The following is a 57,671-nucleotide window of genomic DNA, read 5'->3' as shown; positions in this document are numbered from 1 at the left end:
GTGGATGAACGAGTTGGCGAAGCGGGTCAGCGCCAGGGCGTTGTGCTCGGCGAACACGTCCGCCTCGGCCCCCGCCCCGGCAAGCTGCCGGGCGAGCTCCACGACCCTGCCGGCGAGTTGCAGCTCAGAAGTCACCTGACCGACCTTTCGTTCGCGACTGCGGGGCTCCGCTGCGCTGCACTCCTCGCGCTCACGGTGCCGACCTTTCGTTCGCGACTGCGGGGCTCCGCTGCGCTGCACTCCTCGCGCTCACGCCCGCACTCCCACCCGGACGTTCGTGAACCTCGCCGGCGCCGCCGGGTGACCGGTGTGGCCCACCTGGCCGGGCTGTCCCTTGCCGCAGTTGGGCGTCCCCCACGCGACCGTCTCCGACGAGAGCATGTCCATGGAGCGCCAGAAGACGGGGCCGATGCCGGTGTAGGTGGGGTTGCGCAGCATCCGCCCCCGCCGGCCGTTTTTGATCTCCCAGCCGATCTCGCAGCCGAACTGGAAGTTGAGCCGCCGGTCGTCGATGGACCAGGAGCGGTTGATGTCCATCAGGACGCCGTCGTCCGTCGCCGCGATGATCTCGTCGAGCGTGTGCGGTCCGGGTTCCAGGCCGACGTTGGTCATCCGTACCATCGGCAGCCGTCCCCACCCGTCGGCCCGGACGCTGCCGCCGTAGTCCAGCCCCGCGACGGCTGCCGAGTCCCGCCCGGCGAGCACGCCCACCCACCGTCCCCCGCGCACCGCGTCACGCTTCGTCGCGGGCGTGCCCTCGTCGTCGAAGCCGAAACTGCCGAGCGCGCCGGGGATCGTCGGGTCGATGGTGATGTTCATCAGCTCGGATCCATAGTGGAGCGTACCGAGCTGGTTGAGGTCGAGCCAGGAGGTGCCGGCGAAGGCCGCCTCCCAGCCGAGGATCCGGTCCAGCTCGATCGCGTGCCCCACCGACTCGTGGATCTGCAGGGCGAGCTGCTCGCCGCCGAGGATGAGCGTGGTCTCGCCGGCCGGGCAGAGCGGCGCGGCGAGCAGTTCCCGCGCCTCCTCGGCGATGCGGCCGGCGTGCGCCTCCAGATCGAGCCCGGCGACCAGCTCCCAGCCGCGCGTCCCGTACTGGCCGCGGTAGCTGGGGTAGGAGCGGCGCTGCGTCTCGCCGTCACCGATGACCGTGGCGGAGATCCCCGCGCCGCACTCGCGGATGTGCTGGTCGATGCGGTGTCCCTCGCTGGAGACGAACCACTTGCTGGTGTCCCAGATCTGGTAGAGCCCCTCGGCCACATCGCTGCCGTGCTCGCGCATCGTCTTGGTCGCGTGCGCCAGCATGTCGCCCTTGTCGGAGAGCGCGACCGACAGCGGATCGGACTCGCACGGACTGGCCCAGCTGGCCGTGACGGCCTCGGCCGGCACCAGGTCGACGCCCGGCCCGGCGACCCGTGCGCTCGCGGCCGCGATCTCCGCGGCGCGGCCGCCGGCCGCGCGGGCGGCGCCGTCGGAGAGATCGGGTACGGCGTAGAAGCCCCAGCTCGAACCGACGAGCGCGCGTACGCCGATCCCGGCGTCCTCGTTCTGCGACAGCTCCTCGATATCGCCGTTGCGGGCGGACATCGACTCGTAACGGCGGTGCATGACGCGTGCGTCGGCGTAGCGGGCGCCCGCGTCGAGCGCCGCCTGCACCGCGGCGGTTGCCGCGTCGAAGTGGCTCATGGACCGACCCTATGCGAGGGTCGTCGGTCAGCGGTGCGGGAGCAGTGCTTCCGGAGAGATCTCCGCGACGACCGGCTCGGTGAGTCGCAGGAGGTCGCCGGGCTTCGTCACCGAGTGCTCGACGTAGTGCCGGCCGTCGAGGCGATGCAGGTGCAGAGCGCCGGTCTCCTGCTCGACCAGGAGATACCAGCCGATGCCGGCTTCCGCGTAGTGGTGCATCTTCAGCACCCGGTCGGCCGCGGCGTTACTGGGGGAGATGATCTCGCAGACCAGCCTGACCGCGGCGGCGTCGACAACGAGTTCGTCGAAGTCGATGTCTTCGGTGATCACCACGTCGGGGATGGGCATCCGGCCCGGTTTCAGCCGCACGTTCACCGCCTCGTGCACGTGCAGCCCGGCGGCTTCCGCTCCCGGCTCGAGGGCGTTGGCGAGCCGTCGGGAAATGCGCCGGTGTCGCGGGGTGGGGGCGGTGGTCACGAACAGGCTCCCGTCGAGGAGTTCGACCCGTTTCAATGTCTCACCGAGGGCAAGGTGCTCCTCCTCGGTCCACGGCCCGCCGTGCCCGAACACTGCCGCGGTCATGGTCACCTCCCGGAGTCGCCTCCTGGCCACTTTCCCATACCCATCGTGCGAGCGGCGACATCGACGGCGGTCGGCGAAGGCTATAGTCACTGGTCTATCGCTTTGCACCGCTGATGAGCTGGGCGCGTACCCGATGCCGAGTCGTTACGTGCGCTCCGCTGGCCGCGCCCGGACTTGTAGCTTATTTTCAGCCTCTACGAACCGCCGTAGCTTTACTTCACGACGAGCGGTGCCGACGTGGAAGCGTCACGGAACGCGTCGCGGCGGACGACAGAGGGGAGGGCGGTCGTGGCTGTGCCGGGATCCGCGCCATCCGACGAGTGCGCCGCGCACGGGGCGGTGACCGCCCCGGAGCCGCCGCGACGCTCCGACGCCGGGCCGTACCTGCAGGTCCGGGATCTGCGGGTGCGCTTCGACACCGAGGACGGCGTGGTCCGTGCGGTCGACGGGGTCTCCTTCGCGGTCGAGCGGGGACGGACGCTGGGCATCGTCGGCGAGTCGGGCTCCGGCAAGAGCGTCACCAGCCTGGCGATCCTCGGCCTGCACAACGCGACCCGGACGACCATCAGCGGCGAGATCCTGGTCGGCGGGGAGAACCTCGTCGGGCTTCCGGACGAGGAGATCCGCAAGCTGCGCGGCCGGGACATGGCGATGATCTTCCAGGATCCGCTCTCCGCGCTGCACCCCTACTACTCCGTCGGGCGGCAGATCGCCGAGGCCTACCGGATCCACCATCCGAAGGCGAGCCGGCGCGAGGCGCGCCAGCGGGCCGTCGACATGCTCGGCCGGGTCGGCATCCCGCAGCCCGCCACCCGCGTCGACCAGTACCCGCACGAGTTCTCCGGCGGCATGCGCCAGCGGGCGATGATCGCGATGTCCCTGGTCAACGACCCCGATCTGCTGATCGCCGACGAGCCGACCACCGCGCTCGACGTGACGGTGCAGGCGCAGATCCTCGACCTGCTCGCGGATCTGCAGTCCGAGTTCAACTCCGCGATCATCCTGATCACCCATGATCTGGGCGTGGTCAGCCAGGTCGCCGACGACGTGCTGGTGATGTACGGCGGTCGGGCCGTCGAGCACGGCAGCGTGGAGCAGGTGCTGCGCCGGCCGCAGCACCCGTACACCTGGGGGTTGCTCTCCAGCGTGCCGTCGTTGCACGGCGCCGCCGACGCGGACCTCGTTCCGATCAAGGGTAATCCACCCAGCCTGATCAACCTGCCGTCTGGCTGCGCGTTCCACCCCCGCTGCCGCTACGCGGACCGCAACGGCGACCGCTCGCGCACGGAGGTGCCGGAGTTGCGGCAGGTGCGCGAGCCGGGGCATCTGGTCGCCTGCCACCTTCCGGAGGCGGAACGGCAGCGAATCTATGCCGACGAGATCGCCCGGGTGGGGGTGGCCCAATGATCACGGAAGATGCGCGGCTCCCCGCCGCCGCGGGCACCGACCGCGAGCCGCTGCTGCGGGTGGAGGGGTTGACCAAGCATTTCGCGGTCCGCGGCGGGTTGCGCTCGTCGGCGACCGTACGCGCCGTCGACGGCTTGGACTTCGAGGTACGGCCGGGCGAGACTCTGGGTCTCGTCGGTGAGTCGGGGTGCGGCAAGACGACCACGGGTCGCATGCTGGTGCGGCTCCTCGAACCCACCGACGGTCGGATCACCTTCGCCGGTCAGGACATCACGCACCTGGGGCGGCGGGCGCTGCGGCCGCTCCGCCAGGACCTGCAGATCATCTTCCAGGACCCGTACGCCTCGCTGAACCCGCGGCACACCGTCGGCCGGATCATCGCGATGCCGTTGCAGGTCAACGGTGTCAAGCCGCCGGGCGGGGTCAAGAAGCGGGTGCAGGAGCTGCTGGAGCTCGTCGGGCTCAACCCGGAGCACTACAACCGGTATCCGCACGAGTTCTCGGGTGGACAGCGGCAGCGCATCGGCATCGCCCGCGCGCTGGCCCTGCGCCCCAAGCTGATCGTCGCCGACGAGCCGGTCTCCGCGCTCGACGTGTCGATCCAGGCGCAGGTCATCAACCTGCTCCGCGATCTGCAGCGGGAGCTGGACCTGGCGTTCGTCTTCATCGCCCACGACCTGGCGGTGGTACGGCACTTCTGCCAACGGGTCGCGGTGATGTATCTCGGCAAGATCGTGGAGATCGGCGACCGGGCGGAGATCTACGAGCACCCCCAGCACCCGTACACCCGGGCGCTGCTCTCGGCGATCCCGGACGTCACCCGGCTCGGACCCGCGGGGCGGATCCGGTTGACCGGTGACGTGCCGACGCCGCTCAACCCGCCCTCCGGTTGCCGGTTCCGGACGCGGTGCTGGAAGGCGCAGGAGAGGTGCGCGAGCGAGGAGCCGGCGCTGGTGAGTCGGGACGGCGGGCGGCAGTTGACCGCCTGCCACTTCCCCGAGTCGGGGCCGATCCCGGTGGGCGCGAGCGTTGGGGAGGTGGCGCCATGAGCCTGTCGCCGATCGAGGGCGTGGCGCTGGGCGAGCCGGGGCCGGCGGGCGACGAGTCCGTGCCCGGGCGGAAGGAGTTCGTCGGCCGGTCGCCGGGGCAGCTCGCCTGGGTCCGCCTGCGGCGGGACCGGACGGCGATGATCAGCGGTGGGATGTTGGTCGCGTTCCTCGTCCTCGCGCTCGCCGCGCCGCTCATCGAACTGCTCTACGGGGCCGGACCGAACGAGCAGTTCCAGCAGTTGCTGGACCGCAACGGCATGCCGCTGGGGTATGTCGGCGGGATCTCCGGGGACCACTGGTTCGGCCTGGAACCAGGGCTCGGGCGGGACATCTTCATCCGGATGATCTACGGGATGCGGACGTCGCTCTTCATCGCGTTCGCCGCCGCCATCATCACTGCCGCGATCGGGATCGCCGCTGGGACCCTCGCCGGCTATCTCGGTGGCTGGGTGGACGCAGCGATCAACTGGGTTACCGACCTGGCGCTCGCGATGCCGTTCCTCATCATCGCTCTGGCCGTGATGCCGACCGTGGCGCTGCGCTTCTACGGCCAACGCGAAGAGGCGTCGGTGACCTTTCAGGTGGCGGTTCTCATCACGATCTTCGCGGTTTTCGGCTGGACCAGCACGGCGCGACTCGTACGGGGGCAGGTGATCGCGCTGCGCGAGCGGGAGTTCGTCGAGGCGGCCCGCGCCAGCGGCGCCGGCCTGGGACACATGTTGTTCCGCCAGCTTCTGCCGAACATCTGGGCGCCGATCCTGGTCTCCTTCTCGCTGGCGGTGCCGGCATACATCACCGGTGAGGCGGCGTTGTCGTTCCTCGGCGTCGGGATCACCGATGCCACCCCCGATTTCGGCCGGATGATCTTCCGCAGCCTCGACTACCTGCAGACCGACCCCGCGTACGTCTTCTTCCCCGGCATCACGATCTTCGCGCTCGTGCTCGCCTTCAACCTCTTCGGCGACGCGTTGCGCGACGCGCTCGACCCGAAGTCGTCGCGGTAGGGGGTCGGGATGAGCGCGCGGAGTGCAGCGGAGCGGAGCCCCGCGGTCGCGAACGAGGGAAGGCTCTGATGACGCGGTTTCTGATCAAGCGACTGCTCTCGGCGGCGCTGACCCTCTTCGCGGTGAGCGTGTTGAGCTTCCTGATGTTCTTCGCCCTGCCGAGGGATCCGGTCACCGGCATGTGTCCGAAGAACTGCAACCCCGAGCGGCTGGAACGGGTGCGGGTCGAGTTGGGGCTGCGCGATCCGCTGATTGACCAGTACGCGGGCTACATGAAGGGGATCTTCGTCGGTCGCGACCTGGGTAGCGCGCAGGGCGGACGGTGCGACGCGCCCTGCCTCGGCTACTCGTACGTCAACAACGAGCCGGTCACCGACACCCTCACGCGGGTGCTGCCGGTGACGCTGAGCATCGTCCTTCCGGCCGCGGTCCTCTGGCTCGCGCTCGGGATCGGGCTCGGCATGGTCTCCGCGCTGCGCCGGGGCACGCTCCTCGATCGGCTCGCGATCGGCTTCTCCCTCACCGGCGCCTCGTTGCAGCTGTACTTCGTCGGCGCCGTGCTGCTGCTGGTCTTCACGTACAACCTGGGCATCGTCCCGGTGCCGCACTACACGTCGATCTTCGATAATCCGCTGGAGTGGGCGAGCGGCCTGGTCCTGGCATGGATCGCCCTGGCGTTCCTCTTTTCCGCGATCTACGCCCGGCTTTCCCGGGCGCAGATGCTGGAGACGCTCTCCGAGGACTTCGTCCGGACCGCGCGGGCGAAGGGCCTGCCCAAGTCGAAGGTGTACGGCCGGCATGCGCTGCGCGCGGCGATCACGCCGTTGGTGACGATCGCCGGGCTCGACGTGGGCGGGGCGCTCGGTGGCACGGTGATCACCGAGACGACCTTCGGGATCCAGGGCCTGGGGCGGACCGCGGTGGAGGCGGTACGGGGCGGCGATCTCCCCACCATCATGGCGACCGTGCTCATCGCGGCGGTCTTCGTGGTCGCGGCGAACGTGGTCGTCGACCTGCTGTACGCCGCGATCGACCCCCGGATCCGGTTGCGGTGACAGCTCGTCCGTGTGGCAAAACTCTACGTAAATCGTTACACCATTTGTAAGTTTCTTTCAATACGATCTCCGGGACGTCGGCGGTCTTCGACGGCGGGTCCGCAGGGCACTTCGGTTTCAGTGGAGGAGGCACGACATGCGACCACGGGTGGCTGTCGCCACGGGCGGCGCTCTCGCACTGCTTGTGGCATTGGGCGCGTGCACGAAGAACACCGGCGAGGGGTCCGGGGTGGACACCAACCGGACCCAGACCGGTGTGATCGCGACCGATCCGAAGGACTCCCTCGGGCCGGCGCCGGAGGTGCCGGGCGCCGCGAAGGGTGGCACGTTCACGATCATCCGCGAGACGAAGATCTCGCACCTGGACCCGCAGCGCGTCTACTCGTTCGTGGGTCTGATGAACGCCCCGCTCTACAGCCGTTTCCTGACCACGTGGAAGGACGACGGCAAGGGCAAGCTGACGCTCGTCGGCGACCTGGCCGAGACGCCGGGCACGAACGTGAACAAGGACTGCAAGGTCTGGGAATTCAAGATCAAGGACGGAGTGAAGTTCGAGGACGGCACGCCGATCACCTCGAAGGAGATCGCCTACGGCATCGCCCGCTCCTTCGACCCGGACCTGACCGGCGGCCCGACCTACCTGCAGGAATGGCTCGCCGACACCGCGCAGTACGACACCAAGTGGAACTTCAAGGCCAACAAGAGCTCGCTGCCGCCGGGGCTGACCACGCCGGACGCGAAGACCCTGCGGTTCGAGTTCGCGAAGGCCCGCTGCGATCTGCCGTTCGCGGCGTCGCTCCCGTCGACCGCGCCGATGCCGCCGACCAAGGACACCGGCGTCAATTACGACAACCAGCCGTTCTCGTCCGGCCCGTACAAGATCACGAAGAACGCGGCCGGCGTCGAGCTGGTCATGGAGCGAAACAGCAACTGGGACCCGAAGACCGACCCGGTGCGCCACCAGTACCCGGACAGGTTCGTCTGGAGCTTCGGGCCCGACCAGGCGGCTGGCGCCAACCGCGTGATCGCCGACAACGGCCCGGACCAGAGCGCGTTGGCCTGGAACGGCGTCCCCTCCTCACTCGTCGCCCGGGTGACCGGTGACGCGTCGCTGAAGAGCCGCTCGCTGCTCTCGCCGACCCCCAGCACGAACTCGCTTGTCATCAACACCCAGCGGGTCACCGACCTCAAGGTCCGCCAGGCGCTGAACTACGCGATCGACCGTGAGGGCCTGATCAAGACCGTCGGCGGCGAGACGAAGGCTGTTCCGCTGACCACGCTGATGCCCCCGGCGACCATCGGGTTCAAGCAGTACGACGCGTACCCGGGTGGCCCGAACGGCAACATCGAGAAGGCCAGGGAGCTGCTCGCCGGCAAGACCCCCGAGCTGGTGCTCGGCACAGCCGACGACACCGAGGGCCAGGAGAAGGCCACCCAGGTCAAGAACAACCTGGAGAAGGCCGGCTTCAAGATCACGGTGAAGAACATCCCGACTGATGCGCGGCTCGACGAGGTCAAGAAGAAGAACAACCCCTGGGACCTCTACTTCGGTGAGTGGGCGGCTGACTGGCCGAGCGGGGCGGCGATCCTGCCGGTCCTCTACGACGGCCGCACGATCAAGCCCGCGGGCAACAACAACTCCTCCTTCATCAACAACGACGCGATCAACGCCGAGTTCGACCGGGTGCTCGCGCTGGACCCTGCGCAGCAGGGGCCGGAGTGGGCGAAGCTGGACGAGCGGATCATGAAGGAGCTCGCGCCGGTGGTGCCCGTCTACGTCGACGTGGCCTACTTCCTCCACGGCTCGAAGGCCGGCGGCGTCTTCGTCTCCAGCGTCTTCGGCTACCCGTCGTTCGTCGACGCGCACGTCAAGCAGTAACCGCTCTGCTGAAACGGCTCCCCTCCGGACGGAGGGGAGCCGTTTCTCCGTCTAGAGGTTGCGGCGGAGGAAGTCGAGCTCCAGCGGGAGCAGGCGTTCGGCCAGGCCGCCCGCGGCCATGTGGGTGGCTCCGGTCAGCGGGATCATCGCGTGCGGTCGCCCGGTGGCGAGCAGCGCCGCCGACAACCGCAGCGAGTGCGCGGCCACCACGTTGTCGTCCACCAGTCCGTGCACCAGCAGCAGCGGCCGCGCCTCGTCGGGCGAGCCCGGCGGTTCCGCCGCCAACTCCACCAGGGAGTGGTGCGCGTAGATCTCCCCGCCGTCACCGGGCAGCCCCAGATACCGCTCGGTGTACGCCGTGTCGTAGAGCGCCCAATCCGTCACCGGCGCGCCGACGATCCCACAACGGAACAGATCCGGCCGACGCAGCACCGCCAGCCCCGCCAACCAGCCCCCGAACGACCAACCGCGAATCGCCACCCGCTCCAGGTCGAGGTCCGGATGCTTCGCGGCGAGCCCGCTCAGCGCGTCGATCTGATCGCCGAGGACCACGTCGGCGACCCGCCGGTGGATCACCTTCTCGAACGAAGGGGCCACGCCTGGCGTACCCCGGTTGTCGACCGTGACCACCGCGAACCCGGCGTCCGCCCACCACTGCCGCTCCAGCCACACCGACCGCGCGGCCACCACCTCCTGATGCCCGGGGCCGCCGTAGACGTCGAGCAACACCGGCAGGCGCCGCCCGGCGACGTGGGTCTGGGGGTAGAGCACCGCCGCCGGCAGCCGGCGGTCGGTGACCCGCTCCAGCGCGGGACGCGGCGCGTACGGCGGCGTGGCGGCCAGCGACCGGAGCGTCGCGACCTCCTGGTCGCCGCGCCACACCGCCCACCGGACGCCGGCATGGTCGAGGGAACGCGACCCGATGACGAGCACGTCCCCGCCGATCGCGCCGACGTGCCAGCCGGCCGCCGGCGTGAGCCGCTGCGCGTCCGCCCCGCCGACGCCGGTCCTGACCCGGAACAGGTGCTGCTCGCTCGGCTCGCCCTCACTCGCCTCGACGAGCAGGTCGTCGGCGCCCAGTTGTCCGACCAGCCGCCGCACGTAGAGCGAGGGGGAGGTGAGGAGCGTGCCGTCGGCGAAGAGGCAGCGGGCGTCGTAGCCGTCGTGCGCCAACTCGCCGCCGACCAGGACCCGTCCGTCGGGCAGATGCGACGGGGTGCCGGGGATCGGCTCCACCCAGCGGGGGTCGGCGAGTTCGGCGTGGACCTGCGTCTCGCCGGTGCGCGGATCGACGGAGAGCACCAGCCCGTGCTGCTGCAGCCGGCGCAGTACGGTGATCAGCGGACCGCGGTCGCTCCAGTCCACCGACACCAGATAGGGGTAGGTCTCCCGGTCCCAGTGCACATCGACCCAGCCACCTTCGAGATCGAGCAGGTGGAGACTCACTTCCGCGTTCGCCTCACCCGATCGCGGGTAGGCGACCGTGGTCGGCGGGTTCTGCGGCTCCGCCGGGTCGTGCACGTGCCAGCGCGGAACGCGGGAGTCGTCGACACGGGCGGCGAGGATCGACCGTCCGTCCGGCGCCCACCAGTAGCCGCGGAACCGGTCGAACTCCTCCGCCGCGATGAACTCCGCCAACCCCCAGGTGACGCCCCCCTCCTCCCCGGCTAGCAGCGTGTCGGTGCCGTCCGGGTGCACGACCCGCAGCTCGCCCGCGGACTGTCCGGACGTCGCCACGTAGGCGATGCGTTGGCCCATCGGGTCGGGGCGCGGATCGACCACCCCGCCGTCGCCCGGCACCTCCACGACGTCACCGGCGATCAGGTCGGCCCGGAACAGCCGGCCGGCGAGCGGGAAGACGGCGACCGTCGCGGCGGGATCCGTCGCGTACGAACCGATGCCGCCGGCGCTGAGCCGCAGCCGTTCGCGCAACGCCCGTTCGTGCGCCGGCAGGTCGTCCGCGTCGGTCGTGTCCAGCAGCACTCGCGGATCAGCGACGAGCCGCTCGGTCGCCGAGGCGACGTCGAGCAGCCACAGCGCGTCGGCGGGATCCTGCGGGCCGGCGGACCGGAGGAAAACGACGCGGCTTCCGTCCGTCGCGACGGTCACCGCCCGCGGCGTGCCGTGGGTGAACCGCCGGGTACGGGCAGCCAGCTCCGGATATTCCACTCCCGGATCGTAGAGCCGGGGGTGTCCGCCGGTGGCGAAGTGCGTGCGCGTCGTCGCCGGCGTCGCGCGGTCGGGCGCATGTCGGGGCCGCCCGGCGCTGCCCGGCGTAGCCTGGCCGGGCGCGCGCGTACAGTGGCCGACGTGAGCAACCTCGCTGCCCGCCGCCTGCTGCTCGTCCACGCCCACCCCGACGACGAGGTGATCGGCACCGGCGCGACGATGGCCCACTACGCGGCGGCCGGCGCGCACGTCACCCTGGTGACCTGCACCCTCGGCGAGGAGGGCGAGATCCATGTGCCCGAGCTGTCGGGGCTGCTCGCGGCGAAGGCCGATCAGCTCGGCGGTTATCGGATCGCGGAGCTCAACGCCGCCTGCGCCGCGCTGGGTGTGAGCGACCACCGGTTCCTGGGCGGGGCCGGACGTTACCGCGACTCCGGCATGATGGGGCTGCCCACCAACGACCACCCGCGCGCGTTCTGGCAGGCCGACCTGGACGAGGCCGCTGGATACCTGGTGGAGGTCATGCGTGAGGTGCGTCCGCAGGTCGTGATCACCTACGACGACAACGGCTTCTACGGCCACCCCGACCACATCCAGGCCCACCGCGTCGCGATGCTCGCCGCCGAGCGGGCCACCGCCGAGGGCTTCGGGCCGGACAAGATCTACTGGACGGCGATGCCGAGGAGCGTGCTGGAGGCGGGCATGACCGCGTTCCAGGAATCCTCGGACAACCCGTTCGCTGGCTTCGACGACCTCGACGAGCTGCCCTTCGGCACTCCGGACTCCGAGATCGCGGCCCGGATCGACGGCACCGACCACCACGACGCCAAGGTGGCGGCGATGCGCGCCCACGCCACGCAGATTCCGGAGACGTCCTGGCTCTACTCGATCGCCGGCAACTTCGGCAACGAGTTCATGGGCATGGAGTGCTACACACTCGCGTACGGGAAGCGCGGCCCCGGCGGCGGCCCGCACAACTGGGAGAGCGACCTCTTCGCCGGCCTGCCGGTGGCCGGGGAGCGCAGTGACGTGCAGGCGGAGGCCGTGGCCCGGTGAGCCTCGCGCCGCAGATGACCGCCCCCGTCGAATCCGCACGGCCATCCCGGCTGGGTGGCGTCGTCGATCCCGTCCTGCGGGTGCTGGGTGGGGTGATCTCCGTGGTAGCGGCGCTGCTGACGGCGGCGCTCGAGCTGCTCTTCGCGACGCTGCGGGTCGGAGGCGTGCTGATCGGTCTCTCCGTACTGATCGCCATCGTCGCCAACCTGGCGCTGAGCTGGTTCGCACAGCAGACCGTCGGCGCGAAATGGGCGCTCGCCCTGCCGTCCATCCCCTGGTTCGCCGCGATGGTTCTCGCCGCGGGCGGCACGGCCGAAGGCGACGTCCTGCTGTCCGGGAAGAACTGGGTGGGGATCGTCACGATCTTCGTCGGTGTCACGGTGTTCACGGTCGTCGCGTTCCGGCTGGTGCTCGCTCCGCGTCGCTGACGCGGCGCCCGTCCGCGTCCGCGTTGCCACCGACGGTATCGGGCGGTTTACTCGGGATGCCTGGCGCTTCTCGCGTCAACACGGTAAAGAGATCACGCGCGAGAATTCATCCGCGATGACACGTCACCGGCGTTGGCGTCCGCGGGGAGCGCCCGTGACCGACCGTCGGGATCGGCGTGTGTTGTGGGGAGGACACCATGAAGAACCGTTGGCTGCCGGTCGGTGTGCTCGCGGGCGTCCTGTTCGCGGTCAACGTGGTGGCCCGACTGGTCACCCGTTTCGGGTTCGACGCCGACCCGGAGGTCGAGGACCGGATGTCGCTCGCCATGTTCGTGGTGATCGGCCTGATCCTGGCGACCGTCGCCGTCGTCCGCGGCCGTCGTCACCCGTTCCCCCGCTGGGGCGTGGACGTCGCCGTGGCCGTCCTCGCCGCGATGGCGCTGACCATCTTCGTCGGGCCGTTCATCAGCGGTGGCACCCCCTTCAGCAACGGCGTGGGGGCCTTCTTCTCGCAGATCTGGCTCTACGGCGCGTTCGCCGGGGGCGGGGCACTCCTCGGCTACCTGCTGCTCACCGCCTTCGGCCTGGACTACCGGTCGCAGTCGCTCAAGCGGTACGCCGAGACCCGACTCGCCAAGCCCCGCCGCGTCGTCCGCCGCTGACCTCCGCCGGCCGTCGACCGTCGACGTGGTCAGCCGGCGTCCGGGGCGACCCGCGTCAGGTATGTGTGATGGGTGCGGAAGCCGAGTCGGGCGTAGAGCGCGACGGCACCGGTGTTGCGTTCCTCCACCTGCAGGAACGCGTCCCGAGCGCCGGCGTCGGCGCCCCACCCGGCCAACGCCCGGAGGACATGCTGGGCGAGCCCGCGCCGGCGCTCGGCGGGCACCACCTCGACGAGCACCACGCCGAGCCACCGTCCCGCCCCGGTGACCGTGCCACGGGCGACGGCCACCAGTTCGCCGCTCTCCCCGTACAGGTGGGCGAAGCGGACCCGGTCCACGGCGGTGAGCAGGTGGAGCGCGGCGGCCGGCAACGGCGTGCCCGGCCCCGCTTTGCGCGCGGCGGCCATCGCGAGCCAGGCGTCCGACGGGGCCGGCGTGAGCGCGACCGGGGGCAGATCGGGGCGCTCGGGGAGAGCGTTCAGGAGCGCCGCGAGCGGCGCGGTCTGCACCAACGTCAGCGGCCGGCTGCCCCAGCCGCGCTCGTCGAGCGCCACGCCGACCGGGGCGGCGAGCGGCAGCGGGACGTTCATCATGGCGGGCTGTCCGCGTTCCGCGTACCACCGCTGCACCGCGTCGATCGCATCCGCGAGTGGCCGGTCGGGGTCGCCCACCGGCAGCGCGGAGTTCGCCCGCCCCGTCCAACCCTCCGCCGAGCGGAGCAGCCAGTCGCCGAGACGGTCCTGCACCGGCGCGGGCCACGCCTCGTTCGCGGCGAGTTCCACGGCCGCGACGTGCGCCGCGGTCGGCCGCCGCGCGGGCGGCACCCGCTTGGCCCGGTGGACGTCCCGCAGCGGTACCCGGAGGGGCCCGGCGGCGGTCGCCAGAGTGAGATCCGTCTCGCTGAGCGCGACCAGTTCGCCCAGAGCGTCGGAGAAGAGCGGCCGTTCGCCTCGAATGCCTATAATTCGCCGGACTACGACCCGGTGTCCCACGTCCTGCCGTCGGAGCACGATCGACCCCCTCTCCGGCGAGATACTAGGCTCTTACCCGCCGCGGGAGATCGCGGCGTGGCTTGCGGAGAGGAAGACCCGTGACCTACATCATCGCCGAGCCGTGCGTCGATGTGCTCGACAAGGCGTGCATCGAAGAGTGCCCGGTTGACTGCATCTATGAGGGTAACCGGATGCTCTACATCCACCCGGATGAGTGCGTGGACTGCGGGGCCTGTGAGCCGGTCTGCCCAGTAGAGGCCATCTTCTACGAGGACGACGTGCCGGAGCAGTGGAAGGACTACACCTCGGCGAACTACGAGTTCTTCGAGGACCTGGGTTCTCCGGGCGGCGCCTCCAAGGTCGGCAAGATCGAGAAGGACGCGACATTCGTGGCGGCGCAGCCGCCGCGCGGAGACGCACACTGAGCAGCTCGGCAGCCCGGCCCGCCTCGGCCGGGCTGCCCGACTTCCCGTGGGACCTGCTGGAGCCGGCCAAGGCGGCCGCCGCCCGTCACGCCGACGGGATCGTCGACCTGTCCGTCGGCACTCCGGTCGACCCGGTGCCGCTCCTCGTCCAGCAGGCGCTGTCGGCCGCTGCGGACACCCCGGGCTATCCGCTCACCGCGGGTTCGCCGGGACTCCGGGCGGCGTTGACCGACTGGCTGGTCCGGGTGGCCGGAGCCCGGGCGGACGGGCTCGGGGTGCTGCCGACGATGGGCTCGAAGGAGCTCGTCGCGTGGCTCCCGACCCTGCTCGGCATCGGCCCCGGCGACGTGGTCGTGATCCCGTCGGTCTGTTACCCGACCTACGAGGTCGGCGCGCGGCTCGCCGGCGCCACCGTGGTGCGCGCGGACTCGCTGACCGCCGTCGGCCCCACCTCGCGGGTCCGCCTGGTCTGGGTCAACTCGCCCTCCAACCCGACCGGTCAGGTGCTTCCCGCCGCCCACCTGCGCAAGGTCGTCGCGTGGGCGCGCGAGCGAGGCGCGGTCGTCGCCAGTGACGAGTGCTACCTCTCGCTGGGCTGGGAGGAGACGCCGCTGTCGGTGCTGTCGCCCCAGGTGTGCGACGGCTCGTACGAGGGTGTGCTGGCGGTGCATTCGCTCTCCAAGCGTTCCAACGTCGCCGGCTACCGAGCGGGGTTCATCGCGGGCGACCCCGCGATCGTCCGGGAGTTGCTGGCGCTCCGTAAGCACGCCGGCATGATCGTGCCGGCGCCCGTGCAGGCCGCGATGATCGCGGCGCTCGGTGACGAGACGCACGTCGACGCGCAGCGGTCGCGCTACGCCGCCCGGCGTGAGGTGCTGCGGTCGGCGCTGACCAGGGCGGGGTTCCAGTTGTCGCACTCCACCGCGGGGCTCTATCTCTGGGCCACCCGCGACGAGGAGTGCTGGTCCACGGTGGATTGGCTGGCGGAGCGCGGCATCCTGGTCGCGCCGGGGGCGTTCTACGGCCCGGCGGGCAACCGCCACGTACGCGTGGCGCTGACCGCGAGCGACGAACGGGTCGCCGCCGCCGCCGACCGCCTCGCCCCCTGACCAAGGAAGATCCCGCCGATCAAGGACGTATTCACACGATCGGAGATCGTTCCACCGGAATTCGTCCTTGATCGACGGGGAAGCGGTGTGCCGGCGGGGAAGGGGCTTGGTGGTGGCTGGGGAAGCCGGCAGCGCCTAGGGTGGTGCCATGGTCGATGATCCGGTTGTCGCGGTGCGCGGCGAGGTGATCCGCGAGGTCCCCCCGGAGATCGCGCGCTTCTCCGTCACCGTCGCGGCACGCGACAAGGAACGCCAGGCCACCCTCGCGCGGCTCGCCGCCCGGAGTGAGGCGGTCCGCGCGCTGATCGACGGCTACGGTGCCGCGATCGAACGCCGGGAGACCGGCGGTCTGCAGGTGCGGCCCGAGCTCAAGCGCGCGGGCGAGCGGGTCGCCGCCTACCAGGGGAGCGTCACCACCACCGTCACCGTCTCCGACTTCACCGTGCTCGGCGAGCTGATGCTCCGTCTCGCCGACCAGGACCAGACCGGTGTGGCCGGCCCGTGGTGGGAGCTGCGCCCGGACAGCCCTGTGCACGGCGAGGCACGGCGCGCCGCGATCGGCGAGGCGCTGACGCGGGCGCGGGAATACGCGGACGCGCTCGGCGCACGGGTGACCGGGCTGTTGGAGCTCGCCGACACGGGCCTGGCAAACCAGCCGATGATGCGCACCGTCGCCTACGGCGCGACCGGCGCCGAATGGGGCGGGGCCGCCGTGCCGGAGCTGCAACTCGACCCGCAGGTGCAGACGGTGCAGACCGCCGTCGAGGCGCGGTTCGCGATCAGCGAGCCGACCGCGGTCACCCGGCCCGCCGGCTGACGACGGCCCGTGGGCGCCACGCTGACCCCCGGCGAACTGGTGGCCCGGGCCCGGGCCCTCGCCGACGCCGGCCCGCGGCAGCTGCTCGGCATCGTCGGCGCGCCCGGGTCGGGCAAGTCGAGCCTCGCCGCGGAGCTTGTCGCCGCGCTCGGTCCGGCCGCGGCGCTCGTGCCGATGGACGGTTTCCACCTGGCCGAGGCGGAGCTGCACCGGTTGGGGCGGCACGATCGCAAGGGCGCGATCGACACATTCGACGGCGCCGGGTACGTGGCGCTGCTCCGGCGGCTGCGCGCCGGCGGCACGGAGACGGTCTACGCCCCCGAGTTCCGGCGCGAGGTCGAGGAGCCGGTGGCCGGGGCGATCCCGGTGCCGCCCTCGGTGCGGCTCGTCGTGACCGAGGGCAACTACCTGCTGGTGCCGGAGTCTCCGTGGGGTGAGGTGCGGCGCCTGCTCGACGAGGCGTGGTACCTCGACGTCGACGAGGAGGAGCGGCTGCGACGGCTGACCGCACGGCACATGACGTTCGGTCGGGACGCGGTGGCGGCGGCGGCCCGGGCGCGGGGCAGCGACCAGGTCAACGCGGAACTGATCGCCGGCACGGCCCACCGGCGCGACCTGCTCGTCCGTCTTGCTTGAGCACGGCCGTCACCGGTGTATGGGCAGCGTGCGGCGCAGCAGCCCACCGTATCCGTCGGTCTGCTTGTGGACGGTCACCGGCGCCGGGGCCTCGGGCCAGACGGCGATCAGGTAGTCCTCGACGGGCTGGCGTTCCACCTCGTCGACGGCGGTGTCGCGACCGCGGGCGTGGACGCGCACGCGGTAGGAACCCGGGCCGGCCGCGGTGAGCACCGGGAGGTGGTCGGGGGCGTCCTCGTCCACGCCGCGGACCTGCACCGTGCCGGTGGGCGTCTCCATCGTGGCGTCAACGACCTCGTCCCACTCCGTGGTGTCGACCTCGGGCGCGGCCGCGTGCGCCTCCACCGCGAGGCGGACGTTGCCGCCGACGATGCCGGTGAAGATGACAGCCAGGCCGGGCTGCGGATCGATGAGACCGTTGCTGCGGTCGAGCGGGATGCGCGGGCCGCAGGTGGCGCGGTCGGCGAGGAGGAAGGTATGGCGCTGCACCGGCATCGTTGTCTGACCGTTGGCGACCGGATCGCTCATATGAATCAGGGTATTGCTGGCATCTCGGGCGTGCGCCAGCATTGACGAACCGATCCTCCGCAGCAGGCCGCGTTCCGCTGCGCCGGTCATGCCCCGCGCTCCAGAATCGCGAGGACGAGGTCGTGGGCGACAGGGTGGTGGGGAGGAACGATGATCCACATGCTCCGGGATCCGCTCCTGACGCCCGAGGACACCGCCCGCCACCTGCAGATGCCGCTCGCCACGCTGCGGCACTGGCTCCGCGACAAGGCCGCCGGGACGCCCCTGGTGCACTGCGTCGAGCCGGTCACGCCCGACGCGCCGGCGCTGCCGTTCGTCGCCGTCGTCGAGGCGTACGTCCTGCGTTGCCTCAGCGAACTGAGCCTCACCCCGGAGCAACTGCGTGACGCCGTCGGCGCGCTCCGCAGCGGCTTCACCGACCCGTACGCGCTCGCCAACCGCCGCATCGCGGATGACGGGGTGGAGTTCTTCATCAACTACGCGGACTGCGACGAGCTGGCGCGGGTCGGCGATCGGCGGTTGCCGCTGCGCGAGGCGGTCGTGGACTACCTCGGCTGCATCGTCTGGGCTCCCGCCGAGGTGTATCCGGCGCGGCTGCGTCTCCGTTGGTACGCCGAGCCGGCGAGCGTCGTCATCGATCCCGAGGTGCGCTCCGGCGTGCCCGTCGTGGAGCGGACCGGGCTGCCCGTCCAGGACGTGGTGGAGCGGTGGCGGGCGGGCGAGTCGTACGAGGCGGTGGCGCGGCGGCACGGACTGAGCCCCGCCGAAGTGGCGGCGATCGTCCGGGCGGCCGGCGCGGAAGGCCCGTAGTGCGTGTCAACGTCGCCGTCCGCTGGCTCGGGGCTCAATTGCAGACAGGGAGCGCGACCGTTTTTCCTGCCCACATCACGTGCAAAACGGTGCCCGCGCCAGCATTTCACAACCGGGTATGGCGGAGAGTTGCGCGGACTGGTAGACCGATCATTGGACGTGCAGCGGTGAACCGGTGCCACCGGTGGGTTCCATTAATTGGCGCGGTTCCGCACGTCCACGGGGAGGGGGGTCGGTGTCGACTCGGAAGATCCTTGTCGGCTACGCCGTACTCATCGGGGTGCTCGCGGCCGGCGTCTTCGTCGCGCCGCACTGGGCGGCGGCGACCTGGGCCGCCATCGGCCTGACCAGCGCCGGCGGCATAGCGCTCGGTGTTCGTCGACACGGGCCGGCGCGTCGGTCCCCGTGGTGGCTCATCGCTGTCGCGATTCTCGCTTTCGCCGCGGGTGACACCGTCTACGCGCTCAGCGCCGATTCTTTTCTCCCCGACGTGTTCTACCTGTCGATGTTCCCACTGTTGGCGGTCGGGCTGCTCGGACTCACCCGCGCCAGCGCGCTAATCCGGGATAGATCGAATCTGCTCGACGTCCTCACCTTCGTCTGCGCGGTCGCTCTTCTTTCGTGGATATTTCTCATCGCACCGTCTATCGCGGCGCCCGGTTTCAGTTCCTTCGAACGGTCGGTGCTCGCCGGCTACGCACTCGGGGATCTGCTGGTGTCGGCCACGATGGTCCGACTGCTCTCCGCGGCTCGTCCCACGCCGGCACTGATCCTGCTGGCGGTCGGCGCGGCAGGCATGCTCGGTGCCGACGTCCTCTACGGGCTGGCCGTGATCGACGGGAGCTGGCAGGACGGCGGTCCGGTCGAATCGGGTTGGCTCGTCTTCTACGCGGCGTGGGGCGCGGCGGGGTTGCATCCCTCCATGGCGAAGCTGGTCGAACCGGCGGCCCGGTCACGCGGTCAGGTGAGCACGCCGTGGCTGCTGCTCCTGGGACTCTCGTCGTTGATCGCTCCCGCGCTGCTGCTCTTCCAGTCGATGACCGGGCAGGTTCACGACGGAGCCGTGATCGCGCTGTCGTCGGCGGTCGTGTTCGCGCTGGTGCTGAGCCGGCTCGCCGACGCCCTGGAGACGCACCGTCAGGCGGTCGCGCGCGAGCACGGTTTACGTGAGGCGTGCGCCGCTCTGGTTTCCGCGTCCGACGCGCACGCGGTGAACCGCGCGGTGCGGACAGGCGTCGCCCGGCTGATGCCGCCCGGCTCCGCGCACCGGGTCGTCTTCGTGGTCAACCAGTCCGGCGGCGTGCCGTCGGCGGCGGCGAGCATCTGGGGGGCATCCGTCCCGCTCCCCGCCGGGCCGGGACTGTTCCGGGCGACGGCCGCCGCGCGCCGTACCCGGTTGTTGCGGATGCGCACCCTTCAGCCGGTGCTCGCCGATCAGCTCGGGGATTTCGAGTTCGCGGTGCTCTGCCCGCTGGTGCTCGCGGACGAGCCGGCGCGGCGCCGTCCGCGTCCGGACGTCGAGCGGTCCGCGGGCCAGCCGCGCGACGAGGGGCCGGGCAGCGGGCCGCGGGTCGGCGCCCTGCTCGTCTCGGGCGACGTGGTCGCGCTCACCGCGCTGCGGGACGCGTTGGAGGTGCTGGCGGGGCAGGCGGCGCTGGCGCTGGAGCGGATCAGCCTCAGCGAGGAGATCAACCGGCGGCACAGTGAGGAGTACTTCCGCACGCTGGTGCAGAACACCGCTGACGTCATCCTCATCGTCGACGACGACGACGACCGGATCCGGTACGCCAGCCCGTCGGTCTCCGACGTGCTCGGCCTCGAGCCGGCGGCCTGCACGACGCTGGCCGCCATCGTGCATCCGGACGACCGGCCGCGGATGTCGGGGGCGTTGAAGCGGGTGCGCGCCGCGGCGGAGCCGCATCGCTGGGAGGACTGGACGGCGCGGCACGCGGACGGCAGCTCCATCCAGGTCGAGGTGAGCTGTCGGGACCTGCGGCGGGACCGGACGGTGCGCGGGCTGGTCATCACCCTGCGCGACGTGACCGAGCGTCGCCGGCTGGAGCGGGAGCTGACCCACCGGGCGTTTCATGACGCGCTCACCGGGCTGGCCAACCGGGTGCTCTTCCATGAACGCGTGCATCACGCGGTCGCCGGTTCCCGCCGCACCGGACGCACCGCCGGCGTGCTCTTCATCGACCTCGACGACTTCAAGGTGGTCAACGACACGATGGGGCACACCGCTGGGGATGCCCTGCTGGTCGCGGTCGGCGAGCGCCTCGCCGCCACGCTCGGCTCGGCGGCGACCGCGGCGCGGCTCGGCGGCGACGAGTTCGCGGCCCTCGTCGAGGACGTGCCGGGGCCGGCCGACGTGGAGCAGGTCGCGGAGCGGTTGGTGGCGGTGTTCGCGGAGCCCTTCCGGGTCGGCGAGAGCATCGTCAACGGGGCGGTGAGCATCGGTGTGGCGACCACGGCGGAGGCGAGCGACGGCGACGACCTGCTGCGCCATGCGGATCTGGCGCTGTACGTGGCGAAGGGGGCCGGCAAGGGTCGGTGGCGGCGTTATCAGGCGGCGCTGCACACCGCCGTCATGCGGCGCCTGGAGTTGCGCGCCGCGCTCGACCAGGCGGACGCCGACCTCGACTTCTCGCTCGAATACCAGCCGATCGTCGCGCTGGCCACGGGGCGGACGACCGGGTTGGAGGCGCTGCTGCGATGGCGCCATCCGACGCTCGGGTTGCTCGGCCCCGACCGGTTCATCGAGGTGGCGGAGGAGACCGGGTTGATCGAGCCGATCGGGGACTGGGTCCTGCGGCAGGCCCTGGCCGCAGCCGTGCAGTGGGCCGCCACCGCGCCGGCCGGGGGCGCGCCGTACGTCAGCGTCAACGTCTCGGCACGGCAGTTCCGGGCGGCGGGCTTCGTGGAGAAGGTGCGCGGCGCGCTCGCGGCCTCGGATCTGCCGCCGGACCGTGTCGTCCTGGAGCTGACGGAGAGCCTGCTGCTGCGCGATCACGAACAGGTCTGCGCCGATCTCATGACGCTGCGCGAACTGGGCGTCCGGATGGCGATCGACGATTTCGGCACCGGCTTCTCGTCCCTGAGCTATCTGCGGCAGCTCCCCATCGACATACTCAAGATCGACCGCTCGTTCACCGCGGACATTTCCTCGTCGTCGCGGCAGCGGGCGTTGGTCTTCGGCATCATCCGGCTCGCGCAGACGCTCGGCCTGGACGTGGTGGCGGAGGGGATCGAGACACCGGCCGACCGCGACCTCCTCGGTGAGCTCGGCTGCGGGTACGGGCAGGGGTTTCTGTTCTCCCGCCCGATGGCGGTCGAGGAGACGACCACCTGGCTGCGCCGCGCCCCCGTCGTCGTGCCGGTGCAGCGCAACACCGCCCGCGCGGTAATCCAGTGATGAACTTCTCTTGAATGGCATGTTCGGGGCAGCGCACTACATACCGGGTATGCAATGCTCAACCTCATCCATCGAAGCCTGACGTTCTAAGAACGTCGATCGGGGAGGTTTGCGTTGCAGGTACCGCGAACATTTACCGCCATCGCGCTCACCGTCGGACTGGTGCTCGGCGCCGGGCAGACGGCCTGGGCGAGCCCGTCCGACACCGGGTCGCCGACATCGGCCGAAAAGGCCACCCGGCAGTCGGTCACCGTCACGCTGCTCACCGGCGACCGGGTCACGCTGGCCGGCGCCGACGCCGCCAAGACCGCCGTACGTCCGGCCAACGGCCGCGAGCGGCTGCGCTTCTCCGTCAGCCGCGAACGCGGCGAGCTGTACGTGGTCCCGCAGGACGCGCAGCGTCTGGTGCAGAGCGGCAAGCTCGACCGCCGGCTGTTCAACGTCACCGCGCTGGCGCGACTCGGTTACCACGATGCCGCCCGCGACACCCTGCCGCTGATCGTCACCTACCGCGCCGCGGCCGCCGCCCGCGCCCGGGCCGCCCTCGGCGCCTCCGACGCCCGGGTCACCCGCGAGCTACCGGTGATCGGCGGTGCCGCGGTCGCCGCGGCGAAGGACGGCGCGGCGGCCCTGTGGTCTCGGGTCACCGCCGACCGGGACACCGCCCGGGCCGACACGGCCGGCGGGATCGACCGGATCTGGCTCGACGGCAAGCGGCAGGTCAGCCTGGACCAGAGCGTGCCGCAGATCGGCGCCCCCGCCGCCTACCAGGCCGGCTACACGGGACGCGGCGTCACGGTGGCGGTGCTGGACACCGGCGTCGACGGCGCTCACCCGGACCTGGCCGGCAAGATCGCCGAGTCGAGAAACTTCAGCGAAGCGCCCGAGCCGGGCGACACCGTCGGGCACGGCACCCACGTCGCCTCGACGATAGCCGGCAGCGGAGCCGCCTCGGGTGGGAAGTACAAGGGTGTCGCCCCCGACGCCACCGTCATCTCGGGCAAGGTCTGCGAATCCAACTTCTGCTCCGACTCGGCGATCCTCGCCGGGATGCAGTGGGCCGCGACGGAGAAGCACGCCGACGTGGTCAACCTCAGTCTCGGTGGCCCGGACGGGCCGGAGATCGACCCGATGGAGCAGGCGGTCAACACGCTCACCCAGCAGACCGGCACGCTCTTCGTGATCGCCGCCGGCAACGACGGCGCGCCCGCCTCGGTCAGCTCGCCGGGGAGTGCCGACGCGGCGCTGACCGTCGGCGCCGTCGACAAGTCCGACGAACTCGCTTCCTTTTCCAGCCGGGGACCACGGGTGGGCGACGAGGCGGTCAAGCCGGACATCACCGCGCCGGGCGTCGACATCGTCGCCGCGAGAGCGAGCGGGACGCAGATGGGCGAGCCGGCCGGTGACGGTTACGTCGCCGCTTCCGGAACATCCATGGCGACCCCGCACGTCGTCGGCGCGGCGGCGCTCCTCGCCCAGCAGCACCCGCAGTGGCAGGCCGGCCAGCTGAAGGCCACGTTGACGGCGTCCGCGAAGCCGCGCCCGGAGCTCACGGCGTACGAGCAGGGGGCGGGGCGGGTCGACGTGGCCCGCGCGATCACCCAGACCGTCACCAGCGAACCCGTGAGCGTCTCGTACGGCCGGGCGATCTGGCCGCACGCGGACGACCCGGCGATCACCCGTACGGTGACCTACCGCAACGGGGGCTCCGCCGACCTCACGCTCGCCCTCGCGGTTCAGGTCAGCGGGCCGCAGGGCGTCACCCCGCCGCCGGGCATGTTCCGGGCCGGCGCGGAGCGGGTCACCGTGCCCGCCGGTGGGCAGGCGCAGGTGACGGTCACCGCCGACACCAGCCTCGGTGGCCCCGACGGGATCTACTCCGGACATCTGGTCGCCACCGCCGGGCCGGCCGTGGTGCTCACCCCGCTCGCGGTCAACCAGGAGGTGGAGAGCTACAACCTCACCCTCACCCACCTCGACCGCTCCGGCGCGCTCACCTCGGACTACTTCTCCCTGGTCGTGGGGCTCGACGAGTACGCCGCCAACCGGCCGTACGAGGAGGACGGCACGACGACCCTGCGCCTGCCGAAGGGTCGCTACGGCGTCTCCAGCTACATCGGCACCCCTCGTGGCGACGACGAGTTCGACACCACGGCGCTCGTGCAGCCGGAGCTGACGCTGACCCGGGACACCGCGGTGAGCCTGGACGCCCGCCGCGGGAAGCCGGTCCGGATGACCGTGCCCGATCGGCGGGTCGCACCCGTTCTGGTCGACGTCGCCGTCACGTACTTCACGAAGGACGGCGCCTACAACATCGGGCTGTTCGCCGCCGACTTCGAAGGGCTGACCGCCGCGCAGCTCGGCGCCGCGGTGCCGGCCGAGCGGTTCGTCGCGTCCTTGGCGGCCCAGTGGGCGGAGCCGACACCGGACGACGGCTTCGACAACACCCCTTCCCTGTACGCCGTCAGCGAGCTGGTGCCGGGGCGGATGCCGACCGGGTTCCTCCGGGATTACCGGCGGAGCGAGCTCGCCACCGTGCACCACGAATTCCGGGGCAGCCCGCCGGGCGGGGCGGCGGAACGGCTGGTCTTCCCGGTGCACTCGCCGGACGTCGGGGCCGGCGCGGTCGTCCTGCGGACCGCCGTGCCCGGCCATCGGGTCGAGCACTACTACACCAAGGGTGTGCGCTGGACGTCCGAGCTGGACTTCGGCACCCCGACCGAGCAGCCGTGGCTGGACCTGACGGCCATGCTGCAATCGGTGCCGACCGAGTATCGGGCGGGGCGCGACCATCGGGAGCAGTGGAACGGGGCGCCGTTCGGCCCGGTCTTCCCGACCTCGCGGTGGCCGGAGGACTGGGTGAGCCGGCAGGGCGACACGCTGCAGGCGCTCGTGCCGCTCTTCGGTGACAGTTTCGGGCACATCGGGGCCTCGCTCACCGACACCGCCCGCACCGCCCTCTACCGCAACGGGAGACTCGTCGAGGAGAACGATGAGGCCGGCTGGGGGCGGTTCACGGTGCCGCCGCAGCGGGCGAGTTACCGGCTGGAGACGAGGGTGACCCGCAGCGTCAGCGATCTGGCGACCGAGGTCAGCGGGGCGTGGATGTTCCCGTCCGCCCACGTCGACGGCGAGGCGCCGGCGAAGCTGCCGGTGATGGCGGTCCGGTTCGCCCCCGGGCTCGATGTGCGGAACGCCGCCCCGGCGGGGCGGGCCTTCGACATCCCGGTCACGGTCCAGCGGCAGCCCGGCGCACCGCCGGCGGGCGTGCGGAAGCTGACCGTCGAGGTGTCGTACGACGATGGGAAGACCTGGCAGGTTGCGAAGGTGCGCGCGGTCCGGCACGGCTGGGTGGCCACTGTGCAGCATCCGGGCGGCGGCGGATACGCGTCGCTGCGCGCGAGCGCCGTGGACCGGGCCGGCAACACGGTCACCCAGCGCGTCATCCGGGCGTACCGGCTGAAGTGAGCGTCGCGGTCGCCCGGACCCGGCACAGGTCCGGGCGACCGTCGCGCGTCAGTCGTTGGCGTGCAGCGCGGCGTTGAGTTCGATGCCGGTGCCCGTGCGCGGGCGGGCCTCCAGGGCGCCGGTGACCGAGTTGCGCCAGAAGAGCAGCCCGTTGACCCCCGACAGCTCGCGGGCCTTCACCACGCGCCCGTCCGGGAGGGCGATCTTCGACGCGGCCGTGATGTAGCAGCCCGCTTCGACCACGCAGTCGTCACCGATCGAGATACCGACCCCGGAGTTTGCGCCGAGCAGGCTGCGCTCACCGATGCGGACCTTTTCCTTACCGCCGCCGGAGAGCGTGCCCATGATGGACGCGCCGCCACCGATGTCGGAGCCGTCGCCGACCACCACGCCGGCCACGATGCGCCCCTCGACCATCGAGGCGCCGAGGGTGCCGGCGTTGAAATTGCAGAAGCCCTCGTGCATCACGGTGGTGCCGGACGCGAGGTGGGCGCCGAGCCGCACCCGGTCGGCGTCGGCGATGCGCACCCCGGACGGCACCACGTAGTCGGTCATCCGCGGGAACTTGTCCACGCCGTAGACGGCGAGGTGCCGGCCGGCGGACCGTTCGATGATCCGCAGCTCGTCGACCCGCTCCGGCGGGCAGGGGCCGGCAGAGGTCCAGGCCACGTTGGGCAGCAGGCCGAAGATGCCGTCGAGGTTGAGTTCGTTGGGGCGGACCAGGCGGTGGGAGAGCAGGTGCAACCGCAGGTACGCGTCGGAGGTGTCCTTGATCGGATCGGCGAGGGAGCCGATCTCGGTGACCACCACGACGGTGCTCAGACCGGGCAGCACGCGGTCGTCCAGTGCGCCCGCCGGCAGCTCCAGCGGGTCGGCGCTGCTTGTCTCCGACAGCCGCGGCGCCGTGCCCAGCCCCAGCTTGCCGGTCGGATACCAGGTGTCGAGCACCTGCCCCTCAGCGGTCGTCGTGGCCAGGCCGATGCCCCAGGCGGGCTGCGCCGAAACCGTCACAGAGCTGCCTTCCGTTCACGTTGGCGTGCGCCGGGCGGCCGGGAGCGGTTGCCCCGCTCCGCCCGCCGAGTGCGGCCACCCGGCCGCACCGATTCCCGGAAAAGGTACCGTGCGAACCATGCTGAACCCGCTGACCCCCGAGGTGTTGGCCGATCCCGTCGCGTTGACCCGTGCGCTGGTCGACATCGAGTCCGTCTCGCGAAACGAGAAGGAGATCGCGGACTGCGTCGAGGAGGTGCTGCGCGGGGTGGCGCACCTGTCGGTGGAGCGCTTCGGCAACACCGTGATGGCCCGCACCGACCTGGGCCGGGCCCAACGGGTGGTGCTCGCCGGACACCTGGACACGGTGCCGCTGGCGGGCAACTTCCCGGCGACGGTCGACGGCGACCTGATGTACGGATGCGGCACGTCGGACATGAAGTCGGGCGTCGCGCTCGCCCTGCACCTCGCGGTCGCCGCGCCCGAGCCGCGCTACGACGTGACCTATTTCTTCTACGAGGCCGAGGAGATCGACTCGGCGTACAACGGACTCAATCTGGTCGCGCAGGCGCATCCGGAGTGGCTGACGGCCGACTTCGCGATGCTGCTCGAACCGACGTACGGGGTGGTCGAGGCGGGCTGCCAGGGGACGATGCGGGCGCGGGTGCGCACCAGCGGCCGCCGGGCGCACGCGGCGCGCTCGTGGCGTGGGGTGAACGCGATCCACGCGGCCGGCGACCTGCTGCGTCGTCTCGAGGCGTACGAGGCGCGCACGGTCACCATCGACGGCTGCACCTACCGGGAGGGGATGAACGCCGTCCGCATCACCGGTGGCATCGCCGGCAACGTGATCCCGGACAGTTGCGAGGTCGAGGTCAACTACCGGTTCGCGCCGGATCGTACGGAGGAGCAGGCGCAGGCCCACGTACGCGAGGTCTTGGACGGTTTCGAGGTCGAGGTGACCGACTCCGCCGCCGGGGCGTTGCCGGGGCTCGCCGCGCCGCTCGCGCAGGAGTTCCTGGCGGCGGTGGACGCGGCGCCGGTGGCGAAGCTGGGCTGGACCGACGTGGCCCGCTTCGCGGCGCTCGGCATTCCGGCGCTGAATTTCGGGCCGGGCGATCCGATGCTCGCCCACGCGGCCGACGAGCACGTGGAGATCCCGAAGATCCGGGACGGCGCCGCGATGCTGCGCCGGTGGCTCACCTCCGTCTGAGCGCCGCGCGCCGGACGGCGTGCCTACGTCGATCAAGGACCTGCGCGCACGATCAACTCGTGGGCATGGGTCCTTGATCGACCGGGCTGAGTTCCTGGGTCGTCTCGCTCTCGCGGGATGGCTGCGCCACCGCCATGCGACGTTCGGCCACCACCTCGCGGATCCGTCGGTGCATCTGACGCCGAAGCCGGACCAGCTCGCTAGGGATCATCACGGTTGCTCCCTCCCCCGAAGGTGCCCGGCGGGGGTGCCGGGCGCCGTGCATACCCAGTATGTGAAACTAAAGACGCGTGAGCACCGGTTTTGGTTGCCGCGAATCCGATGTTTCTTCCTGCGAGGGAGGATTCCCGTCGCACGGTGACGGCGGGTTCGGCATGGGACCGACGTGGCGGCACTACCGTGGAGCGGATGAAGCACGCGAACGGCCGGAATGACGGCCGCCACCCCGGGCCGGAACGACACCGCGGCGCGGTCACGCTGCGGCGGGAGTCAATTCCCGTCAGCACCGCCGACCAGCGGCTCCTCGACTCGCGCACCCGCGGCGACTGGAAGACCAGGGACGCGTGGCGCGCGCTGCGCATCCTCTCCGAGTTCGTCGAGGGCTTCGACACGCTCGCCGATCTGCCTCCGGCGGTCAGCGTCTTCGGCTCGGCGCGGAGCAAACCGGAGAGCCCGGAGTGCCTGATGGCCGAGGAGCTCGGCGCGGCCCTCGCCCGCGCCGGGTACGCCGTGATCACCGGCGGTGGTCCCGGCGTGATGGAGGCGGCCAACCGGGGCGCGATCGAGGCCGGCGGACTCTCCGTGGGGCTCGGCATCGAGCTCCCGTTCGAGCAGGGGCTCAACGACGCCGTCGACGTCGGCATCAATTTCCGTTACTTCTTCGCCCGCAAGACCATGTTCGTCAAGTACGCGCAGGCGTTCGCGGTGCTCCCCGGCGGGTTCGGCACCATGGACGAGCTCTTCGAGGCGTTGACCCTCGTGCAGACCGGCAAGGTGACCCGCTTCCCGGTCGTGCTGTTGGGGGTGAGCTACTGGCAGGGCCTGCTCGACTGGCTGCGGGACACGATGGGGGAGCACGGCAAGATCGGTCCGGCGGATCTCGAGCTGATCTACCTCACCGACGATGTCGACGCGGCCGTGCGGCACATCGTCGAGGCCGATGCGGCGCTCGCCGCCGAGCAGGACGCCCTGCAGGAGACCTCGGTCGCCACGACCGAGGCCGACCAGCGGGCGGCGTCGACCGACAGTCGGGAGCGCTGACCGCGTGGCCGCCATCTGTGTCTTCTGCGCCTCGTCGCGCACCCTCGAACAACCCTGGCTCGACGTCGCGACCGCGACCGGCGAGGAGATCGCCCGGCGGGGGCACAGCCTGGTCTCCGGCGGCGGCTGCGTCGGCATGATGGGCGCCCTCGCCGACGGCGCCCGCGCGGCCGGCGGGTACACCCTGGGGGTCATTCCGCAGGCGCTGGTCGATCTGGAGGTCGCGGACACCCACTCCGACGAGCTGGTGGTCACCGACGGCATGGCCAGCCGTAAGACCCTCATGATCGAAAAAGCGGACGCCTTCATCACGCTTCCCGGCGGGCTCGGCACGCTCGACGAGCTGTTCGAGGTCTGGACCACGGCGACCCTCGCCGTGCACCGGAAGCCCGTCGTGCTGGTGGACACCGACGGGTTCTACCGCGGCCTGCTCGACTGGCTCGCCGGGCTCGCCGGCACGGCGTTCGTCCGGCCGGCCGCCCTGGAGATGTTGATCGTGGTCGACTCGGTGCCCGCCGCGCTCGACGCGATCGAGACCCAGCTCACCTGAGAGGTGAGGAGGGCCCCTTCCGGTACGGAAATCCGTGACGAGGGGCCCTTCCTCATGGCAGGGGTGTCGGACCGGCATGGTGAGATGGCCGGATGCAGGCGTACCGGCTGGTCCGTCGGCCGGCCGAGGCCGCGCCGGCGCGCGTCGACGACCCCGTGCAGCGGGAGGTCGTCGCGCACACCGCCGGGCCGCTGCTGGTCGTCGGCGGACCGGGCACCGGCAAGACCGGCACGCTGGTCGAGGCCGTCGCCGCCCGGGTCGCCGAGGGCACGGATCCGGAGCGCATCCTCGTGCTCACCTTCGGCCGCCGCGGCGCGACCGCCCTGCGGCACCGCATCGAGGCGCGGATCGCGGGCGTCGGCCGACGCGTCGTGCACGAGCCACTGGTTCGCACCTTTCCCGCCTACGCGTTCGGTCTCCTGCGTCGCGCCGCCGCCGAGCGGGGCGAGCCCTCACCGCGGCTGCTGACCGGCCCCGAGCAGGACCTGATCATCCGTGAGCTGCTCGACGTGGCCGGCGAGGACGCCGCGGCCGACCCGATCGGCTGGCCCGAGGATCTGCGCCCGGCACTGCGCACCCGGGCCTTCGCCGCCCAGCTCCGCGACCTCATGCAACGCGCGGCCGAGCGGGGCGTCGGCCCGGTCGAGCTGGCCCGGCTGGGAGAGCGGCTGGGGCGCGCGGACTGGCCGGCCGCCGCCCGGTTCCTGCGCGAATACGTCGCGGTGCTCGCCCTGCGCGACGTGACCACCCGTGGCTCGGTCGCCTACGACAACGCCGAGCTGGTCCGGGCCGCGGCCGGGCTGCTCACCGACGACCCGGCGCTGCTCGACGCCGAGCGGCGCCGACTGTCGTACGTCTACGTCGACGAGCTCGCCGACACCGACCCGGCCCAGATCGACCTGCTCACGCTCGTCGCCGGCGGCGGCAAGCCGCTGATCGCCTTCGCGGACCCGGACTCCTCGACGTACGCATTCCGGGGCGCCGACCCCGCGATCGTCGGCGGCTTCCCGCACCGCTTCCGCACCGCCTCCGGCGCCGTGGCCCGCAGCATCACGCTCACCACGTCCTACCGCAGCGGCCCGGGGCTGCTCGACGTGACCCGGCGGCTGGCCCGCCGGCTCCGCGGGCCGATCGGGCACCGTGACCTGCGGCCGCTGCCCGACGCCGTCCCGGCAACGGTCGACGTCCGCACCTTCCGCTCCCGCACGGGCGAGTCGGCGTACCTGGCCCACGCGCTCCGCGCGGCGCACCTGCTCGACGGCGTGCCGTGGTCGCGGATGGCCGTGATCGTGCGGTCGACCTCGTTGCAGCTGCCGCCGTTGCAGCGGGCCCTGCACGCGGCCGGGGTGCCGGCCATCGTGCACGCCGAGGACCTGCCGCTGCACCTGCAACCCGCGGTGGCGCCGCTGCTGCTTCTGCTGCGCTGTGCCCTGGAGCCCGAGCGGCTCGACGAGGAGGCGGCCGTCGCGCTGCTGCACTCGCCGCTCGGCAATGCGGATCCGCTCGCCGAGCGACGGCTGCGTCAGGGGCTCCGGGCGCTCGCGCTCGCCGCGGATGATCGGCGCCCCTCCGGCGAGCTGCTGGTCGACGCGCTGCGCGACCCGGCCGAGCTGGCAGCCGTCGAACGGCGCTGGGCCGCCCCCGCGCAGGCCGTCGCGGGGCTGCTGGCCAGCGCCCGGGAGGCGGCCGCCGCGCCCGGTGCGACCGCCGAGGACGTGCTGTGGGCGGTGTGGCGGGCGACCGGCCTCGCCGATCGCTGGTTCGGCGCGATCTCGCGCGCCCGGGCCGCGACCAGTGAGGGGGACGGCGGGGCACGGTGGCGTGCCGTCGCAGCCGACCGTGACCTCGACGCCGTGGTCGTGCTCTTCGACGCGGCGGCGCGGTTCGTGGACCGGCTGCCCGGCGCGCGCACCGAGGTCTTCCTCGAGCATGTGCTCGGTCAGCAACTGCCGGCCGACACCCTCGCGCCCAGCGCCGACCGCGGCGAGACCGTACGTCTGCTCACCGCGCACGCCGCCAAGGGTCTGGAATGGGACCTGGTGGCGATCGCCGGCGTGCAGGAGGGGATCTGGCCCGATCTGCGGCTGCGGGGCAGCCTGCTCGGCTCCGAGCGCCTCGTCGACGTTCTCGCCGGGCGGGCCGAGGGTGCCGGCGTCGCCGCGTCACTGGTCGGCCAGACCTCGGCGCTGCTCGACGAGGAGCGCCGGTTGTTCTACGTCGCGGCGACCCGCGCGCGGCGGCGGCTGCTGGTGACCGCGGTCGCCTCGACCGCGGTCGGCGGGGTCGACCAGGAGGAGCAGCCCAGCCGGTTCCTGTACGAGCTGGGTGCGGCCGGGGCGCCGCCGACGGAAGGGGGCGACGGCCCGCCACCGGACGGCGGACCGGTGCGGCCGGTGGAGAGCGCGTCGGGCGAGGGTGCGTCGGGGGCCGACGGCGAGCCGGGTGACGGCGGGACCGAGCCGGCCGAGCCGGGGGAGCTGCCGGTGGGTCGCCCGCCCCGCGCGCTCACCCTCGCGGCGCTCGTCGCGGAGCTGCGCACCGCGGTGACCGACCCGTCCGCGGGACAGGCCCGACGGCGCGCGGCCGCCGCCGAGCTGGCCCGCCTCGCCGTCGCCGGCGTCGCCGGGGCGCACCCGGACGACTGGTGGGGGCTGCGCGCGCTCTCCGATGACCGGCCGCTCGTCGATGAGGGGGACCCGGTCAAGGTGACCCCCTCCACAATGGAGAGCGCGCTGCGGTGCAGCCTGCGCTGGCTGCTGGAGAAGCACGGGGGGAGCGGTCCGTCGAGTTCCGCGCAGGGCGTGGGCAACCTCGTGCACGCGGCGGCGATGCTGGCCGAGGACGCCAGCGCCGACCGGGGGCAGCTGCTGGAATACGTGGCGGCCCGGTTCGACGCGATCGACCTCGCGGCGCGCTGGATGGCCGGGGCGGAGCTGTCCCGTGCCGAGGCGATGGTCGACAAGCTGCTGCGCTGGCTCGCCGCCAACCCCCGGCGACTGCTCGCGATCGAGCACGAGTTCGCCGTCCGCCTCGACGATCCGCAGCGGCCGATCGAGCTGACCGGCCGCGTCGACCGGCTCGAGGTGGACGCCGAGGGACGGCTGGTGGTGATCGACCTCAAGACCGGCAAGTCGACGGCGGTGACCGCCGCCGAGCTGACCGAGCATCCGCAGCTCGGGGCCTACCAGGCCGCCGTGGAGGCCGGGGCGTTCGCCGAGTTCGGCGACGAGTCCGGCGGGGCGGCGCTGGTGCAGCTCGGCACGACCGCGAAGGAGGCGAAGGAGCAGGCCCAGGCCGCGCTCGGGGAGGGCGAGGAGGCCGGCTGGGCCGGTGCGATGGTGCGACGCACCGCCGACACCATGGCGGCGTCCACCTTCGCGGCCGTGGTCAACTCCAAGTGCCGCGTCTGTCCCGTGCGAACCAGCTGTCCCGTCTCCGGAAAGGGGCGCCAGGTCGTGGAGCCGCCGACATATCGCGAACAAGGCGGGGAGCGGGCGTGACCCAGCCGTCCCTGTTCACCGCGGCGCCCCCGCCGCGGCGCGCCGCCGACGCCGGTCCGCGCTACACGCCGCTGGAGCTCGCCCGTCTGCTGCGGCTGCACGCGCCGACCGCCGAACAGGCCGCGATCATCGCGTCGCCGGTGGAGCCGCTGCTCGTGGTCGCCGGGGCCGGCTCGGGCAAGACCGAGACCATGGCGGCGCGCGTGGTGTGGCTCGTCGCCAACGGCTACGCCCGACCGGAGCAGATCCTCGGGCTCACCTTCACCCGCAAGGCCGCCGGCGAGTTGGCCCACCGCATCCGGATGCGGCTCGGGCAACTGGTGCGCCGACTGGGTCGGGAAGGGCGCGATCCCGGCGACGACCTGCTCAGCGGTGAGCCGACGGTCGCCACCTACCACTCGTACGCCGCCCGGGTCGTCACGGAGCACGGGCTGCGGGCCGGCTTCGAACCCACCACCCGACTGCTCACCGAGGCGTCCCGCTGGCAGATCGTCGACATGCTGGTCCGCAACTACAACGGCGACATGTCCGATGTGGACCGGATGCCGAGCACGGTGACCGACGGGATCCTGGCGCTCGCCGGAGAGCTGGCCGAGCACCTGGTGACCCCCGATGAGCTGGCGGCCTGGACCGGCAGGTTCTTCGCGGACGTGCAGTCGCGGCCCGGCAAGGTCTACGCCGACGTGCGCCGCGCGCTCTCCGTCCAGCAGCTCCGGTTGCGCCTGCTGCCGCTGGTGCGCGCCTACGACCAGCGCAAGCAGGGCTTCGAGGCGATGGACTTCGGCGACCAGATGGCGCGGGCGGCCCTCGTGGCGCGCGACCATCCCGAGGTCGGCGAGGTCGAGCGCGAGCGCTACCGGGTGGTGCTGCTCGACGAATACCAGGACACCAGCCATGCCCAGGTGGTGCTCCTCCGCTCGCTCTACGCCGGCGGCCACCCGGTCACCGCCGTCGGAGACCCGTGCCAGTCGATCTACGGATGGCGGGGGGCGAGCGCGGGCACGCTCGACCGGTTCCCCGGAGAGTTCGCGCGGCTGGGGGGCGCTGCCGCCCGGACGCTGACCCTGACCACCAGTTGGCGCAACCGGCCGGAGATCCTCGGCGTCGCCAACGGGCTCTCGACGCCGCTGCGGGAGGCCGGGGCGCGCGTGGCGGAACTCGCCGCGGCCGGCCGGGTCGACGACCCCATTCCGGGTCGCACCGCGCGCGGCAGGTCCGGCGGCACGGTCCATTGCGCACTGCTGCAGACCTTCGAGGACGAGGCCGACTGGATCGGCGACAGCATGCTCGCCGCCTGGCGGGGCGCGTCCCGGATGGCCGGTGCCACCCCCGAGCAGATTCCGCTGGAGCTGCGCCCCACGAGCGCGGTGCTGGTCCGGCTGCGCAGTCAGATCCCGGCGATCGAGGCCGCCCTGCGGGCCCGGGGGCTCCCGGTCGAGGTGGTCGGGCTCGGTGGACTGCTCGACACCCCAGAGGTCCGCGACGTCGTCTGCACGCTGCGGGTGCTCGCCGACCCCACCGACGGCGCCTCGCTGCTCCGACTGCTCACCGGCGCCCGTTGGCGGATCGGTCCCCGTGACCTCGTGGCGCTGCACCGCCGCGCGAAATCGATCGCTGCCGCGCGCCGGCAGGTCGGCCGTGGCCCGGACGACGAGCCCGAAATCGTCACGGATCGGCTCGACGAGGCCACCCTGGTCGAGGCACTGGCCGACCTGGGGCCGCCGCAGACCTATTCGGCGGAGGGCTACGCCCGGCTGCGGGCGTACGGCCGGGAGCTCGCGCTGCTGCGATACCGGCTCGACCAGCCCCTGCCCGACCTGGTCGCCGACGTCGAGCGCACCATCGGACTCGACGTCGAGGTGGCCGTCCGCGCCGGCAGCGACGGCCGGGGAGGCGACGCCGGACTGGCCCGCGGTCACCTCGACGCGCTCGGCGACGTGGCGGTCCGCTTCGCCAGCGACTCCGAGGGCGGGGCTCTCGCCGGTTTTCTCGCGTTCCTGGCCGCCGCCGAGGACGAGGAGCGGGGGCTCGCGCCCGGCGAGGTCGAGGTGGTCGAGGGGGCGGTGCAGATCCTCACCGCGCACGCCGCCAAGGGGCTGGAGTGGGACGTCGTCTCGGTGGCCGGACTGACCCGCAGCGTCTGGCCGGGCCCGGTCCGCGGCTCGGACCACTATCTCTACGGCCTCGGCGTGCTGCCGTTCCCGCTGCGCGGTGACGCCGACGGCCTGCCCCGCCTCGACCTCGACGAGGCGGAGGACCAGCGCGAGGTGGCCCGGGCGCTGACCGACTTCGGCGACCGCTGGCACGAGCACGACGAGCGCGAGGAGCGCCGGCTGGCGTACGTCGCGGTGACCCGGCCGCGCCGGCTGCTGCTCTGCTCCGGTTACTGGTGGGGTGAGGGGGTCAAGAAGCCCCGCGGACCGTCGGTGTTTCTGGAGGAGGTGGCGGAGCGCTGCCGGGCGGGGGACGGCGTCGTCGACGTCTGGGCGCCCGAGCCGACCCCGGACTCCACCAACCCGACGAGCGCGCTGACCGTACGCGCGGAGTGGCCGGCGGACCCGCTCGGAATCCGACGCCCGTTGGTGGCGGAGGCGGCGGTCCTGGTCCGGCAGCTCATGTCAGCCGGCCCGGACGCCCCGTCGCGCGACGACGACGCCGTCGATGATCGGGAGAGCCCTGCCGGGGAGGGCGTCGACGGCGAGGCCGAGGGCGAGGTGGCCGGGGGAGAGGCGGACCCGGATGTGGCGCGGTGGCGGCAGGAGACCGAGTTGCTCCTCGCCGAACGGGAGCGTCTCACCCAACGCGTGGGGCCGGTCGAGGTCGCGCTTCCCGATCACCTTTCGGTGTCGCAGCTCGTCGCGCTGCGCCGTGACCCGTATGCGCTGGCCCGGTCGCTGCGCCGCCCACTCCCGTCCCGCCCCGATCCGTACGCCCGGCGCGGCACCGCGTTCCACGCGTGGCTGGAGCAGCGTTTCGGCGCGGAGCGGCTGCTGGATGTGGACGAGTTGCCGGGTGCCGCCGACGAGGACGCCGCCCCGGACGACGCGCTGCTGGAGCTGCAGGAGCGGTTCCTGGCGAGCGAGTGGGCCGACCGGGCGCCGGTCGAGGTGGAGGTGCCGTTCGCCACGGCGATCGCGGGGGTGGTGGTGCGGGGTCGGATGGACGCGGTCTTCGCCGATCCGGGTGGACGCTTCGACGTGGTCGACTGGAAGACCGGGCGCCGGCCCGACGGGGCGGAGGCGGCCGCGGCGGCCGTGCAGTTGGCCGCCTACCGCCTGGCCTGGGCCGAGCTGGCCGGCGTGCCGGTGACGCACGTGCGGGCGGCGTTCCACTATGTGCGGGAGGGGGCCACGGTGCGTCCGGCCGACCTGCTCGACGTGGACGGATTGGCCGCTCTCGTCGCCGGGCTGCCGGAGCTTTCCGACGGCTCCTGATTCATCGCCGTCATGGCCCCCACCTGTTGGGGCTGGGCTCTGTCGTTGGATACGTGCTATCCTCGGCAGGTTGCAGTTTTGGTTCCCAGTGACAGAGTTCATGTGCGCCTGAGGGATTGTGACCCCAGGCGCTCTTTGTTGTATCCGGAGAAGGCTCCGGTCCGGGTGATCATGACGGCGACGTCAGATCCGCGCACACGGCGCGGACTCTCTCATCGACCCGCAGACAATCTCGGGTTCGATCGTTCCGTCGAGGAGACGAACACAAATGGCAATTGGCACCGTCAAGTGGTTCAACGCTGACAAGGGCTTCGGCTTCATCACCCCGGACGGCGGCGGCGCTGACGTCTTCGCCCACTTCTCCGCGATCCAGACCTCCGGCTACCGCAGCCTGGACGAGAACCAGCGCGTCGAGTTCGAGATCACGCAGGGCCAGAAGGGCCCGCAGGCGGAGAACATCCGCGCGCTCTGATCGACCACGCCGCCGGCCCGCGCCCTCGTTGGCGCGGGCCGGCCCGTGTACCCCTTATTTTTCGGTTCGTGCTTGCGACCGCCAGCGGCCCTGCCGCCGGGCGCCTTCCTCGACACGTGCCGCCCCGAGGAAGGCTCACCGTGACACGTACCCCCATGCCCACCAGCACTTTCAATGACTTCGCGTTGGCGCCGGCGCTGCAGACCGCGCTCGTCGCCAACGGCATCACCGAGCCGTTCCCGATCCAGACCGCCACGCTGCCGGACTCGCTGGCGGGCCGCGACGTGCTCGGCCGGGGCCGCACCGGCTCGGGCAAGACCCTCGCCTTCGGGCTCCCGCTGCTGTCCCGCACCGCCGGCCAGCGCGGCCGTCCGGGCCGTCCGCTGGCGCTCGTCCTGGTGCCCACCCGTGAGTTGGCGCAGCAGGTGACGACGGCGCTCACGCCGTACGCCCGGGCGGTCAACCTGCGCATCGCCACCGTTGTCGGCGGGCTGTCGCTGGGACGTCAGGCGGACGCGCTGCGCGCGGGCGCCGAGGTCGTGGTGGCGACCCCGGGCCGGCTCAACGACCTGATCAACCGCGGCGACTGCCGGCTCGACCAGGTGGCGATCACGGTCCTGGACGAGGCGGACCAGATGGCCGACATGGGCTTCCTGCCGCAGGTGACCGTGCTGCTGGAGCAGGTGGCGCCGAAGGGGCAGCGGATGCTCTTCTCGGCCACCCTCGACCGCGGCGTGGACCGACTGGTCCGCCGCTTCCTCACCGACCCGGTGTCGCACTCCGTGGACCCCGGCACGGCGACGGTCACCGCGATGACGCACCACCTGCTGCACGTGGACGCGGCGGACAAACCGGCCGCCACCGCGGAGATCGCGGCGCGCGACGGTCGGACGATCATGTTCATCGGTACCAAGCACCGGGCCGACCGGCTGGCCCGGCAACTGCTCTCCAAGGGTGTCCGCGCCGCGGCGCTGCACGGCGGCAAGTCGCAGCCGCAGCGCACCCGGATCCTGGAGCAGTTCCGCAACGGGCAGGTGACCGCGCTGGTCGCCACGGACGTGGCGGCCCGGGGCATTCACATCGACGGCCTCGACATGGTGGTCAACGTCGACCCGCCGGCGGAGGCGAAGGACTACCTGCACCGTGGTGGCCGTACGGCCCGCGCGGGTGAGTCGGGCGTGGTCGTGACGCTCGTCCTGCCGGAGCAGCGCCGGGACATGGACCGGCTGATGGCCACGGCCGGGATCCGGCCGGAGTCGGCGCGGGTGCGCTCGGGCGACTCCGAGCTGGCCCGGGTGACCGGGGCGCGAACGCCGTCCGGCGTGCCGGTCACGATCGCGTCGCCGGCTGCCGCTCCCGCGGCCCGGCCCGCGCACCGCACCACCGGCACCGGGACCGGCACCGGCCGTTCGCGCCGGCCGCGGCGCCGCCCGGTCGGCCCGCGGGCCGAGTAAGGCATTGATTGGGCCCCCTCCTCGAGAGCCATCGAGGAGGGGGCTTTTTGCCCTCCTGATCGCAAGATTTTTTTGCAAAAATGTCGCCGCGGGTCTGGTGCTGCTCGCCGTGGCCGCGCTCGGGGTCGGCGGTCTTGTCCTGGCGGTGGTCGGCTACCTGGTGATCTACTTCTGCGCCGGGGTGCCCGGCCCGCTCGGCGACGAGGTGCTGCACGACCGGTCACCGAGGAGCGGCGGGCCACGCTCGTGTCGGTGAGTTCGCTGGCGCTGCAACTCGGTGGGCTCGGTGGTTCGCTCGGCGCGGTCCGGCTCGCCGAACGGGCCAGCTTCGCGTACGGCTGGTTCATCGCCGTCCTGGCCGTGCTGCTCGCGACGGCGCTGACGGTGGGCGCACTGCGCCGTACCCGCCTGCCGGTCGCCGGGCGACCGCCACTGGTCGTCGGACCCGCCGCGGAGCGCCTGCCGGTAGCCTGACGGTGAGCCTGGAACCCGCGGAGGTATCGGTGGATCTGCATTACTACGAGACCCTGATCGCCGTCGCGGACGATTGTCCGGTCACGACGAGCACGGTGCCGCAGCCGCGGGGCGCCAAGCCGACCGTCGCGGTGATCCAGTACGAGCTGCTCGTCGGCGATCCGTACCGGTACACGCAGGAGGACGTCCTCTTCGAATCCTGGCTCGCACGTCAGGACGGCCCGCGGGACGGGTCGGGGGAGGCGCTCGCCGCCCTGCGCGCGGCGTTCTTGGCCAAACCGCAGGCGTGTCTGCGCGCGTCACCGCTGCCCAAGAAGTACGGCTGGGGGCTGCGCTTCGACGGCGAAGGGCGCGTTGCGCTCTGCCGGATGGAGTCCGATGAATACCGACGCATCGTGACGGGCCAGGGGGATCAGGTCACGGTGCTGAAGGCGATGCGGTCGCGGCGCGCCTGACCCCGACCCCCTTCCGGCCGCCCCTTCCGCGCTCTCGGACATTCCGCGCTCCACCGCAGCTGGCTGGCGAGTGAGCGACCGCATTGCGTCCGATGACCGACTGCGCATCGCCGATCCCTGTCCGATCCTGTCCTGGAAGACCGTCGGAGCAGGACGTTCGCGCGGGGGAGGTTGGTCATGGGCACGGTTGCCGGCACGACCGGCCGACGCGAAATTCTTGTCGTGCTGGCGATGGCGATCGCCGGCGTGCTCCTCGCGCTGCTCGCCGCCTTCACCCCGTGGTACGCCGTGCCCGACGGCGCCGGCGGTTCGGCCGTGGTCGACGTCACCGTGCCGGCGGTTCCGCGGGACGGCGCCGGCTGAGCGCGTGTGCCAGGGTCGGCGGAGACCGGCCGGCCGGTGGTGTTTCACTAGGGACGATGGCCGAACCGGTGATGCCCTCCGCATGGTCCCGACCGACGTCGGGACAGAATCCGGGCGCCCCGGGGGCCGCCGGGCCGGGCGCCGGACCGAGCTGGCGCGCGGGTGCGGTCACCCGGATCGACGTCCCGCCCGCCGTTCCACCTTCGACGGCAGTACCCGCACGGACTGCGGCGCCGGATCAGCGCCGGCTCTGGTGGTTCGCCGGGGCGGCCGGCACCGTGCTGGTGATCGGCCTCGTGGTCGTGCTCGCGCTGATGCTCTCCGGCACCGATCCGTTCGGTGGCACGCCGGCCGCGCCGAGCGACGTACGACCGCCACTGGCGCGGCTCTGCCCGGCGTCGACCGCGGCGCCCACCGAGGAGCCGCCGGCCACCGGTGAGCCTGAGCCGGACGTGCCGGAGCCGGCCGGGGCGCGCACGATCGACCCCGACGCGGGGATCTCCTACAAGGCGTACGGCGCGCCGTGGCTACCGTGGCACACCGTCTGGAGCGCCGGGACGCTCAACGTGCCGTACAAGACGGGGCAGCACTTCGTCACCGAGCACGCGTACGACGGCTTCAGCGACTACCACGCGTCGATCCTCTCCGCCGCGGTGCCGGCGGCGGAGAACGATGCGTTGACGTTCAACCTGGAATGCGTGGGACGGCAGGTCGCGGCCGACGTGCGGGCGGAGTACTACCCGCAGCCGAGCAGGATGGAACTGCTCCGCGACGAGCGCACCGCGCTCGGTGGGCGGCCCGCCTGGGTCACCGTGTTCCGGCTGCACTTCACGCGGCCGGGGCTGCGCGCGACGGACGAGTTGGCGGCGGTCGCCTGCATCGACGTGGGACGGTCGACGGCGGCCATCCTCTACGTCTCGATCCCCGGCACCCACCGCCAGCTCGACTGGGTCGTCGACGACGCGCTGGCCTCGGTCCGCCCGATCTGACCATGCGGGTTCAGCCGACGGCGCGCCGCTGCGGCGCGAGCAGGTCGGCGAGAGTGGTCCGGTCGACCACCTCCTCGATCGCGCAGCGCACGGCGAGCCACACGTCGCGCAGCCCGACCGCCACCCCGTGATACGCCGCGATGTCGGAGGGCAGCCCGCGGACGGTGGTCAACGAACCGCTGACCGCCCGCAGCACATCGCCTACGGTGATCTCGGTGGCGGGGCGGGCCAGCTCGTATCCGCCCTCCATGCCGCGATGGCTGTGCAGCAGCCCCGCCCGCCGGAGATCGAGCAGGATGCCGTGCAGGAAGCTGAGCGGGATCTCCTGCGCCGCGGCGAGCGTGGCCGCCTTGACCAGTTGTTCGCTCCGGTCGGCCGCGATGGCCAGCATCGCCCGTACGGCGTAGTCGCTTCGCGCCGAGACGTACATGGCGCTACGCCTTCGTCTGGTCCAGCACGCCCCACCGGCGTCGGATGGCTCTGTCCGCAGCGGCGAAGGCGGCGTCCACCACCAACCCGACGACCAGGATCACGATCATGATCGCGATCAGGCGCGGCGCGTCGGAGAACTCGCGGGCGTACTGCAGTTGCGCGCCGACCGACGTCTTCGTGGCGATGACGACCAGCAACTCGCCGGCCATCAGGCTGCGCCAGGCGAAGGCCCAGCCCTGCTTCAGCCCGGCCACGATTGCCGGGAGCGCGGCGGGCGCGATGACGTACCGGTAGAGCGACAGCCCGCGGGCGCCGAGGTTCCGCCCCGCGCGCAGCAGTAGCGGCGGCAGGTAGTCGACGCCGTGGATCACCCCGTTGGCGATGGACGGCGCGGCGCCGAGCACCACCACGAAGAAGATCGCCTGCTCGCTCAGCTGGAACAGCAGGATCGCCAGGGGGAACCATGCGATGGACGGCATCGTCTGCAGCGCGGTGATCATCGAGCCGAGCGCGGCGCGGAGGACGCGGATCCGCGCCACGGCCAGTCCGAGCAGCAGCCCGACCGCCACGGCGGCGGTGAACCCGATGGCCGCCCGTCGGGCCGTGGTCGCCAGACCATCCCACAGCGCCGAGGTGAAGAGGTAGGCGCCCAGGTCCCGGAAGACGGTGACGGGGCCGGGTAGCGCCCACGGATCCTTCCAGCCTGCCCAGAAGACGAACTGCCAGATCGCCAGGGCGAGCGCGAGCGCGACGATCTTCGGCCAGGTCGCACCCCAGATCCGGCCGGCCCGGGTCGCCCCCTTCTCCCGGGCCGCGATCTCCAGGGCGTCGAGCCCGGAGAGCGTTCCGCTCCCGGGTCTGGCGCTGAGGATGTCACTGACCATGACGGCCCACCTCCGAACGGAGTCGGTCGGTGACCTCGGCGGCGAGGGCCGCGATCTCGGACGAGTCGATCCGGCGGGGGCGGGGCACGTCGACCCGCGTCTCGTAGATGATCCGGCCCGGGCGGCTGGAGAGCAGCACGATCCGATCGGCGAGGCGCGCCGCCTCCCGCACGTTGTGGGTGACGAAGAGAACGGTGAGCCGCCGCTGCGACCAGATCCGTTCCAACTCGTCGTGCAGCAGGTCGCGGGTCATCGCGTCGAGCGCGCCGAAGGGTTCGTCCATGAGCAGGACGGGGGCGTCCAGCGCGAGCGTGCGGGCCAGGGCGACCCGCTGCCGCATGCCGCCGGAGAGTTCGTGCGGGCGACGCTTGGCGAAGTCGCCGAGTTGAACCACGTCGAGCAGTTCCGCGACCCGCGCCCGGCGCTCGGCCCGGGGTAGGCCGCGCAGCTTGAGCGGAACCTCCACGTTGGCGGCGACGGTGAGCCAGGGAAACAGCGCCGGCTCCTGGAACATCAGGCCGGGGGTCGCGCCGTTCGCGACCGCCACCTCCCCGCCGCTGATCCCGTCGAGCCCGGCGATCAGGTTGAGCAGAGTGCTCTTGCCGCAGCCCGAGGCGCCCACCAGGCAGACGAACTCACCGGGCGCGACGTCGAGCGAGACCCCGTCTAGGGCGAGGACGGCCGTGTCGCCGCGCCCGTACACCTTGGTCACGCCGGAGAGCGCGACCGCGGCGGTCGTGCTCTGCGGCAGCGTCAGCGACGTCATGTCAGCGGCACCCCGGTCTTGCCCTGCGCCCTGAGCACCTCATTGAGGAAACGCAGGTCGTACAGACCCTTCAGGTCCACCGGCTGCGTCAACCCGACCGCGACCGCGTGGTCCAGCCCGGTCTTGAGCGAGGATGCGATCGGGTCGTTGAGGAACTGCAGCGTCGGCCAGGCCTGCTTGATGAGCGTTAGGTCCAGCGCCTTCCCGGTGATCTTTTCGATGTGGTCGGCGATCGCCTGCTGCGCCTCGTCCGGCTGGGTGTTGACGAACTCGTTGGCCGCCACCTGGCCATCGACGAGCCGCTTGACGACGTCGGGGTGTGCCTTGAGGAACTTCGTGCTCACGATCAGGTTGGTGATGACGAACTTCTTGTCCGGCCAGAGGTCGCGTTCATCGACCAGGACCTTGCCGCCCGCGTTGACCAGGCGGGAGACGAAGGGTTCGGGGACCCAGGCCCCGTCGATCGCGCCGCTGGTGAACGTCTCGACCGTCTGTGCGTTCTCCTGGGGCACGATGGAGACGTCGCCGCCTCCCTCCTTCGTGGTGGCCAGCCCCTTCTCCTTGAGCCAGTGCCGGACGGCAACGTCCTGGGTGTTGCCGAGCTGCGGCGTGGCGATCTTCTTTCCGCGCAGCTGCTCCACCGAGGTGATGGCGGGCTTCACGACCAGCGCGACTCCACCGGAGGCGGCGCCGGAGACGACCCGTACGGCTTCGCCGTTGGACTTCGAGTGGGCGTTGACGGTCGGGTTCGGTCCGATGTAGGTGGCGTCGAGCGCTCCGGAGAAGATCGCCTCGATCGCGGCCGGGCCGGCGTTGAACGTCTTCGTCTCCAGCTTGACGTCGCCGCCGAGCTTCTCGGCGAAGATGCCCTTCTCCACTCCGACCACGGCCGGCGCATGCGTGATGTTGGGGAAGTAGCCGAGCCGGAGCGGTACGGGGCCGGCGGAGGTTTCGGTGGTGCCGTCGCCGCAGGCGACGGTCGCGGCGACGGCCGCGACTGCCACGATCGCCAGGGTTGCCGCGGTGGTGAGCCGGCGGTGCGGATATGTCATCGCGCCATCCAATCCACAGTTTTCCTACTTGATTCATAGGAATGCTGGAGTGGGTGGCGGCGTGGGTCAAGATGTCACCCACATCGTGGGAAACGATCAGTCGTCCCGGTCGCGGAGACCGCCATTCCGTCCGTATCGCCGCGCGGCAGGCCGGGGCGGTTAACTCCTAATCTCCTATCGCTTTGATGGGAGTTGACGCGCCGTTGCCGGGGCCGCTCCCGCCGCCATCACGGACGTGTTGCCACGGATCGTCCCCGCGCCGATGAACAGGCAGTTGATCAACGCGAAGCTCCTCGATCGCGGGCGCGGACGGTGGGTCGCGGCGGTGGACGGTGCGCGCCGTACCTCTGCCTTCCTCGGCATACTCGTCCTGGTCACGATCACCGACGTCGCGGCGGGAGCGGTGGGCGACGCGCTAGTGTCGCCGTGTGGCCCGCACAGTGAAGATCCCCGCGACCAAATATCCGGTGGAGCGGTTCACGCTCGACAACGGCCTGCGGGTGGTGCTGGCACCCGACCGCAGCGCGCCCGTGATCGGGGTCGCGGTGGTCTACGACGTCGGGATCAGGTCGGAGCCGGAGGGGCGCACCGGCTTCGCCCATCTCTTCGAGCACCTGATGTTCCAGGGCTCGGAAAACCTGGAGAAGCTGGCTCATTTTCGGCATGTCCAGGGGGCCGGGGGGAGCTTCAACGGCTCCACGCACCTCGACTACACCGACTACTTCGAGACGCTGCCGAGCAACGCGCTGGAGCGGGCGCTCTTCCTCGAGGCGGACCGGATGCGCGGTCCGCGCCTGACCGAGGAGAACCTGCGCAACCAGGTCGACGTGGTCAAGGAGGAGATCCGGGTCAACGTGCTCAACCGGCCGTACGGCGGGTTCCCGTGGCTGAAGCTTCCCCCGGTCATGTTCGACACGTTCCCCAACGCGCACGACGGCTACGGCTCTTTCGTCGATCTCGAGAGCGCGACCGTGGCCGACGCCGCCGAGTTCTTCCAGCGCTACTACGCCTGCGGCAACGCGGTCCTCGCGGTCGCCGGCGACCTTGACGTCTCCGCCGCGACGGAGCTGATCGAGCGGCACTTCGGTGACGTGCCGGCGAGACCGGCGCCCACCCTGCCGGACTTCGCCGAGCCGGACCTGACGGCGGAGCGCCGGGAGTCCTACACCGACCGGCTCGCCCCGCTGCCCGCGGTCGCCGCCGCGTGGCGGGTGCCCGACCCGATCAACGACTTCGCCGCCTACCTGCCCTACGTCGTGCTGGCCGAGGTGCTGACCGACGGAGACGCCTCCCGCCTGGTCGAGCGCCTGGTGCTGCGGGACCGGACGGTCACCAGCATCGGGGGCTACCTCGGCTTCATGGGTGAGCCGTTCGAGGTGCGCGATCCGACCGCCCTGCTCCTGCAGGCCCATCTGCCGCCCGGGGGTGACGTCGACAAGGTGCTGCGCACGGTCGATGAGGAATTGGACCGGTTGGCCGCCGACGGGCTCACTCCGGGCGAGTTGGCCCGCACCCAGGCGCGGATGGCCACCCACCTGCTCCGGGACACCGACGCGGTGCTCGGTCGGGCGCTGGAGATGGCGGTCCTGGAGCAGCAGCGCGGGGAGCCCGGTCTGCTCAACGAGCTTCCCCGCCTGGTCGCTGAGGTGACCGAGGAACAGGTCCGGGTGGCCGCGGCCACGTTGCGGCCGCAGCGCAGGGCATCGGTCGAGGTCATCGCCGGAGGCGCGAAATGACACTGCACACCCTTCCGGCGCTCGGACCGAACAAGAAGCTGAAGCTGCCCAAGGAGATGGAGCGCAAGCTCCCCAACGGACTGACCGTCATCGCGATCCGGCGGCCGGCCGTCCCCCTGGTCGAGCTCCGGCTCTGGATTCCCTTCGGCCGTGCCCACCTGGCGAGGGGGGCGATGCTCTCCCAGACGCTCTTCTCCGGCACCGACACCATGTCCATGGTCGAGATCGCGGCCGCACTGCAGTCGGTCGGTGGCGGCCTCTCCGCCGGGCTCGGCCCGGACCGCCTGCTCGTCTCGGGAAACGGCCTGGTCACCGGGCTCGACCGGATCCTGGAGCTGCTCGCCGAGGTGCTCGGCGGCGCCGCCTACCCGGGGGACGAGGTCGCCACGGAGCGTGAGCGGCTGGCCGACGGAATCCAGGTCGCGCAGAGCCAGCCCTCGCATCTCGCCCGGAGCGCGCTGCTCAAACGGATGTACGGCAAGCACCCGTACGCGACGCAGACGCCCGATGTGGAGCAGGTGCGGGCGGTGCGCCCGGCGCAGTTGCGGGCGCTGCACGCCGAGCGGGTGCGCCCGGACGAGGCGATCCTGGTGCTGGTCGGCGACCTTCAGCCGGGCAAGGCGCTCGACGCGGCGGAGCGGGCGCTCGGGCGCTGGACCGGCGGGGGCAAGCAGGTGAAGCTGCCGCCGGCACCGGCGCTCACGCCGGCGCCGCTGCTCGTCGTGGACCGGCCCGACTCGGTCCAGTCCTCGCTGCGGATGGCGCTCCCCGCCGTCGGGCGCACGCATCCCGACCACGCCGCGCTGCAGTTGGCCAATCTGGTGTTCGGCGGTTACTTCTCGTCCCGCTGGGTGGAGAACATCCGGGAGGACAAGGGCTACACCTATGGGCCGCACTCGCTGGTCGAGCACGCGATCGCCGGGTCGGCGCTGGTCGTCGCGGCCGAGGTGGCGACCGAGGTGACCGGTCCGGCCATGCTCGAGACCGTCTACGAGTTGGGGCGGCTCGCCTCGCTGCCGCCGAAGGAGGACGAGCTGGAGCAGGCCCGCCAGTACGCGCTCGGCACGCTGCAGCTCGGCATGTCCACACAGGCCGGGCTGGCCGGGCTGGCCAGCACGTACGCCGGGTTCGGACTGCGGTTGGAGTTTCTGGCCGAGTACTCCGCGCGGCTTGCGGCGGTGACCCGGGACGAGGTGGCCGCGGCGGCCGCAACCTATCTGGCACCGTCCCGCGCCGTCACCGTGGTGCTCGGCGACGCGGGACGGATCGAGGCGCCGCTCGCGGCGCTGGCCCCGGTCGCGCGTGAGGACGCGCAGCCGTGACGGCGCCCGGCGCCGTTGAGCCGCCGCTGGCCCGGTCCACGCTGGACCGGGCGGCGCACCGTCGCTCGGACGAGCAGTGGCTCGCCGATGCGTGGGCGCAGGGGCGGGTGCTCGTGCTGGACATGGCCTCCGGCGGGCGGGCGCTGGCCCGCACGTCGGCGGAGGGCGTGGCGTTGGTCCTGGTCGCCGCCGATGCCGTACCCGACGTCGACCAGACCGCCCGGCTCTTCCTCGGCGTCGAGCCGGACGGCACCCCGGTCTTCGCGGTCGACGCGCCGCTGCCGAAGATCCCCGACACCACGACCGTCACGCTGCGCGAGGTGGGGCACCAGCTCGGCAGTCGTGACGCGGGGCTCTTCACGACCGCGGCGGCGCTGGCGAACTGGCACGCCGGCCACCTGTACGCCCCGGCGACGGGCCTGCCGACCACGGTGGGTGAGGCGGGCTGGTCGCGGACCGACAGCGACGGTAACCGGATGTGGCCGCGTACGGACCCGGCCATGATCGTGTTGGTGCACGACGGCGTCGCGGGTCCCGAGGGGCGTTGCCTGTTGGGGCACAACGCGGCGTGGGGGAGCGACGGGGTGACCCGCCGATTCTCCTGCCTGGCGGGGTATGTCGAGCCGGGGGAGTCGGCCGAGGCGGCGGTGGTGCGCGAGGTCCAGGAGGAGGTGGGGGTCGCGGTGGGGCGCATCGACTACGTCGGCAGCCAGTCGTGGCCGTTCCCCGGCTCGCTGATGTTGGGCTTCCACGCCTACGCGGATCCGCGTGAGCCCGTACGGGTCGACCCCGCGGAGATCGCCGAGGCGCGCTGGTTCAGCCGCTCCGAGATATCGGCGGTGTTGGCCGGGGGTGAGGTGGACGCGGGCGACGGGGAGCGTGTCGGGCTGCCGCCGCCGGTGTCGATCGCGTTCTTTCTGATCACGCAGTGGCTCGCCGCAGCCGAGCCCGGTCCACACAACCTTGGCCCGTGATCACCGTTGCCGCGGTGGTCCACGGGCCAAGATCTGGCCGTCCTGGCCGGTGGCGGAGCGCACGGCGGGGGAGCCGCACCAGCCAGTAACGGTCGTCTAGGTCGACCAGGGGGTTGATCCCCGGCGATACTGGCGCGGGATGCGGGGCGGTGTCTCGGGACGCGGCTGAGGTTCGGAGTTGCCGGCCCGGTCAGGGCGCGCCGCCGGCCCTGCGTTGACGCTCCGGTCCAGGCTCAGGGCCCGGTCGAGGCTGGACGGACGGTTGCCGCTGGCGCGACGGTCGGGGCGGAACGGGCCCTCGGGTTCGCGGAGGCGGACGACCTTCACCCGTTGCTGGCCGGCGCGTACGGCGCCGACCGCGGAGAGGGCCCGGGCGAGCACCATGGCCGCGTCCCGGTCCTCCGCGCAGACGGTCTGCCGCCGTGGTTCCGGGGCGATCTGCTCGTCGCGGATGGGCTCTCCGTCAGCCCATGCCGCGACCAACTCGTCGTTCGCGACAGTGCGGATGTCGGTGCGCACGATCAAAAACCGCATGAGATTCTCCGGGGGAAGTCCATGACGGATGGTCGCGGAGCGGTTGCGAAAGAAGATCCAAGTATGGAAATTCCACACGACGCAGCCGTGCTCACGGAGAACCCGGAAGAGCAGCAAGCTAAACGCAACGATCAGTTGGAAGTATCTAACTATTCGGATGACTGGGCCGTGACATGAGTCACTTGTGTCCTTCGGGGCCGTCTGTCCGGGGATGCCGCCGTTGCTGACGGGGCGGCATCGGTGACCGGTCGCGGGGCGGCGCCTCCAGAATGGAGTCCGAGTCCTTCCGCCATGCCGCCTCGGTGATCCACTCCAGCGACTCGTCGGGTGACCGGGCGGCCGCGCACAGCCAGTCGAACACCTGGGTGTAGCGGGCGAGTACGGCCTCATCGGTGAGCACCATGTCGGCGCTGAGCGCCTCGATCGCCACCGCACTCGGATCCTCCGGCTCGGCGAACCGGTAGATCGAGAACGCCGTCTCGGGCAGATACCACTCGGCGACGACGGCGCACGGCGGCAGCACCCGCAGGGTCACGTTGGGCAGGGCGGCCACCCGGCGCAGATGTTGCAACTGGGCCCGGAGCACCTCCGGTGGACCGCTGCGGCCGGTCAGCGCGGACTCCTCCAGAACGGCGACGTATCGCGGAGGATCATCGCCACGGCTGAGCAGCGACTGCCGCGCCAGCCGCGCGGCGACCTCGGTCTCGGGGTGGTCGATCTCGTGGTGGTCGGGTGGGCGCGCCTCGGTCAGGGGCTGCGCCGAGACGATCCGCACGCGGGCGTACTCCGGCGTCTGCAGCAGTCCGGGGACTATCACCGGCGCGTATTCGCTGATGTCCGCGCACCCCGCCTCCAGTTCGGCGTACGCCCGTTGGCGCTGGGTCATCGCGGGGTAGGAGCGGAGCCAGGCGCGGGTGTCGCCCGCCTCCCGGGCGATGGCCATGAGATCGTCGCGTTCCGCGCCGTCGACGGCGTAGAGCTCGAGCAGATCGAGCACGTCGCCGAGGCCCGGCCGGCTCCGGCCGTTCTCCAGCCGGGAGAGCTTGGACGCGGACGCCCAGCCCACCCTTTCGATGACCTGGTCGCCGGTCAGCCCCGCGGTCTCCCGCAGACGCCGAAGCTCGGCGCCGAGGCGGCGGCGTCGCACGATCGGACTGGGCGCAGACGACAAGCTATCCCCCGATCACGTCGCGTCCAACGTATTCAACGGACGGTAATCGCTGACGGTCGAACCAGTATGGAACTTATCCATCTTCGATGCCTGTCATCGGCGACATGAACTTTCACAAGAGTACTTTCAAAGGGACTCTTTCGAAAGGTATCCTTCGACGTATGCCCGATCTGCCGCTGCGCGACATCCGCGATCCACAGGCCCTCCGCGCGTTCGCGCATCCGTTGCGCCTGCGCATCCTCGAGGCGGTCGCCCTCGGCGGGCCGCTCACCGCGACCGAGGTGGCCGAGCGCGTCGGGGAGAGCCCCGCCAACTGCTCCTGGCACCTCCGGCAACTGGCCCGTTACGGGTTCGTCGAGGAGGCCGGCGGCGGCACCGGACGCGCTCGACCCTGGCGGATCGTGCTCGAAGGTCACCAGTGGGGCGCCGGCGAGGAGGAGCCGGAACTCGCGCGGGCGGGCGACGCCGCCGCCGACGTCCTCCTGGACCTCGAATACCGGGCCCTGCGCGAGTGGCTCGCGGTGCGCCGCCAGGAGGAGCCGGCATGGCGGGACGCGGGATTCTTCAACCAGTCCATGGGCTGGTGCACGCCGGAAGAGGTGACCGCGCTGCAGACCGAGATCCGGGAACTCTTCGCCCGCTACCTGCCGCGGCTCACCGACCCCGACAGTCGACCTCCCGGCGCCCGACCCGTACGGCTGATGGCCTGGGGCGTTCCCGCCGTCGGGCACGGACCGGCCGCACCCGACCCCCACTGACCTCCCGGAAGGGGATCCCCATGCGTGCCGTGCTGCGTCGCCCCGACTTCCGGCTGCTCTTCGCCGGGATGGTCGCGAGCATGATCGCCGAGTCCATCCTGCTGCTCGCGCTCGGCGTCTGGGTCAAGGACCTGACCGGCTCCGACGGCCTGGCCGGCGCGACGTTCTTCGCGATCATCGCGCCGATGGTGCTCGCGCCGCTCGTCGGCTGGTTCGTCGACCGGCTCCGCCGCCGCCCGTTCTTCGTCGCGGTCAACATCGCGACCGCGGTGATCCTCACCCCGCTCTTCGCGGTTCGTGAGCGCACGGACATCTGGATCATCTTCGTCGTCGCCGCGCTGTACGGCCTCTCCTACATCGCGCTCAGCGCCACCCTCAACGGCCTGCTCAAGGAGATCGTCCCCGCGGAGCTGCTGGTCGACGCGAACGGGGCGCTGCAGACCGTGAAACAGGGGTTGCGGCTGATCGGGCCGCTGCTCGGCGCCGGGCTCTACACGGCATTCGGGGGCTGGACGCTCGCGGCGGTCGGTGCGGTCGGCTTCCTCACCGCCGCGGCCGCGGGAGCCGCCATCCGGGTACGGGACGCGGCGCCCATCCCGACGGAACCGCGATGGCTCGCCGAGGTCGGCGCCGGCGTACGGCACATCGCGGGCGAACCGGCGCTGCGCCGGGTGGTCACCGGGGCGGTCCTGATCCTGATCGTGCTCGGCTTCGGCGAGACGCTCTACTTCGCGTATGTCGATCAAGGGCTCGGCCGTGGGCCGGCCTTCCTCGGCGTGCTCCTGTCGGCGCAGGGCATCGGTGGTCTCGTCGGCGGGCTGGGCTCGTCGGCGGTCGTGCGCCGGCTCGGCGAGGTCGGCGCGGTCGCCACCGGCGCCGGGCTCTTCGCGCTCGGCAGCCTCGCTCTGGTCCATCCGACGCTGTGGCTGGCCGTTCCCGCGATCGTGTCCACCGGGCTCGGTCTGCCTGTCGCCGTTGTGGGGCTGAACACGCTGATCCAGCGACGGACGCCGCCCCACCTGCTGGGTCGGGTCTCGGCCGCGTCCGAGGCGCTGGTCAGCGGGCCGCAGGCGGCCGCCATCGGGGGCGGGGCGGTCATGGTCGGCCTCGTCGACTACCGACTGCTTTTCCTGCTGCTGGGCGTCGCCATGGTCGGCGTGGCGGGCTATCTGTGGCAGGGCCGGCGGCTCTCGCCACCGGCCCCTTCGGCCGTACCGGAGCCGGTCGCCGCCTAGCTCTCCGCCAGGGCTAGCTGCCGGCCAGCGCCGCCAGGTGCTGCTTGACCTGGACGATCGACGGGTTGGTCAGCGCGGTGCCGTCGGCGAAGCGCAGGGTCGGGACCGTCTGGTTGCCGCCGTTGACGCCCATCACGAACTCGGCGGCCGCCGGGTCCTGCTCGATGTCGACCACCTCGTAGCCGATTCCTTCCCGGTCGAGCTGCGACCTGAGCCGGTGGCAGTAGCCGCACCAGGGCGTCGAGTACATGGTCAACATGGTCAGGTCCTCCCGAAGACGAGGGGTGTGTCCGCGATCGCGCCACCACTAAGCGGTGCAACGTTGGTTGAGCTGCCATGATTCCTACCTGTGGCGGTTGACTCAAGCGCGGAGCGGGTGCTGGCCGGGCTGGACCCGGAGCAGCGTACGGCGGTGACGGCGCCGGCCGGCCCGGTCTGCATCCTGGCCGGTGCGGGCACGGGCAAGACACGGGCGGTGACGCACCGGATCGCCTACCGGGCGCTCACCGGCGAGGTGGCGGCCCGCCATGTCCTCGCGGTCACCTTCACCGCCCGCGCCGCGGCGGAGATGCGCGCCCGGCTGACCGCGCTCGGTGTCGGTGGGGTGCAGGCGCGCACCTTCCACGCCGCCGCGCTGCGCCAGGTCCGCTACTTCGCGCCCCGCCTGCTGCACGGGCGGGAGATGCCCGAGTTGCTCGACAGCAAGGTGCGGGTGGTCACCCTGGCCGCTGCCAAGATCGGCATACGCACGGACCGGGCGGCCGCACGCGACCTGGCCGGTGAGATCGAGTGGGCCAAGTCGTCGCTCGTGGAGCCGGCGGAGTATGCGGTGGCGGCGGCCAAGGCGCTGCGCGAGACGCCACACGAGCCCGCCAAGGTGGCCGAGGTCTTCGCTGCGTACGAGAAGCTCAAGCGCGCCAGCGGGGTCATCGACTTCGAGGACATGCTCCGGGCCGCGGTGTGGGGCATCGAGGAGCATGGCGACGTCGGCGAGCAGGTCCGCGCGCAGTACCGGCACTTCGTCGTCGACGAGTACCAGGACGTCAACCCGCTGCAGCAGCGGCTTCTCGATGCCTGGCTCGCTGGGCGCGACGACCTGACCGTCGTCGGTGACGCCAGCCAGACGATCTACTCGTTCACCGGCGCCACCTCGTCGTACCTGATCGACTTTCCGCGGCAGCGGCGGGACGCGGTGGTGGTCCGGCTGGTCCGCGACTACCGCTCGACGCCGCAGATCGTCGGCCTCGCCAACGCGGTGATCAAGCAGGCCCGCGGCGCCGAGGCGCGGCTGCGGCTGGAGCTGGTGGGGCAGCGACCGCCGGGGCCCGAGCCTGAACTGCGCATCTTCACCGACGAGCCGGCCGAGGCCGCGGCGGTCGCCGCGCGCTGCCGGCAACTGATCGCCGCCGGCACGCCGGCCCGCGAGATCGCCGTGCTCTTCCGGATCAACGCCCAGTCCGAGGCGTACGAGAAGGCCCTCGGCGAAGCCGAGGTGCCCTACGTGGTCCAGGGCGCCGAACGGTTCTTCGAGCGCGCCGAGGTGCGTCAGGCGGTGGTGGCGCTCCGGTCCGCCGTCCGCTCCACACCGGGGGAGACGCCGCTGGTGCCGGCCGTCGTCGAGGCGCTGTCGGCGGTCGGTTGGGCTCCCGACCAGCCGCCACCCGGCGGGGCCGCGCGGGAACGCTGGGAGGCGTTGGCCGCCCTGGTCCAGCTCGCCGAGGAGTCCGCCGCGAACCCCACGATGCTCCCGCTCGGTGAGGCGGCGGTGTCGGAACGGCCGGTGTCGTTGGCTGACTTCTGTGCGGAGCTGCAGCGGCGGGCGGCCCAGCAGCACGTGCCGACGGTCGACGGGGTGACCCTGGCGTCGCTGCACTCCGCGAAGGGGCTGGAGTGGGACGCCGTCTTCCTCGTCGGGCTCTCCGACGGCACGCTGCCGACGACGTACGCCAAGACGGCGGAGCAGTTGGAGGAGGAACGGCGGCTGCTCTACGTCGGGGTGACCCGGGCACGCGAGTGGCTGTGGCTGTCGTACGGCTCGGCGCGTTCGCCCGGTGGCCGCGCCCGCCGCCCCAGCCGTTTCCTGCCCCAACTCGACCGTTCGGGCGGTACCGAACGGGCGACGGCCGGTGCCGGTCAGAAACCCGACCGTCGGCGTCAGGTGGTGTCGTGCCGGGTGTGCGGCGCGACGTTGCTCGCCGGGGCGGACCGCAAGTTGGGGCGATGCCCGACCTGTCCGTCCGATCTGGACGATGAGCTGTTGGAGCGCCTGCGGGAGTGGCGGGCGCGGGCCGCCGGGGTGCAGAAAGTGCCTGCGTACGTGGTGTTCACCGATGCCACCCTCGTCGCTCTGGCTGAGCGCAAGCCGACCCGGCCCGAGGAGTTGCTCGCGATCGGCGGCATCGGGCCGCGCAAGCTGGGCCTCTACGGCGAGGCGGTCATCGCTCTGGTGGGTGGCGCCGAAGTGGATGACGTGACACCGGAAAAAACTTCCGCGACAGAACCGTAAAACCGTTTGCCCCCGCCCCCGGATGGGGCTTAGCCTCAGTTCACACCTCGCGAGCCAGTGCGTTATTGCTGCTGGGCGGGGTGGTGAGTGTCCGTGACGAGTTCAGACAGGAGGTGTTGATTGTGGAGAGTTACACGATGACTCGACCGTCGACGCTGCCTGCTGTCTGCGCTCCGATGTCGGCCGGCTATGTCCGTCCGGCTGTGGCTGTCGCCCAGCTTTCGCAGACGCACCAGGTCCAGGTCCAGGCCGAGCTGGTCCGGGTCCTGCCGCGCGTCGAGCGGCGTCACGAGATCAATGGGTCCACCGGGACCACTGGGCTCACCAGTGCGTTCCTGGGCAGCGAGGCCATCCCGACCACCGCCACGAAGCGGCTGACGGATGGTGCCCGCGGTGTTCCACCTCGAGGAAGGCCGGTCTGACAAGACCAACCGGCTCACCTCGAGGCCGCGGAACCCGTTACCGGGATCCGCGGCCTTAATTTTTTTCCTACCGCGGAAAACGAGTAAGTCGAAGCGATCTACGAGATCGAAGCGAGAGAGAGGTGACCGGGCGATGAGTCTGGCGCTGGCCCCCCTCGACCTGAGCGTCGAGCTGGAGGCGAACCTGCCCTGTCGGAAGTTCGACCCCGACCTGTGGTTCTCCGACTCGCCGACCGAGCTGGAGCTGGCCAAGGCGCTCTGCGGGGACTGCCCGCTGCGCGTCGAGTGCCTTGCCGGCGCGGTCGAGCGGGCCGAGCCGTGGGGCGTCTGGGGCGGCGAGATCTTCGAGCGTGGCGCGGTTGTCCCGCGCAAGCGGCCGCGGGGCCGTCCGCGCAAGGAGGACGTCGCCCGGGACGCCGCCCTGCAGGTTGAGGTCGAGGCGCGGATGGCGGCCAACGGACTCGCCGAGTCCCGCAGCGCGGTCCGACTGGCGGCCTGACATGAACCCGAACTTCGTACCCGCCGGTGCACTGCCGGTGCTGATCACCGAGGCGAACCCCGCAGGACCCACCCCGAACGGAGCCATGAAGATGTATCTCATTCACGAAGTGTTGTCCCGGGCCCGAATGCGACCGCCTCAGGCCGGTCGTAGCACCACGAGCACTGAGGCAACCCGATCCGCCCGCGACGTCGCGATCCAGGCCCACCGTCGGGCCGCCCGCGAGCTGGGCACTCCCTAACCGCTGACCACTCTCACCTCGCTCCGGGGCAGCCCGTCGATCACGACGGCTGCCCCGGACGTGTTTGCGACCCTCCGGATCAGGCGGCGGGGACGAAGCCCGGCAGCCACCGCTCCACGATCGCCCGGTAGGAGGCCTTCGCCTCCAACTGGCAGAGCACCCCGGCCGAGCCGAGCGTGACCCGGTGGATCAGTAGGTAGGCCGGGGGCAGGTTGAGGTGGCGGCTCAACTGGTAGGCCGGCGACTTGGGACTCGCCAGCCGCCCCGCCTCGCTGCGCAGCCACTTCCGCGTGAAGCGGAACTCGTCGACCGCCAGCGGCTCCAACATCGGCAGCACGAAGTCGAGGACGGCCTGCGCGTCGATCGCCTCGTCAGGCTTGACGAACCCCTCCCCCCGAAGACCGTCGACGACCGCCTCGGCGTCGCCGGAGAGCGCGAGTCGGACCAGCCGCCCGATGGGCTCGGGGTGACCGCCGGGAAGCCGGGCGACCGCCCCGAAGTCGATCACGCCGAGGCGACCGTCGGGGAGCAGCCGGAAGTTCCCGGGGTGCGGATCGGCGTGCAGCAGTCCCGCACGCTGCGGTGCGGAGAAATGCAGCACCGCCATCAGCCGTCCGGACTCGTCACGCTCGCTCTCGGTCCCCTGCTCGATGATCCGGGACAGCGGCTGCCCCTCGACCCAGTCGGTGACCAGCACGCGGGGCGCCGCCGCGACCACCTTCGGCACGAAGATCTCCGTGTCGCCGGCGTACGCCGCCGCGAATTCACGCTGCGACTGCGCCTCCAGCTCGTAGTCGAGCTCCTCCTCCAGCCGGTCGCGCAGCTCGGTCAGGAGCGGCTTGATATCCAACCCCGGTTGCAGCGCCTTGAACATCCCGCTCAGCCGGGAGAGCTGCCGGAAGTCGGCGAGCAGGGCTTCACCGGCCCCCGGATACTGCACCTTCACGGCGACCTGGCGACCGGCCTTCGCCCGGGTCTTCCAGACCGCCCGGTGCACCTGCCCGATGCTGGCCGCCGCCGCCGGCGTCTCCTCGAACTCGACGAACTTCGTCCGCCAGTCCTCGCCGAGCTGCGCGGCCAGCACCTTGTGCACGCTCGCCGCGGGGAGCGGCGGGGCGGCCTCCTGCAGCTTGGTCAGGGCATGGCGATAGGGCGCGGCGAGTTCCTCGGGCATCGCGGCCTCGAAGACCGAGAGCGCCTGACCGGCCTTCATCGCGCCGCCCTTGAGCTGCCCCAGCACGCTGAACAGCTGCTCGGCGGTCCGCTCCTGGATCTCTGCCGAGATCACCTCGGAGGCGAGGCCGGTGACCCGTTTTCCCAGCCCGAGGACGGTCCGACCGGCGAAGCCGAGCGGGAGTGCGGCGAGCTTGGCGGTCCGGGACACGGCCCGGCGCGGGATGTCGGTCACCCGATCATTGTTACCGACTATCGGGCGTGGCGGCCCCCGTCAGCCCGTGGCTCCCGCCACGTGTGGCCGGCTCCCGCGCTGCCGACTGCGGCGGCGGCAGTCGCATTCGGGGTGCGGCGGCCAGCTCCGGCGGCGGACACGCCCCGGCGCGCGGATCTCCACGGCCGCGCCGATCGTCTCCGGCGTGCCGCCGTCGAGGTAGGTGAGGACTTCGGCGGCGGCGTATCCGGCGGCGGCGATCAGCGTTGGTGCGCTGCACGGTTCGGCCGCGTTGTCACCGGCGAGTTGCGCCGCCACGGCCGGCCAGCCGGGGTCTCGGTCCTGGCGATGCAGATCGAGGCAGTTCAGGCATGGTGAGCCGGTGGCGGGGACGAGGGGGCCGACCATCGGGGTGCCGTCGCGCACCGCGACGAGCAGGTGCGCCTGACGCTGCTGGGCGTAGGCGGCGGCGAGCAGCGGGGCGGGGCGGTCGGCGCCGACCTGGACGGTGAGGGTTGCGTGGCCCCGTCGTACCGGCCGGGTTTCGGTGCCCGGGGCGGTGCGGACGATCGCCTCCGCGACCGCGGCCTTGCGGGGGCGGTGCACATCGCTCGCGCTCAGCCCGGCGCCCACCGTGTCGGCCGGATCCACCCGACCGGACAGGTCGGGGCTGACATGTCCCACTCCCGATTGGGCGAGCGTGACGGCGACCGGTGCGGCGAGCCGGCCGTGCCCGGTGACAACGACCCGCGCCGCGGCCCGGCGACGCATGATCTGGGCGGGCGTGGCGGGTGCGTCGCCCGCGCGCAGGGCGATCGCGGCGGCCTCGGCCGCGAGGCGGCGCCGGGTCGGTTCGGGCAGATCGCTCGGGAGCAGGGTGTGCGCGCCGATGACGAGCCGCGCCTCATGCAGGGTGTCCAGGAGCGCCCGCGCGTCCTCCCGCCGCAGGTTCATGGTGACGGCGTGGTCGAGAATGGCCCGTTCGGTGTGGCCTCCGTCGAGCAGATCGAGCAGGCGGACCAGGGCCGGATTCGCGACCTCCAGGAGGACGGCGCGGGCCGGGTCGAGGCCGAGTTGCAGGGTGTGCCGGTCGCGCCACAGGCGCGGGAGGCCGGGGAGCAGGGTCGGGCGGGGGAGTGGCGGGCGACGCAGTGACGATCGGGTCATGAATTGACACGCTGTCACCGTTGCCGAACCCCACCTCGCTCGTTATCCACAGGTGCATGGCGGCATGCACTGCCTTATCCACAAGATCTGGCCGGTTATCCACAGGTGGTGCCAGCTGATGTCGCCGCCTGGACATGACCGGGCGTGTCCGCAGCGCGACACAAGAGCCGCCTGCGCGACCAGCGCCATGGTGCGGGCGGGCGTGAGCCGTCCGACGCGGCTGAGCGTTCGCGACAGCGCGTCGCCCTCCACGTACT

The 57,671-nt window shown here is 71.8% G+C and carries 49 protein-coding genes and 1 pseudogene (1 of these 50 cut by a window edge); 34 read left to right on the top strand and 16 right to left on the bottom strand.

What is annotated here, in order from left to right; genetic code table 11:
- The 3 genes from AB0J06_RS01235 to AB0J06_RS01225 all read right to left on the bottom strand — a co-directional run.
- On the bottom strand, positions 1-135 hold the 5' portion of the coding sequence (locus tag AB0J06_RS01235) for a metallopeptidase TldD-related protein (RefSeq protein WP_357423260.1). Its footprint begins 1,257 nt before the window's first position; 135 of the gene's 1,392 nt are visible here — the first part of the coding sequence; its start codon is at positions 133-135; the stop codon falls past the left edge of the window.
- A gap of 114 nt (positions 136-249) precedes the next feature.
- Positions 250-1,686 (bottom strand): TldD/PmbA family protein, encoded by a 1,437-nt coding sequence (locus AB0J06_RS01230; RefSeq protein WP_357423258.1) that lies wholly within the window; start codon positions 1,684-1,686, stop codon positions 250-252.
- A 27-nt stretch (positions 1,687-1,713) separates the two neighbouring features.
- On the bottom strand, positions 1,714-2,268 hold the full coding sequence (locus tag AB0J06_RS01225; RefSeq protein ID WP_357423256.1) for a Uma2 family endonuclease: 555 nt from the start codon (positions 2,266-2,268) through the stop codon (positions 1,714-1,716).
- Positions 2,269-2,607: 339 nt separating this feature from the next.
- Here AB0J06_RS01225 and AB0J06_RS01220 point away from each other — a divergent pair, with 339 nt between their 5' ends.
- The 5 genes from AB0J06_RS01220 (at position 2,608) to AB0J06_RS01200 (ending at position 8,662) form a co-directional block, all read left to right on the top strand.
- Positions 2,608-3,675, top strand: coding sequence for an ABC transporter ATP-binding protein (locus AB0J06_RS01220; protein WP_357423476.1), 1,068 nt, complete (start codon positions 2,608-2,610; stop codon positions 3,673-3,675).
- Entirely contained in the window at positions 3,672-4,724 is a 1,053-nt protein-coding gene (locus AB0J06_RS01215; protein ID WP_357423254.1) for a dipeptide ABC transporter ATP-binding protein, read from the top strand. The genes AB0J06_RS01220 and AB0J06_RS01215 overlap by 4 nt, the downstream gene beginning before the upstream one ends.
- The gene (locus AB0J06_RS01210) at positions 4,721-5,728 is read left to right on the top strand and encodes an ABC transporter permease (protein WP_357423252.1); all 1,008 of its coding nucleotides are present in this window, start codon (positions 4,721-4,723) and stop codon (positions 5,726-5,728) included. The genes AB0J06_RS01215 and AB0J06_RS01210 overlap by 4 nt, the downstream gene beginning before the upstream one ends.
- Positions 5,729-5,796: 68 nt before the next feature.
- The gene (locus AB0J06_RS01205; RefSeq protein WP_357423250.1) at positions 5,797-6,783 is read left to right on the top strand and encodes an ABC transporter permease; all 987 of its coding nucleotides are present in this window, start codon (positions 5,797-5,799) and stop codon (positions 6,781-6,783) included.
- A 136-nt stretch (positions 6,784-6,919) separates the two neighbouring features.
- The gene (locus AB0J06_RS01200; RefSeq protein ID WP_357423248.1) at positions 6,920-8,662 is read left to right on the top strand and encodes an ABC transporter substrate-binding protein; all 1,743 of its coding nucleotides are present in this window, start codon (positions 6,920-6,922) and stop codon (positions 8,660-8,662) included.
- Positions 8,663-8,713: 51 nt separating this feature from the next.
- On the opposite strand, the gene AB0J06_RS01195 is transcribed toward AB0J06_RS01200, so the two are convergent.
- Entirely contained in the window at positions 8,714-10,831 is a 2,118-nt protein-coding gene (locus tag AB0J06_RS01195) for a prolyl oligopeptidase family serine peptidase (protein WP_357423246.1), read from the bottom strand.
- 132 nt (positions 10,832-10,963) lie between these two features.
- On the opposite strand from AB0J06_RS01195, the gene mshB reads away from it, so the two are divergent.
- The 3 genes from mshB (at position 10,964) to AB0J06_RS01180 (ending at position 12,977) form a co-directional block, all read left to right on the top strand.
- On the top strand, positions 10,964-11,887 hold the full coding sequence (gene mshB / locus AB0J06_RS01190; protein ID WP_357423244.1) for an N-acetyl-1-D-myo-inositol-2-amino-2-deoxy-alpha-D-glucopyranoside deacetylase: 924 nt from the start codon (positions 10,964-10,966) through the stop codon (positions 11,885-11,887).
- 14 nt (positions 11,888-11,901) lie between these two features.
- Complete coding sequence (locus AB0J06_RS01185; RefSeq protein ID WP_357423474.1) at positions 11,902-12,315, top strand: hypothetical protein; 414 nt, start codon at positions 11,902-11,904, stop codon at positions 12,313-12,315.
- A gap of 197 nt (positions 12,316-12,512) precedes the next feature.
- Complete coding sequence (locus tag AB0J06_RS01180; RefSeq protein ID WP_357423242.1) at positions 12,513-12,977, top strand: hypothetical protein; 465 nt, start codon at positions 12,513-12,515, stop codon at positions 12,975-12,977.
- Between the two features lie 29 nt (positions 12,978-13,006).
- Here the strand turns inward: AB0J06_RS01180 and AB0J06_RS01175 are convergent, their stop codons facing one another.
- Positions 13,007-13,987: a GNAT family N-acetyltransferase gene (locus tag AB0J06_RS01175; RefSeq protein ID WP_357423240.1), complete on the bottom strand. Its 981-nt coding sequence runs from the start codon at positions 13,985-13,987 to the stop codon at positions 13,007-13,009.
- An 80-nt stretch (positions 13,988-14,067) separates the two neighbouring features.
- Between AB0J06_RS01175 and fdxA the strand changes: the two genes are divergently transcribed.
- From fdxA to AB0J06_RS01155, 4 genes are all read left to right on the top strand, one after another.
- A complete protein-coding gene (gene fdxA / locus AB0J06_RS01170; RefSeq protein ID WP_357423238.1) occupies positions 14,068-14,394 on the top strand; it encodes a ferredoxin in 327 nt (108 codons plus the stop codon).
- Positions 14,391-15,503: a succinyldiaminopimelate transaminase gene (gene dapC / locus AB0J06_RS01165; protein ID WP_357423472.1), complete on the top strand. Its 1,113-nt coding sequence runs from the start codon at positions 14,391-14,393 to the stop codon at positions 15,501-15,503. Before fdxA ends, dapC begins: the two co-directional genes overlap by 4 nt.
- A gap of 148 nt (positions 15,504-15,651) precedes the next feature.
- On the top strand, positions 15,652-16,320 hold the full coding sequence (locus tag AB0J06_RS01160; RefSeq protein ID WP_357423236.1) for an SIMPL domain-containing protein: 669 nt from the start codon (positions 15,652-15,654) through the stop codon (positions 16,318-16,320).
- A 9-nt stretch (positions 16,321-16,329) separates the two neighbouring features.
- Positions 16,330-16,956: a nucleoside/nucleotide kinase family protein gene (locus tag AB0J06_RS01155; RefSeq protein ID WP_357423234.1), complete on the top strand. Its 627-nt coding sequence runs from the start codon at positions 16,330-16,332 to the stop codon at positions 16,954-16,956.
- Positions 16,957-16,965: 9 nt separating this feature from the next.
- Here AB0J06_RS01155 and AB0J06_RS01150 read toward each other — a convergent pair whose 3' ends face one another.
- Entirely contained in the window at positions 16,966-17,484 is a 519-nt protein-coding gene (locus AB0J06_RS01150; RefSeq protein WP_357423232.1) for a hypothetical protein, read from the bottom strand.
- 150 nt (positions 17,485-17,634) lie between these two features.
- Here AB0J06_RS01150 and AB0J06_RS01145 point away from each other — a divergent pair, with 150 nt between their 5' ends.
- The 3 genes from AB0J06_RS01145 to AB0J06_RS01135 all read left to right on the top strand — a co-directional run bounded on the left by AB0J06_RS01145 (position 17,635) and on the right by AB0J06_RS01135 (position 25,174).
- On the top strand, positions 17,635-18,294 hold the full coding sequence (locus AB0J06_RS01145) for a DUF433 domain-containing protein (RefSeq protein ID WP_357423230.1): 660 nt from the start codon (positions 17,635-17,637) through the stop codon (positions 18,292-18,294).
- Positions 18,295-18,529: 235 nt separating this feature from the next.
- Positions 18,530-21,706, top strand: a complete 3,177-nt coding sequence (locus tag AB0J06_RS01140) for an EAL domain-containing protein (RefSeq protein WP_357423228.1) — start codon at positions 18,530-18,532, stop codon at positions 21,704-21,706.
- A gap of 114 nt (positions 21,707-21,820) precedes the next feature.
- A complete protein-coding gene (locus AB0J06_RS01135; RefSeq protein ID WP_357423226.1) occupies positions 21,821-25,174 on the top strand; it encodes a S8 family serine peptidase in 3,354 nt (1,117 codons plus the stop codon).
- Between the two features lie 48 nt (positions 25,175-25,222).
- Here AB0J06_RS01135 and dapD read toward each other — a convergent pair whose 3' ends face one another.
- On the bottom strand, positions 25,223-26,185 hold the full coding sequence (gene dapD, locus AB0J06_RS01130) for a 2,3,4,5-tetrahydropyridine-2,6-dicarboxylate N-succinyltransferase (protein WP_357423224.1): 963 nt from the start codon (positions 26,183-26,185) through the stop codon (positions 25,223-25,225).
- Between the two features lie 118 nt (positions 26,186-26,303).
- Here dapD and dapE point away from each other — a divergent pair, with 118 nt between their 5' ends.
- The 12 genes from dapE to AB0J06_RS01070 all read left to right on the top strand — a co-directional run bounded on the left by dapE (position 26,304) and on the right by AB0J06_RS01070 (position 40,328).
- On the top strand, positions 26,304-27,377 hold the full coding sequence (dapE, locus tag AB0J06_RS01125) for a succinyl-diaminopimelate desuccinylase (RefSeq protein ID WP_357423222.1): 1,074 nt from the start codon (positions 26,304-26,306) through the stop codon (positions 27,375-27,377).
- A gap of 408 nt (positions 27,378-27,785) precedes the next feature.
- Positions 27,786-28,637 carry a TIGR00730 family Rossman fold protein gene (locus AB0J06_RS01120; protein WP_357423220.1) on the top strand — a complete coding sequence of 284 codons (852 nt, stop codon included), beginning with the start codon at positions 27,786-27,788 and terminating at the stop codon, positions 28,635-28,637.
- A gap of 4 nt (positions 28,638-28,641) precedes the next feature.
- Positions 28,642-29,187: a TIGR00730 family Rossman fold protein gene (locus AB0J06_RS01115; protein WP_357423218.1), complete on the top strand. Its 546-nt coding sequence runs from the start codon at positions 28,642-28,644 to the stop codon at positions 29,185-29,187.
- A gap of 92 nt (positions 29,188-29,279) precedes the next feature.
- A complete protein-coding gene (locus tag AB0J06_RS01110; RefSeq protein ID WP_357423216.1) occupies positions 29,280-32,687 on the top strand; it encodes an ATP-dependent DNA helicase in 3,408 nt (1,135 codons plus the stop codon).
- The gene (locus AB0J06_RS01105; RefSeq protein WP_357423214.1) at positions 32,684-36,121 is read left to right on the top strand and encodes a UvrD-helicase domain-containing protein; all 3,438 of its coding nucleotides are present in this window, start codon (positions 32,684-32,686) and stop codon (positions 36,119-36,121) included. Before AB0J06_RS01110 ends, AB0J06_RS01105 begins: the two co-directional genes overlap by 4 nt.
- 268 nt (positions 36,122-36,389) lie before the next feature.
- Positions 36,390-36,593 carry a cold-shock protein gene (locus AB0J06_RS01100; protein WP_357423212.1) on the top strand — a complete coding sequence of 68 codons (204 nt, stop codon included), beginning with the start codon at positions 36,390-36,392 and terminating at the stop codon, positions 36,591-36,593.
- A 155-nt stretch (positions 36,594-36,748) separates the two neighbouring features.
- Entirely contained in the window at positions 36,749-38,047 is a 1,299-nt protein-coding gene (locus AB0J06_RS01095; protein ID WP_357423470.1) for a DEAD/DEAH box helicase, read from the top strand.
- Positions 38,048-38,144: 97 nt separating this feature from the next.
- A complete protein-coding gene (locus tag AB0J06_RS01090) occupies positions 38,145-38,303 on the top strand; it encodes a hypothetical protein (RefSeq protein WP_357423210.1) in 159 nt (52 codons plus the stop codon).
- Positions 38,300-38,521: a hypothetical protein gene (locus AB0J06_RS01085; RefSeq protein ID WP_357423208.1), complete on the top strand. Its 222-nt coding sequence runs from the start codon at positions 38,300-38,302 to the stop codon at positions 38,519-38,521. Before AB0J06_RS01090 ends, AB0J06_RS01085 begins: the two co-directional genes overlap by 4 nt.
- 2 nt (positions 38,522-38,523) lie before the next feature.
- Positions 38,524-38,976: a DUF6157 family protein gene (locus AB0J06_RS01080; RefSeq protein WP_357423206.1), complete on the top strand. Its 453-nt coding sequence runs from the start codon at positions 38,524-38,526 to the stop codon at positions 38,974-38,976.
- A gap of 177 nt (positions 38,977-39,153) precedes the next feature.
- Complete coding sequence (locus AB0J06_RS01075; protein WP_357423204.1) at positions 39,154-39,339, top strand: hypothetical protein; 186 nt, start codon at positions 39,154-39,156, stop codon at positions 39,337-39,339.
- A gap of 56 nt (positions 39,340-39,395) precedes the next feature.
- Positions 39,396-40,328, top strand: a complete 933-nt coding sequence (locus tag AB0J06_RS01070) for a hypothetical protein (RefSeq protein WP_357423202.1) — start codon at positions 39,396-39,398, stop codon at positions 40,326-40,328.
- Positions 40,329-40,338: 10 nt separating this feature from the next.
- Here AB0J06_RS01070 and AB0J06_RS01065 read toward each other — a convergent pair whose 3' ends face one another.
- The 4 genes from AB0J06_RS01065 to AB0J06_RS01050 are packed head-to-tail and all read right to left on the bottom strand — an operon-like array spanning position 40,339 to position 43,462.
- On the bottom strand, positions 40,339-40,758 hold the full coding sequence (locus AB0J06_RS01065) for an Rrf2 family transcriptional regulator (RefSeq protein ID WP_357423200.1): 420 nt from the start codon (positions 40,756-40,758) through the stop codon (positions 40,339-40,341).
- 4 nt (positions 40,759-40,762) lie between these two features.
- The gene (locus tag AB0J06_RS01060) at positions 40,763-41,644 is read right to left on the bottom strand and encodes an ABC transporter permease (RefSeq protein WP_357423198.1); all 882 of its coding nucleotides are present in this window, start codon (positions 41,642-41,644) and stop codon (positions 40,763-40,765) included.
- Positions 41,634-42,410 (bottom strand): ABC transporter ATP-binding protein, encoded by a 777-nt coding sequence (locus AB0J06_RS01055; RefSeq protein ID WP_357423196.1) that lies wholly within the window; start codon positions 42,408-42,410, stop codon positions 41,634-41,636. Before AB0J06_RS01055 ends, AB0J06_RS01060 begins: the two co-directional genes overlap by 11 nt.
- Entirely contained in the window at positions 42,407-43,462 is a 1,056-nt protein-coding gene (locus AB0J06_RS01050) for an ABC transporter substrate-binding protein (protein ID WP_357423194.1), read from the bottom strand. Before AB0J06_RS01050 ends, AB0J06_RS01055 begins: the two co-directional genes overlap by 4 nt.
- A gap of 428 nt (positions 43,463-43,890) precedes the next feature.
- Here AB0J06_RS01050 and AB0J06_RS01045 point away from each other — a divergent pair, with 428 nt between their 5' ends.
- From AB0J06_RS01045 to nudC, 3 genes are read left to right on the top strand one after another with little or no spacing between them, the layout of a single operon-like run.
- Complete coding sequence (locus AB0J06_RS01045) at positions 43,891-45,198, top strand: pitrilysin family protein (RefSeq protein ID WP_357423192.1); 1,308 nt, start codon at positions 43,891-43,893, stop codon at positions 45,196-45,198.
- Positions 45,195-46,520 carry a pitrilysin family protein gene (locus AB0J06_RS01040; protein WP_357423190.1) on the top strand — a complete coding sequence of 442 codons (1,326 nt, stop codon included), beginning with the start codon at positions 45,195-45,197 and terminating at the stop codon, positions 46,518-46,520. Before AB0J06_RS01045 ends, AB0J06_RS01040 begins: the two co-directional genes overlap by 4 nt.
- A complete protein-coding gene (nudC, locus tag AB0J06_RS01035; RefSeq protein ID WP_357423188.1) occupies positions 46,517-47,494 on the top strand; it encodes an NAD(+) diphosphatase in 978 nt (325 codons plus the stop codon). The genes AB0J06_RS01040 and nudC overlap by 4 nt, the downstream gene beginning before the upstream one ends.
- A 300-nt stretch (positions 47,495-47,794) precedes the next feature.
- Here the strand turns inward: nudC and AB0J06_RS01030 are convergent.
- Both AB0J06_RS01030 and AB0J06_RS01025 read right to left on the bottom strand, forming a co-directional pair.
- Positions 47,795-48,028 (bottom strand): annotated as a pseudogene (locus AB0J06_RS01030) (hypothetical protein); the annotation flags it as partial.
- A gap of 178 nt (positions 48,029-48,206) precedes the next feature.
- The gene (locus AB0J06_RS01025; RefSeq protein ID WP_357423186.1) at positions 48,207-49,175 is read right to left on the bottom strand and encodes a helix-turn-helix transcriptional regulator; all 969 of its coding nucleotides are present in this window, start codon (positions 49,173-49,175) and stop codon (positions 48,207-48,209) included.
- 185 nt (positions 49,176-49,360) lie between these two features.
- Here AB0J06_RS01025 and AB0J06_RS01020 point away from each other — a divergent pair, with 185 nt between their 5' ends.
- On the top strand, positions 49,361-49,957 hold the full coding sequence (locus AB0J06_RS01020) for a helix-turn-helix domain-containing protein (protein WP_357423184.1): 597 nt from the start codon (positions 49,361-49,363) through the stop codon (positions 49,955-49,957).
- Positions 49,958-49,977: 20 nt separating this feature from the next.
- Positions 49,978-51,192 carry an MFS transporter gene (locus AB0J06_RS01015; protein ID WP_357423182.1) on the top strand — a complete coding sequence of 405 codons (1,215 nt, stop codon included), beginning with the start codon at positions 49,978-49,980 and terminating at the stop codon, positions 51,190-51,192.
- Positions 51,193-51,205: 13 nt separating this feature from the next.
- Here the strand turns inward: AB0J06_RS01015 and AB0J06_RS01010 are convergent, their stop codons facing one another.
- Positions 51,206-51,451: a mycoredoxin gene (locus AB0J06_RS01010; RefSeq protein ID WP_357423180.1), complete on the bottom strand. Its 246-nt coding sequence runs from the start codon at positions 51,449-51,451 to the stop codon at positions 51,206-51,208.
- A gap of 90 nt (positions 51,452-51,541) precedes the next feature.
- Between AB0J06_RS01010 and AB0J06_RS01005 the strand changes: the two genes are divergently transcribed.
- Complete coding sequence (locus AB0J06_RS01005) at positions 51,542-53,698, top strand: ATP-dependent DNA helicase UvrD2 (RefSeq protein ID WP_357423178.1); 2,157 nt, start codon at positions 51,542-51,544, stop codon at positions 53,696-53,698.
- 555 nt (positions 53,699-54,253) lie between these two features.
- Positions 54,254-54,619 (top strand): WhiB family transcriptional regulator, encoded by a 366-nt coding sequence (locus AB0J06_RS01000; RefSeq protein ID WP_357423176.1) that lies wholly within the window; start codon positions 54,254-54,256, stop codon positions 54,617-54,619.
- A 320-nt stretch (positions 54,620-54,939) separates the two neighbouring features.
- Here AB0J06_RS01000 and AB0J06_RS00995 read toward each other — a convergent pair whose 3' ends face one another.
- Together AB0J06_RS00995 and AB0J06_RS00990 are read right to left on the bottom strand one after the other, a co-directional pair.
- Entirely contained in the window at positions 54,940-56,268 is a 1,329-nt protein-coding gene (locus AB0J06_RS00995; protein ID WP_357423174.1) for an AarF/ABC1/UbiB kinase family protein, read from the bottom strand.
- Between the two features lie 39 nt (positions 56,269-56,307).
- On the bottom strand, positions 56,308-57,414 hold the full coding sequence (locus AB0J06_RS00990) for a hypothetical protein (protein WP_357423172.1): 1,107 nt from the start codon (positions 57,412-57,414) through the stop codon (positions 56,308-56,310).
- Positions 57,415-57,671 lie beyond the last annotated feature (257 nt).

It is taken from the genome of Micromonospora sp. NPDC049679 (genome assembly GCF_040659735.1).
In the GTDB taxonomy this organism is placed as follows: Bacteria; Actinomycetota; Actinomycetes; order Mycobacteriales; family Micromonosporaceae; genus Micromonospora_I.
This window is presented reverse-complemented; position numbering and strand designations above follow the sequence as displayed.

Bases quoted from the DNA above. Each gene is read 5' to 3' on its own strand.
- AB0J06_RS01230 (WP_357423258.1), bottom strand. From the start codon at position 1,686: ATGAGCCACTTCGACGCGGCAACCGCCGCGGTGCAGGCGGCGCTCGAC.
- AB0J06_RS01225 (WP_357423256.1), bottom strand. From the start codon at position 2,268: ATGACCGCGGCAGTGTTCGGGCACGGCGGGCCGTGGACCGAGGAGGAG.
- AB0J06_RS01215 (WP_357423254.1), top strand. From the start codon at position 3,672: ATGATCACGGAAGATGCGCGGCTCCCCGCCGCCGCGGGCACCGACCGC.
- AB0J06_RS01210 (WP_357423252.1), top strand. From the start codon at position 4,721: ATGAGCCTGTCGCCGATCGAGGGCGTGGCGCTGGGCGAGCCGGGGCCG.
- AB0J06_RS01205 (WP_357423250.1), top strand. From the start codon at position 5,797: ATGACGCGGTTTCTGATCAAGCGACTGCTCTCGGCGGCGCTGACCCTC.
- AB0J06_RS01200 (WP_357423248.1), top strand. From the start codon at position 6,920: ATGCGACCACGGGTGGCTGTCGCCACGGGCGGCGCTCTCGCACTGCTT.
- AB0J06_RS01185 (WP_357423474.1), top strand. From the start codon at position 11,902: ATGACCGCCCCCGTCGAATCCGCACGGCCATCCCGGCTGGGTGGCGTC.
- AB0J06_RS01180 (WP_357423242.1), top strand. From the start codon at position 12,513: ATGAAGAACCGTTGGCTGCCGGTCGGTGTGCTCGCGGGCGTCCTGTTC.
- AB0J06_RS01160 (WP_357423236.1), top strand. From the start codon at position 15,652: ATGGTCGATGATCCGGTTGTCGCGGTGCGCGGCGAGGTGATCCGCGAG.
- AB0J06_RS01150 (WP_357423232.1), bottom strand. From the start codon at position 17,484: ATGAGCGATCCGGTCGCCAACGGTCAGACAACGATGCCGGTGCAGCGC.
- AB0J06_RS01145 (WP_357423230.1), top strand. From the start codon at position 17,635: ATGATCCACATGCTCCGGGATCCGCTCCTGACGCCCGAGGACACCGCC.
- dapE (WP_357423222.1), top strand. From the start codon at position 26,304: ATGCTGAACCCGCTGACCCCCGAGGTGTTGGCCGATCCCGTCGCGTTG.
- AB0J06_RS01120 (WP_357423220.1), top strand. From the start codon at position 27,786: ATGAAGCACGCGAACGGCCGGAATGACGGCCGCCACCCCGGGCCGGAA.
- AB0J06_RS01110 (WP_357423216.1), top strand. From the start codon at position 29,280: ATGCAGGCGTACCGGCTGGTCCGTCGGCCGGCCGAGGCCGCGCCGGCG.
- AB0J06_RS01100 (WP_357423212.1), top strand. From the start codon at position 36,390: ATGGCAATTGGCACCGTCAAGTGGTTCAACGCTGACAAGGGCTTCGGC.
- AB0J06_RS01095 (WP_357423470.1), top strand. From the start codon at position 36,749: ATGCCCACCAGCACTTTCAATGACTTCGCGTTGGCGCCGGCGCTGCAG.
- AB0J06_RS01075 (WP_357423204.1), top strand. From the start codon at position 39,154: ATGGGCACGGTTGCCGGCACGACCGGCCGACGCGAAATTCTTGTCGTG.
- AB0J06_RS01070 (WP_357423202.1), top strand. From the start codon at position 39,396: ATGGCCGAACCGGTGATGCCCTCCGCATGGTCCCGACCGACGTCGGGA.
- AB0J06_RS01065 (WP_357423200.1), bottom strand. From the start codon at position 40,758: ATGTACGTCTCGGCGCGAAGCGACTACGCCGTACGGGCGATGCTGGCC.
- AB0J06_RS01060 (WP_357423198.1), bottom strand. From the start codon at position 41,644: ATGGTCAGTGACATCCTCAGCGCCAGACCCGGGAGCGGAACGCTCTCC.
- AB0J06_RS01055 (WP_357423196.1), bottom strand. From the start codon at position 42,410: ATGACGTCGCTGACGCTGCCGCAGAGCACGACCGCCGCGGTCGCGCTC.
- AB0J06_RS01050 (WP_357423194.1), bottom strand. From the start codon at position 43,462: ATGACATATCCGCACCGCCGGCTCACCACCGCGGCAACCCTGGCGATC.
- AB0J06_RS01040 (WP_357423190.1), top strand. From the start codon at position 45,195: ATGACACTGCACACCCTTCCGGCGCTCGGACCGAACAAGAAGCTGAAG.
- AB0J06_RS01020 (WP_357423184.1), top strand. From the start codon at position 49,361: ATGCCCGATCTGCCGCTGCGCGACATCCGCGATCCACAGGCCCTCCGC.
- AB0J06_RS01015 (WP_357423182.1), top strand. From the start codon at position 49,978: ATGCGTGCCGTGCTGCGTCGCCCCGACTTCCGGCTGCTCTTCGCCGGG.
- AB0J06_RS01010 (WP_357423180.1), bottom strand. From the start codon at position 51,451: ATGTTGACCATGTACTCGACGCCCTGGTGCGGCTACTGCCACCGGCTC.
- AB0J06_RS01000 (WP_357423176.1), top strand. From the start codon at position 54,254: ATGAGTCTGGCGCTGGCCCCCCTCGACCTGAGCGTCGAGCTGGAGGCG.
- AB0J06_RS00990 (WP_357423172.1), bottom strand. From the start codon at position 57,414: ATGACCCGATCGTCACTGCGTCGCCCGCCACTCCCCCGCCCGACCCTG.